The following is a 54,851-nucleotide window of genomic DNA, read 5'->3' on the forward strand; positions in this document are numbered from 1 at the left end:
ACCCGGCGGGCGACGGCGAGCCGGTNCTACGACGTGACCTTCGAGAACGTCCAGGCCGGTCTGCGCACCGACTACCTCTTCCGGGCGGCCAACCAGCGCGGTGGGATCGTCCTCGGCACCGGCGACCTGTCCGAGCTGGCGCTGGGCTGGTGCACCTACGGCGTGGGCGACCAGATGTCGCACTACGGCGTCAATGCCGGCATCCCGAAGACCTTGATCCAGCACCTGATCCGCTGGGTCGTGTCGAGCGGCCAGTTCGAGGGCGAGGTCAACGACACCCTGCTCGAGATCGTCGACCAGGAGATCAGCCCCGAGCTGGTCCCGGCCGCCGAGGGCGAGAAGATGCAGTCCACCGAGGACATGGTCGGGCCGTACGCCCTGCAGGACTTCACGCTCTACCACGTGCTGCGGTGGGGTTTCCGGCCCAGCAAGATCGCCTTCCTCGCGATGCACGCGTGGGCTGACGTCGCGGCGGGCGACTGGCCGGCGGGGTACCCCGAGAGCCGCCGCACGGCGTACGGCCTGCCCACCATCCGGCACTGGATGGAGGTCTTCCTCGAGCGGTTCTTCGGCAACCAGTTCAAGCGGTCGGCGCTGCCCAACGGGCCGAAGGTGGTGGCCGGTGGCTCGCTGTCGCCGCGCGGTGACTGGCGCATGCCGTCGGACGCCTCCGCGCGCGCCTGGCTGGACGAGCTCGACGCAGGGGTGCCNNCCGGACCTGAACCGGTCCGGGGCACCCCTGCGACGTCGGTCAGCTGCCGTCGAGGGCTGCCAGCTCGTCGTCGGACAGCTTGAGGTCGGCTGCCTTGACCGAGTCCTCGATCGAGGTCGGNCCGCGACGCCCCGGGGATCGGGATGACGACGTCGGCGAGCGACAGCTCCCACGCCAGCGCCACCTGCTGCGGGCTCACGTCGTGGGCCTTGGCGACCTCGGCGAACGCGGAGTGGTTGCTCCCCAGCTCCGCGGCGTTGGAGATGCCGCCGAGCGGGCTCCACGGCAGGAACGCGATCCCGAGCTCGGCACAGTGCTCGAGCTCACCGCGGCTGGACAGGAACTTCGGCGAGAACTGGTTCTGCACCGACACCAGGCGACCGCCGAGGATCTTCTGGCTGAGGTCGATCTGCTCCACGTTCGCGTTGGAGATGCCGGCGCGGACGATCACGCCCTCGTCGAGCAGGTCGCGGATCGCGCCGACCGACTCCTCGTAGGGGACGTCGGGGTCCGGGCGGTGGAACTGGTAGAGCCCGATCGCCTCGACCTCGAGACGGCGGGCCGACTCCTTGGCCGCCTGCTTGAGGTACTCGGGGCGGCCGTTGAGGGTCCACGACCCGTCGCCGGGGCGCAGGTGTCCGCCCTTGGTCGCGACGACGACGGCCGAGGTGTCGCCACCCCAAGACTTCAGCGCCTTGGCGATGAGCGACTCGTTGTGGCCGACCTCGCCGGCGTCGCGGTGGTAGGCGTCGGCCGTGTCGACGAGGGTGACCCCGGCCTCGAGCGCCGCGTGGATGGTCCGGACCGAACGCTCCTCGTCGGGCCGGCCCTCGATCGACATGGGCATGCCACCCAGACCGATGGCGCTGACCTGGATGTCGCCGAGCGTGCGTTGCTGCATGGGCTTCCTTTCGTGGAGGGGCTCGTCAACGCTAGGTCGGTATGCCGCGGGGTGCCCACTCGAACGCCGCCCGCCCGTCACCGGCGCGCCCGCCCACCGGCGGAGCGTGCGGCCCCCACCCCCTCCACGTGCGCAGCAGGCGGACCGCACGTATGTTCGAACCATGAGCAACGACAACGCACTCCGTGACGACGAGCCCCAGCAGGACACCATCGGTGCGACCGAGCCGGTCGGCGACCCTGCGCTGGAGAAGGACCCGTCCGACTGGGTCAGCGGCGACGACCCGATGACCGAGAGCCAGAAGAGCTACCTCGACACCCTCGCCAAGCAGGCCGGTGAGGAGCTGCCGGCAGACCTGACCAAGGCGGAGGCGTCCCAGCACATCGACCGCCTCCGCGGCGGCGGGGATGGCGCGTAGGGCGAGCGCCCACGCGGGGGCGCCGCGACCGCATACAGTCGAGCCCATGGCCGACCACGCTCAGCGGACGACGTACGTGCTCGTCGACGGCGAGAACATCGACGCGACGCTGGGCACCTCGATCCTGTCGCGGCGCCCACAGCCCGACGAGCGGCCGCGCTGGGACCGGCTGCTCAACTTCGCCACCGAGGAGTGGGACCAGCCGGCCAAGGGACTGTTCTTCCTCGCGGCCAACGGCGACCTGCCGATGGGGTTCATCCAGGCGCTGCTGGCGATGGAGTACCGGCCGGTCCCGCTGTCGGGCCGACCGCACGAGAAGGTCGTCGACATCGCGATCCAGCGCACCATCGAGGCGCTCAAGGCCCGCGACGCCGACGTCATGCTGGTCAGCCACGACAGCGACTTCGTCCCCCAGCTCGGCGACCTGTGCGACGGCCGCCGGATCGGCCTCATCGGGTTCCTGGAGTTCCGCAGCAAGGCGTTCGTCGAGCTCGAGAGCCGCGGCCTGGAGTTCTTCGACCTCGAGTACGACGTCGACGCGTTCACCGCGCGGCTGCCGCGGGTGCGCATCATCCCGATCGACGAGTTCGACCCCTTCGACTTCCTGTAGGCCTCGCCCGGCGGGCAGCCCGCAGGCTTCAGGAGCGGGTGGGGAACACCCCGGTCGTGATCCAGCTGCAGGCCCGGTGGACGGCGTCCCACGGGTCGCTGCCCAGCGTCGTGGTGAACCGCTCGACGCGCGACTGCGGGTCGTAGAGGTCGGCCGTCCACTCCCCGCCCTTGGCGCCCACGGTCAGGGTGGCGCGGCGCAGGAGGGTGCACGAGGTGATCTCGACCGTCATGGCGCCGCCCGCGCCGAGGTCGCGGCGGATGCCGAACGCGTGGCCGTCGATGATGTCGGTGCACCGTGCCGCCTCGGTGGCCCGTGCCCGTGCGCGGTCGTACTGCGCCTGGGTCACGTTGCCGAACGACAGCGCCAGCGCCGAGCGGGCGGCCGACAGTCCCGAGACGGTGCGTGCCCGGCCGGCGTCCTCGCGAGCGGCCTCGCAGGCCATCCAGGTCCGGGTCACGTCGGCGGCGAGCTGCTCGCGCATCCCCGGGGCCGCGTGCGCGACGTACCAGGCGTTGTCGTAGATGCGTTCGATGACGGTCATGTGCTGACCTCTCTCCACCCTCGGGTGCGGCCCCCACCTGCGGGGCCGGCTGCTGCTCGGTACTGGTGTCGGGAGGCCCCTGCCGGCGTGTCCTACGCGGCGTCTGGCGGGGGCTCCCCGACACCTCCAATGGTCGGGAGCAGCGGCCGCCGGCACATCGGGCACCGGAGGGCAGGCGTTCTCCACCACGCGGTGGAGCGGTGCGGCGCGGACGCCTCCGTTTGGTCCCGGTTGGGGTCGCGAGACGGCCGCTGAACAGGCCCCTCGTCGCGGTCGACAGGCCCTCACCGAGTCGACGTCGCGCACCTCTGGCGCGTCGGGGGAGGCGAGGCGCATAGTGGACGGACCGGCGGGGNCGGTGCTGTCCGCCGGAAAGCACCGAAACCCGCGCAAGGGCGCCTGCTTCATGGAGATGGCGTCGTTCCTGGCCGGGGAGCGGTGGAGCGACCACCCGGCCTGCACGCACCCGCTGCTGGCCACCATGGCCCGGCTGGTCAACGACTCGCTCACCGACCTCGACCGGCCTCGCATCGTCGGGTTGATCCCTGACGTCGTCGGGCTCACCGGCGACGACCTCGGGCTCGACGTGGCCATCGCCGTGCACGCCGCCGCAGCCGCGCTCCCGGTCGCCCCCGTGGCCCGCCAGAACGTCATGGCCGTCGGCCTGCTCACCTGCCGCCACCTGGCTGCCGACCTGCCGGGTCCGCGCGACGACCTGCTGCGGATCTGCGACGAGGCGTTCGCGCAGGCGCCCGAGGCCCACGCGTGGGCGCTGCGCTACGCCCGCGACACCCGCGTCAGCGAGCGGGTGTTCCGTCGCCAGACGGCTCCCCACGTGGTCGCCTACGCCGTGGAGGGTATTGCGGTCGCGTGCGTCCCCGACGCGGTGGACCGGCTCGTGGCCCTGCTCGCCACGACCATCCGCGACACCCGGGCCCGCGTGGACCGCCTGGCCGGTGCCGCCGACCAGGTCGCCGAGCAGGTCGCCGAGCAGGCTGCCGCGAGGCCGTCGGTGGCGCCCCGTCAGCTCGTCGGGCGGCGCAGCAGCCTCGGGAGGTAGGCCGCGCCCGGCGCGTCCTCGGAGTCGGCCGCCTTGTCCGCGGGGTTGGAGATGGCGCACTGCTTGAGGGACAGGCAGCCACAGCCGATGCAGGAGTCGAGCTTGTCGCGCAGGGCCTCGAGGGCGGCCACCTGCTCGTCGAGCCGGGACCGCCAGTCCACCGAGATGCGGTGCCAGTCCGACTTGGTCGGCGTGCGCCCCGAGGGCAGTCGTGCGAGCTCGGCGCGGACCTCCTCCAGCGCGAGGCCGACGTTGCTCGCGGCGCGGATGAAGGCGAGCCGCCGCAGGACGCTGCGCGCATACCGGCGCTGGCCCCCGGCGGTGCGCGTCGCCTCGATGAGTCCCTGGGCCTCGTAGTAGCGCAGCGCCGACGGCGCGAAGCCGCTGCGGTGCGCCACCTCCGAGACCGTCAGCACGTCGTCCGGCTCCACGGTGGTCGCCCCTTCCGTCGGCTAGAACCTCAAGTTCGCTCGAGGTCTGAGTGTGCGCTGTCCCTGCCCGGCGAGCAAGGCCGACCTCGGGGAGGCAGGGTCGCGGAATACGCGGGCGCTGTCGGGGAGTTGGCGCTTGACGTGACCCACGACACCGCCACGACCACCAGCAGGAGCGCGGTCGGCCTGCGCAGCGAACGCGGACCCGTGCTGCTCGCGGTGATGCTCTGCACCGCCCTCGTGGCGATCGACGCGACGATCCTCGCGGCCGCCGTGCCGGCGGTCGTCAGCGACCTCGGCGGTTTCTCGCAGTTCCCGTGGCTGTTCTCGATCTACCTGCTGGCCCAGGCGGTGTCGGTGCCGATCTACGGCAAGCTCGCCGACAGCCTCGGCCGCAAGCCGGTGATGCTCGTGGGCATCGCGCTGTTCCTGCTCGGCTCCATCCTCTGCGGGGCGGCGTGGACCATGCCGCTGCTCATCGCCTCCCGGGTCGTCCAGGGCCTCGGCGCCGGCGCGGTGATGCCCATGTCGATCACGATCATCGGCGACATCTACTCCGTGGAGGAGCGCGCCCGGGTCCAGGGCTTCATCGCCAGCGTGTGGGGCATCGCCTCGATCGTCGGTCCCACGCTGGGTGGCGTCTTCTCGGAGTACGTGTCGTGGCGCTGGATCTTCTTCGTCAACCTCCCCATCGGCGCGATCGCGACCGTGATGCTGTTGCGCGGGTTCCACGAGAGCATCGAGCGCAAGCGCCACCGCATCGACTACGCGGGGGCTGCCCTGCTCGCCGGCGGTGTATCCCTGCTCATCCTCGCGCTGCTCGAGGGCGGCCGGTCGTGGGAGTGGCTGTCCCCCACCGGCATCGGCATCGTCGTGGCCAGCGTGGTGCTGCTCGTGGGTTTCCTCTTCGTCGAGAAGCGGGCGCCCGAGCCGATCCTGCCGCTGTGGGTGTTCACCCGGCGGGTGCTCGTCGGCGCCAACGCCGCGTCCCTGGTCATCGGCGCCGTGCTGATCGGCCTCACCTCCTACGTCCCCACCTTCGCCCAGGGGGTCCTCGGCTTCGGTGCGCTGCTGTCCGGCCTGGCCCTCGGCGCCATGACCATTGGCTGGCCCCTGGCCGCCGCGTCGGCCGGGCGGATCTACATGCGCTTCGGGTTCCGCAACACCTCGTTCCTCGGGGTCGCGTTCGTCGTCCTCGGCAGCGCCCTGCTGCTGCTCGTCGACGCCCGCACCAGCCTGTGGACCATCGCCGCCTTCACGTTCCTCGTCGGGGTGGGCCTGGGGTATGCGTCGGTGCCGACGCTCGTGGCCGTCCAGTCCTCCGTCGACTGGGACCGCCGTGGCGTGGTGACGGCGACCAACCTCTTCGCCCGGTCGGTCGGCAGCGCCATCGGCGTCGCGGTCTTCGGGGCGATCGCCAACGCGACCCTGTCGCGCGACTTCGCCAGGCCCCCGGCAGGCGCGACCGGCCCGCTGCCCAAGACCGCGGACGACGCCGCTGTCGTGCTCGGTGGCGGCACCGGCGTGAGCGCCACCGTGCGTGACTTCGTCCGCGAGGCGCTGACCGGCGCCACGCACCAGGTCTTCCTCGGCGTGGTCGTCCTCGCGGTCGCGATGGTGCTGGCGGTGCTCGTGATGCCGCGGCGCACAGAGCCCCTGCGCTTCGACTGACGCCGACCTACCATCGAAGGCATGACTCCTGCCGAGCTCCTGGCCGACGCCTTCACCCGCATCCGCGAGGGGGTCGAGCGCGTCGTCGACGGCCTCGACGCCGACCAGCTCGCCCAGCGGCCGGCCGACGACGCCAACACGGTCGGCTGGCTCGTGTGGCACCTGTCGCGCGTGCAGGACGACCACGTCGCCGACGCCGCCGGGCTGGAGCAGGTGTGGACCTCCGGAGGCTGGCACGAGCGCCTCGGCCTGCCGTTCGAGGCCGCCGAGACGGGGTACGGCCACTCCGCCGAGCAGGTCGCCCAGGTCCGTGGCGTCGACGCCGACCAGCTCCTGGGCTACCTCGACGCGGTCCACCAGCAGACGCTCGCCTACGTCGAGGGGCTGTCCCCCGAGGACCTCGACCGCGTCGTCGACCGCCACTGGGACCCGCCGGTGACCCTCGGCGTCCGGCTGGTCAGTGTCGTCAACGACGACACCCAGCACCTCGGACAGGCGGCGTACGCGCGGGGCCTGCTGGGCTGACCCCGGAGCTGACCCCCTCGGCCGACGGGGCGTGTCAGCGGTAGCGGCGGGCCAGCTCGACGGCGCGGTGGGCGTAGTCGCCGCCGAACAGCACCGCGTGCACCATGAGCGGGTGCAGCTGGTGCAGGGCCACCCGGCGCGGCCACTCGGCGTCGAGCCGGTGCTGCGACAGGTAGCCGCCGATGACGAAGTCCCAGTGGGGGCACCCGAACAGCGCCAGCATCGCCAGGTCGGTCTCCCGGTGGCCGCCGTGCGCGGCCGGGTCGATGAGGACGCCTCCCTTGGCCGTCCACGCGATGTTGCCCGACCACAGGTCGCCGTGGATGCGGGCCGCAGGCGCCCCGTCGTCGAACTCGCCCCTCGTCAGCCGCCGGGCCACCGCCTCGAACACCGCGACGTCGTGCCGGTGCCACAGCCCCTGGTCACGGCCGAGCGCCAGCATGGCGAGGACCCGCTGCTCGGCGAAGAACTCGCCCCACGACTGCGTCGGTCGCAGCTGCAGCGGCAGCAGTGACGTCGCCGGCCCGAGGTAGCCGTCGCCCTCCCACCCGTCCGGCGCGCTCCCGTACGCCGCCGCGCCGGCGTCGTGGGTCCGCGCCAGCCCCGCGCCGAACGCCTCGGCCATCTGCGGGTCGGGGTTGACGAACGACAGACGCCGCAGGTCGAGGTGGTCCTCCGCCACGTCCACCACCTCGACGACCGGTGCCCCGCCCGGCGCGGACGCCAGCCACCCGAGCCCGCTGGCCTCCCAGCGGAAGTAGCCGTCGGGCGCGGAGGTGCTGCCCTTGCGGAACACCTCGTCGCCGGCCACGCGCCCATCCTCGCCGACGGGCGCGCGGAAGGGGGCTCGCGCGATACGGGATCTTTGCCAACCCCGGTCCGTGCCCATACGCAGCGTTCGCCCGGCGTATGCCGTGGTGCTGCCATGTTTCGTCCATGCCACAGCAGCTCACCCTCCGCGTGCGGCCACGGCTCGCCCTCGTCGCCGTCCTCCTGCTCCTCGCCTTCGTCGGAGCCACGGCCCGCACCGCCACCGCGGCGACCCCGCTGACGGTCTCCCAGGCCATCGCCACGCAGAACAACAGCGTGCAGACGGTGCGCGGCTACATCGTCGGGGAGCCGGTGGCGACGACCACCGTGAACCGCAGCGGCTTCACCGACGACCTGGCGATCGCGCTCGCGGACAGCGCGGGCGAGACGAGCACGTCGAAGATGGTCTACGTCCAGCTGACGTCGTCGTGGCGCTCGACGTGGGGCCTGCGGACCCACCCCGCCAACATGGGCAAGCAGGTCGACGTCACCGGCACGCTGACCGCGTACTTCGCGCACCCGGGGCTCAAGTCGCCGACCGCGATCGCCGCAGTCGGCGCGACGCCGCCCCCGACGACGACCACGACCAGCCCCACGTCGACGACGACCTCGCCGACCACGTCCCCGACGACGTCGCCAAGCCCCACCGGGACCACGGGGCCGTACGACAGCACCTACTACGCCAACGCCATCGGCAAGAGCGGCAGCGCCCTGCGGACGTCGTTGCACTCGATCATCAGGAGCCAGACGGTACTGACGTACGACCAGGTCTGGGCGGCGCTCAAGGACACCGACCAGGACCCGAACAACGCCAACAACGTCATCGAGATCTACTCAGGCCGCTCGATCGCCAAGTCCGACAACGGCGGTGGCGTCGACCAGTGGAACCGCGAGCACGTGTGGGCCAAGAGCCACGGCGACTTCGGGACCGCCAACGGCCCCGGCACCGACGTGCACCACCTGCGGCCCGAGGACGTCACGGTCAACAGCACCCGCGGCAACCTCGACTTCGACAACGGCGGCGCGGCCGTCAGCCAGTGCAGCGACTGCTTCAGCGACAGCGACTCGTTCGAGCCGCGTGACGCGGTCAAGGGCGACGTCGCCCGGATGATCTTCTACATGGCGATCCGCTACGAGGGCGACGACGGCTGGCCCAACCTCGAGCCCAACAACAGCGTCGCCAACGGCACCGCCCCCTACATCGGCAAGCTGTCGGTGCTCAAGGCGTGGAGCGCCGGGGACCCGCCGGACGCGTTCGAGAAGCGGAGGAACCAGGTCATCTACGACACCTGGCAGCACAACCGCAACCCGTTCGTCGACCACCCCGAGTGGGTTGGGTCGATCTGGCCCTGAACGGGGGTCTACCTGCGGGTACGGTGAGGGTCGAGCAGCTCGATCCCCGCGGAGGAGTACCCATGGTCGACCAGGCCACCAACACCGTCGTGCCCAACGACGACGACGTCGCAGCCGCTGCGGAGCTGCACGAGACCGCGGGGTCGCGCAGCCTCGACGCGGCCGCGCGGCTCATGGACCAGCTGTCGGGCAACCTCGACGGCGTCGAGGACCTCACGCCCTACCTCGAGCGGCTCGTGCAGGCCGTCAACGCCAACATCGACGGCTGCGACTCCGTCGGCGTCACCGTGGTCATGGAGGACCGGCCGCGGACCGCGGCGTACACCACCGCCGCGACGCTCGAGATCGACGCGGTGCAGTACGCCGTGGGCGACGGGCCGTGCCTCGACGCGTTCCGCAACGGCCGGGAGAACCTCGTGGACTTCACCGGTGGCGAGGAGCGCTGGCCGGCGTTCATCCAGGGCTGCGACCCCGGTGAGGTCCAGACGCTGCTCGCCCTGCCGCTGATCTCGGCCGACCGCCGGTACGGCGCGCTCAACCTCTACGGCAACGCCCGGCACGCCTTCGACCACACCGAGCGGCGGCTCGCGCGGATGGCCGCCACCCGCGCCGCTGACGCCCTCGCCGCCGCGGTGACCTTGGCCGGTGCGCGCGCCGTGGCCGGGCAGATGGAGCAGGCGATGGCCAGCCGTGCCGTCATCGAGCAGGCCAAGGGCATCCTCATGGCGCGCCACTCGATCGACGAGATGGTGGCGTTCGAGCTCCTCCGCCGGCAGTCCCAGGAGCAGAACCTCAAGCTGCGCGTGCTCGCCAGCCAGCTGGTCTCCGAGGTCCGCTCTACCCGATCTGAGGCGATGTGAGCTAGTCTGTGGGGCACCTGAAGCAACCGGGTTTGGCCGATCGGCCATCCGGTTGCTTTTTTTAGTGCCCTGGAGGGTGCAGATGAGAGGTCCACACCGCTCCTGCAAGTACGGAGCAGAACGCCACCACGTCCCGCACACCTCACCGTCGCCCTGGTGCGACATCCACAGCCGCTCTCGCCGCGTCGAGCTCGGGCTCAGCCGCCCGCAGGAGCGGGCCCGTGACGGCTTCCCCGCCGTCCCCGGTGCCGGCGGCGTCGACGCCAGCACCCTGCTCGTCTACATCATGGACGTCTACGACCCCTGGTCCTACGCCTACCTGCCGTCGGTGAGCGCCGTGCTCAGCGCCGCGTGCAGCCTCGTCGACGTCGAGATCGTCCACGCGGGTCACCTGGCGGCGGACGGCCTCGGCTCGTTCGCGGCGGATGTCGACGCCGTCCGCGGGTCCACGGACGCCCGCTTCGGCGCGGACTTCCTGTCCGCGGTGCGGTCCGGTTCGCTCGTGGTCGACGCCGAAGCTGCTGCCGCCGGGGTCATCGCCCTGCTCGCGGCCGAGCAGATGCCGGTGTCGACCGTCCTCGGCGCGGTGCAGCACGAGTTCTTCGTCTGCGGCCAGCCGCTCGAGGCGCCCGGCGTCCTGGGCCGGGTCGCGACCAACCTCGGGCTCGACGCCCAGGCCATCGAGCTGTTCGCCGCCTCGGCCCGCGCGCACGAGCTGGCGGTCGAGGACTTCGCCGTCGCCCGAGACCTCAACATCGGTGGCCGCCCGTTGCTGCTGGCCAGCCGGGGTGACCGGCTGTTCGAGTTCGACGGCCTCGGCGCCTCGAGCCAGCGGCTCGTCGACCAGTTCCGGACGGTGCTCGCCCGCCCCTGACGTCGTGAGGTCGGTGTCACGCGGCTCGGGCAGGGTGCCGAACCCGGTGAGGCCGTAGGGTCGTCGCATGGCCCGCCCCCACGCCGCTGCAATCGTCGAGGACGCCTGGCACCGCCGGCTCGACGCCGTGCTCCGCGGCCGTGGCTGGGGCACCCGGGTCGTGGCCCACACGGGGTACGGGTCGGAGGAGTTCGCCCGCGTCATGGGGCGCGTGCTGCTCACCCGCCGCCCAGACGTGGAGGCGTCCGCCGACGCCGGGGCGCCCACCGTGCAGCTGCGGTGCGCCGAGGACGAGCGCCGCGGGTGGCGTGCGTTCATCACCGCCCCGGCCATGGACGTGCCGGTCACGGTGAGCATCGGCGGCAAGACCATCCACACGCGCAGCGACCGCAGCGGCTACATCGACGTGCGGGTCAAGGGACACGGTCTCGAGCCCGGCTGGCACGAGGCGCGGCTGTCCGCGCTCGGCGCCGAGGAGGTGACCGCGGCGGTGGTCGTGGTCTCCTCGACACAGACGGTCGGCCTCATCTCCGACATCGACGACACCGTCATCTCGACCTCCCTGCCCCGGCCGATGATCGCCGCGTGGAACACGTTCGTGAAGAACGAGAACGCCCGCCACGTCGTCCCCGGCATGGCGACGATGTACCGCGCGCTGCTCGAGGAGCACCCCGGCGCCCCGATGGTCTACCTCTCGACCGGGGCCTGGAACACCGCGCCGACGCTGACCCGGTTCCTGCGCCGGCACGGCTACCCCGCGGGCCCGTTGCTGCTGACCGACTGGGGACCGACCAACACCGGGTGGTTCCGCTCGGGCCAGGACCACAAGCGGTCGTGCCTGCACCGGTTGGCCAACGAGTTCCCGTCGATCCGGTGGGTGCTCATCGGCGACGACGGGCAGCACGACCCCCGGATCTACGGCGAGTTCGCCGAGCAGCGCCCCGACCGGGTGGCCGCCGTCGCGATCCGCGAGCTGACCCCCAGCGAGCAGGTGCTCTCGCACGGCATCCCGGTCTCGCTGGAGGAGTTCGAGCCGATGCGTGAGCGCCACGAGGTCCCGGTGCTGCGGGCGGGCGACGGTTACGGGCTGCTGCCGCAGGTGGAGCACGTCCTGGGGGTCCTGGGCGAGTCACCCTCCCAGGGCTAGCGCGCCGTCAGGTCGAGGTGCGGCTGTGCGGCGCAGGCGGGTTCGCGGCGCTCACGGCCCACGGCCAGGCCCACCGCGGTGACGACCGCGCCCAGCGCGACCAGGGCGGCCGAGACCAGCATCGCGGCACGGTAGGCGGGAGCGAGCAGGGCCGGGTCGGCGTACGCCGCTCCCCCGAGGCCCACCAGCGGCGGGAGCGCGGCGATCGCGACGAGGCCGGCCGTGCGGGACACGGCGTTGTTGACGCCGCTCGCGGTGCCGGCGAGCTCGTCCGGGGCTGCGGCGAGGACGGTCCCGGTCAGCGGCGCCACGGTCATCGACAGCCCCAGCCCGACGAGCGTCATGCCGGGCAGGACGTGCAGGAGGTAGGACGGGTGGCGCGGTGCGAACGCGAGCAGGGCGAACCCGGCGCCCGCCACGAGGGTGCCGCCGACCATGTAGCGGCGCGGCCCGTGCCGGGTGGCGAGGCCGCCGAACCTGCTGGCCAGGAGCAGCATCATCGCGCTCAGCGGCAGGGTCGCGGCGCCGGCGGCCAGTGCCGACCAGCCACCCGAGACCTGGAGGAAGAGGACGACGAACAGCAGCGCCGCGGAGAGCCCCGCGTAGACCAGGAGGGTGACGATGTTGACCGCAGTGAAGACGCGGTTGGCGAAGAGCCGCGGAGGCACGAGGGGGTGGGCCGTACGGCGCTCGCGTCGGACGAAGGCGGCGATCGCCGCGAGCCCCACGACGCCGGCGCCGATCGAGACGATCCCGGGATGCTCGGGGGCGACGGTCAGGGCGTAGGTGAGGCCGCCGAGACCGGCAGCCGCAAGGACCACCCCGAGGGCGTCGAAGGAGTGGTCGGCCCCGGCGTTGCGGGACTCCGGCACCGCCCTCGTGGCCAGCACGATGACGGCAGCGCACAGCGGGACGTTGAGCCAGAAGGCCCAGCGCCAGTCCAGGTCGACGAGCCACCCGCCGACGACGGGCCCTGAGGCCGAGGCGACGCCGAGCAGCCCAGTCCACGCGCCGATGGCCGCCATCCGGTCGTCGGGGTGGAACGACGCCTGCAGGATGGCGAGGCTGCCGGGCACCAGGAGTGCAGCTCCCACGCCCTGCACGGCACGGGCCGCGACCAGCAGCTCGATCGAGGGCGAGAGGGCGCATGCGATCGAGGCGAGGCCGAAGGCGGCGACGCCGACGGCATACACGCGCCGCCGGCCGAACCGGTCGCCGAGCGAGCCGCCGAGCAGGATGAGCGCCGCGAGGGTCAGGGCGTAGGCGTTGACCACCCACTGCAGGCCGGAGAGCTCCGCGCCCAGCTCACGGCCGATGGTCGGCAGGGCGACGTTGACGACGGTGCCGTCGAGCAGGGCGATGCCGCTGCCGAGGATGGTGGTGGTGAGGACGAGGCGCGCGCGGTGGGTGCCCATCCGCAGCGGCTCGGTGCTCGCGATCACCGGGACATCGTCGCACCGTGTGGGTCACAATGGGCCGGTGCCGGAGCTGCCCGAGGTCCAGGCGCTCGTCGACTTCCTCGCCGAGCGGGTCGTCGGGCTGGCGGTGACCGGGGTCGAGCTGGGGTCGTTCTCGGTGCTCAAGACGTTCGACCCGCCGCCGCAGTCGCTGACCGGGGTGCCGGTCGACGCGGTGTCGCGGCACGGCAAGTTCGTCGACCTGGACTGCGACGGGGTGCACCTGATCTTCCACCTCGCCCGGGCGGGATGGCTGCGGTGGTCGGACGCGCTGCCCGACACCGTGCTGCGGCCGGGCAAGTCGCCGATCGCCCTGCGCGCGCGGTTCTCCGACGGGTCCGGGCTCGACCTCACCGAGGCGGGCACGAAGAAGCGGCTCGCTGCCTACCTGGTGCGCGACCCCGACGCCGTGCCGGGCATCGCCTCGCTCGGGCCGGACCCCCTGTCGCCCGACTTCACCCGCGAGGCGTTCGGCGAGCTGCTCGACGGGCGGAGGTCGCAGATCAAGGGGCTGATCCGCGACCAGGGATTCATCGCCGGCATCGGCAACGCCTACTCCGACGAGATCCTCCACGTCGCGAAGATGTCACCCTTCGCGCTCGCGTCCAGCCTGTCGCCCGGCGACGTCGACCGCCTGTATGCCGCGATGCAGGACACCCTCTCGGCGGCCGTCGCCGCTGCGTCGGGCAAGCCGGCGAAGGAGCTCAAGGACGCCAAGCGCGCGGGGATGCGCGTGCACGGCAGGACCGGGGAGACGTGCCCCGTGTGCGGTGACGTCGTGCGGGAGGTGTCGTTCGCGGACTCGTCCCTGCAGTACTGCGCGACCTGCCAGACCGGCGGCAAGCCGCTGGCCGACCGCCGGATGTCCCGCCTGCTGAAGTAGGCGAGCGGGCTAGTTCTCCGTGTAGCGCGGGTCGTCCTGGGCGTCGGTGTGCGCGCCCACTCCCTCGTCGGCCGGCTCGGTGGCCTCGTCGGTCTGCTGGTCCTCGAGGGTCTCCTGCTCCTCCTCGGGACTCATCCGGATGCTGGCCTCGCCCGGTGTCTCGCTCATGTGGTCTCCGTTCCCTCTTGGCGTCGGCTCCTGCTGACGTTCCGCTCCCATCATGGTGCCGCCGGACCGCCCAGCAGGTCAGGAAGGGCGCCTCGGACCGACGGAGGCACGCTCGATGAGCGTGGTGGGAAGCCGCCGGTGTGCCACCGCACCGCCTGATCCCTCGATGCGTGACAGCAGCAACCGGCACGCCGCCACACCGATCTCGTAGGTCGGCTGGGCGACGACGGTCAGTGCCGGACTCACGACGTCCGCCCACTCTGCGTCGTCGAAACCCAGCAGCGACACGTCCTCGGGGCAACGGACCCCCGCACGGGAGAGGGCATGGAAAGCGCCGAGTGACTGCATGGCGTCGAACGCCAGGATGGCCGTGGGCGGGCGGTCCAGCGCCAAGAGCCGGGATGTCTCTGCCTCCCCGTCCTCGCGACGGTAGCCGCCAGAAGAGATCAGCTCGGGCCGGATCGCGACCCCGGCCGCCGCCATCGCGTCACGGAACCCGGCCGCTCGAGCGCCGACGGTAGTCGCCGACACCCGCTCGACGCCGCGCATGTCAGGGCGCAGCATCCGTTCGAGCATCGCAGGTGTGCCGCCGGTGACGATCGCGATGTCGCGGTGCCCGCGGTCCAGCAGGTGCTGGGTGGCGAGCCGCGCCGCCTTGCGGTTGTCGATCCCCACCGTGTCGGCCTGGACGCCCGCGACACTGCGGTCCAGCAGGACCACCGGGATCCCCGCCGCGATGACCTCCTTGAGGTGGGCCCTGTCCCCGCCGTCAGCCGGGCACACCACCAGGCCGTCGACCCTCCGCTCGGTCATCACCCGGACGGCGGTCTCCTCCTTGTCCAGCTCCTCGTCGGTGTTGGCCAGCAGCACCTCGAAACCCTGCGCCCGCGCCGTGTCGGCGATGCCCCGCAGGGAGCGGCGGAAGAAGGGGTTCTCGATGTCGGACAGGACGACGCCCAGGGTCCGGGTCGAGCCCGTGATCATGCTGCGGGCAAGGATGTTGGCGCGGTAGCCGAGACGCTCCGCTGCGGCCAGAACGAGCTCGCGCGTGCTCTCGCGGACCGAGCCGTAGCCACCGAGGGCCCTGGCGGCTGTCGCCGTCGAGACCCCCGCCTCCCGGGCCACGTCATCGACCGTCGCGATGCTGCGCGGCTCGATGCTCTTGCTCACGTCGCTCCTTCGATCCCGTCTCGTACCAACGAAATCCGGGTGTGCGAATGGTCATGACGCGAGTACGGGGCCCACGCGCCGAGGAGGGTTCGGGGGGTGGGACGCAGCTCGCGCCCACCAACACCTGGCCTGACCCTAGCCGGTGCCGGATCTGGGTGCGCGACCGGCCGGGAGAAATATCCGAGACACCTCTTGACGGATCCGCATGCTGGTTGAGAACGTTCTCACACGCAGTTGAGAACGTTATCAATGCGAGCCCATCGCGGACAGGAACCAGGAGCACCCATGACCGAAACCCTCCCCCTCAAGCCGATCGACGCCGACATCGTCGACAAGCTGACCGCCACGGTCGCCGAGCGCAGCGCGGTTGCCGACGTCGTCCGCGACGTCGTGGCGCGCGGCCTGCGCAACGTGTACTTCGTCGGGGCCGGTGGCTCGATCATCTGCAGCTACCCGGCCCACTACCTGCTCCAGCAGAGGGCGTCGTTCCCGGCGTTCCAGCTGCAGAGCGACGAGCTGAACACCGCGGTGCCGGCTCTCATGGGTCCCGGCTCGCTGGTCGTGCTGGCCTCCTACACGGGCACCACCAAGGAGACGGTGGCCGCGGCCAAGACGGCCAAGGGCACCGGCGCGACGGTGATCGCGGCGGCCAAGGAGGGCAGCCCCCTCGCCGAGGCTGCCGACGCTGCCTTCACCGGCAAGAGCGACCTCTTCGAGCTCGTCGTGGCCTACGAGCTCCTTGCCGCCACCGGCGCCGACCTGGACGGCGACGCGGTGGACAAGGCCCTCGCCGCGCTGCCGGCTGCCGTGCGACACGCGGTGGAGCAGGCAGAGCCCCAGCTCGCCGACATCGCGGAGGCGTTCAAGGACGAGCCGATCACCTACGTCCTCGGCTCCGGACCGAGCTACGGCTGGGCCTACGGCCTGGCCATGTGCTTCCTGCAGGAGATGCAGTGGAAGCACGCCGCGGCCTTCAACTCGGGCGAGTTCTTCCAAGGCGCCTTCGAGATGGTCGACGACGACACCGCCGTCCTGCTGTGGGTCGGCGACGACGCCTCGCGTCCCATGGGCGAGCGCGCCAAGAGCTTCCTCGACCGGTACTGCAAGAAGGCGCAGTACGTCGACGTGCGCGACCTCGAGCTGCCCGGCATCCCCGAGTCCGTCCGGGGCGACGTCTCCCCGATCGTGGTGGGAGCTCTGGCCAACCGCCTCGCGCAGCACTACGAGTCGGTGCGCGGTCACGACCTCGAGACGCGCCGCTACATGTTCAAGGTCGAGTACTGAGCATGGCCACCGACCTGCTCAACTTCGACCCGGCGCGCTACCTGCGCATCCAGTCGGGAGCCGTCGGTCTCGCCGAGCAGATCGATGGCGTGGTCGCTGACGCCCTCGGCTCCGGCGTGACCAAGGTGGTCTTCGCCGGGGCCGGCGGCGCCGGCATCCTGATGCAGCCCGCGGCCGACCTGTTGCGTGACCGTTCGACCTTCAGGGCCGAGGTCGTGCTTCCGGCGGAGCTCGTGGTGACCGACCCTGCCTGGCTCGGGCGTGACACCCTCGTGGTGATCCCGTCGCTCTCGGGCACGACGGCCGAGAGCATCGCCGCCCTCGACCACGTCAAGGCCGCCGGAGCGCGGGTGCTGGTCCTGACCGGGCACGAGGGCACGCCGCTGGCGACGAAGGCCGACGTCAGCCTGGTGAACTTCGCCGAGGACGACACGTCCTGCGAGTCGTTCTACCTCCAGTCGCTCCTGTTGGCCCTGTCGGTCATGGCGCGCACCAGTGCCCTGGACGACCACGCCGCCGTCGTCGCCGAGCTGGAGCGACTGCCCGCGCTGCTCCTCGAGGCCAAGGCCGCCTTTGAAGGTCAGGCTCTCATTCTCGCCGAGGCGATCGCGGCCGACAGCTGGCACATCGTCACGGGGTCAGGCACCACGTGGCCCGAGGCCTTCTACTACGGCATGTGCATCCTCGAGGAGATGCAGTGGATCCGGACGCGTCCGGTCCACGCCTCTGACTTCTTCCACGGCACGCTCGAGCTGGTGGAGCCCGGCACCAGCCTGCTCCTGCTCAAGGGCGAGGACGCCACCCGGCCACTCGTCGACCGGGTGGAGCGCTTCGTGTCCGGGCTCACCGACAAGGTGCTCGTCCTCGACGCGGCACAGGTGGAGCTGCCGGGGATCTCCCCAGCCACGCGGGCGCTGGTGTCCCCGGTGGTCCTGGCCGCCCTGCTCGAGCGGGTCAGCGCCCACCTCGAGGTGCTGCGCGACCACCCGCTCACGACCCGCCGCTACTACCGCCGCATGGCGTACTGAAGGACACGCTGATGAACGTCACCCTGCTCACCGTCGGCGACAACGTCGTCGACAGGTACCTCCAGCTGGGCGTGTTGTACCCGGGAGGGAACGCGGTCAACGTGGCCGTGCACGGGCGCCGCTGCGGTGCCGGCGCGGCATACATCGGCACGGTGGGCACCGATGTCGCGGGTCGAGCCGTCCTCGACGCGCTCGTGGCGGAGGGGGTGGACACCTCGCTGCTCAGGGTGGTCGAGGGGCCCAACGCCTACGCGGACGTCAGGGTCGTGGACGGCAACCGCGTCTTCGAGCACGGCGACCCGGGGGTATCGAGGTTCCGGCTCACGCCGGCGGACTTCGCTGCCGTTGCCGCCGCGACGATCGTGCACACCGGTGAGTGCTCCATGGTCGAGGACCAGCTGGCAGACCTCTCCGCGGCGGCGCCACGGCTCTCCTTCGACTTCTCGGAGCGGCCGGACGACTACATCGACACCTACGCGCCACTGGTGGACATCGCCATCCGCTCACTGCCGTCCGCGACGGTCGAGGAGGCGGAGCGCGAGGCGCGCCGCATCCACGCCCTCGGGCCCGAGCTCGTCGCGGTCACCATGGGCGCCGGGGGCGCAGTCGGCCTCCGGGGCGAGCAGGTGGTGCACGCACCGGCACCGGCCACGGCCGTCGTCGACACCCTGGGTGCCGGTGACGCCTTCATCGGCCGCCTCCTCACCGGTCTCATCGACGACGCGCCACTGGACACCCTCCTCGGCGCCGCCACCGCCTACGCCTCCAGCTCCTGCGCCAGCTTCGGCGCCTTCGGACACGAGACCTCGCTCGAGCAATCCACTGCACCGCTCAATCCCATCCACAAAGGAGTGGACCTGTCATGAAGCACACCACGCGCAGCGCACCCCTCGTCGTACTCGGCGCGGTCACCGCGGTCGCCCTGGCCGCCTGCGGGGCGCCTGGGACAGCCGGTGCCGGCTCGAAGCAGAACAGCCAGAGCCTCTCCTCACCGGCCCAGAAGTCCGGGACCCTCACCATGGTCACCAAGTTCGCCGACCCCAAGTACGCGCCGTACTTCCAGGGCGTGGCCAAGGCCTACGAGCAGGCGAACCCGAAGGTCACCATCAAGCTCGAGCAGGTCGGCGACCAGCCCTACAAGGACAAGATCCGGGTGCTCTCGGCGTCCAAGCAGCTCCCTGACATCTACTTCTCGTGGGCGGGCGACTTCGCCAACAAGTTCGTGCGCGCGGGGCTCGCAGCGGACCTGACCTCCGTCATCGGACCCGACACGGAGTGGGGCAAGACCTTCTCGCCGGCCGCGCTCAAGGCCTTCGAGACCAACGGCAAGAACTTCGGCGTGCCGATCGACCTCGACGCGAAGTACCTCGCCTACAACAAGACCGCCTTCGCCAAGGCGGGGGTCAACGGCGTCCCGTCGACGCTCGAGGACCTGCTCGGGGCTTGCGACAAGCTCAAGGCCGCGGGCTACACCCCGATCGCTCTTGGCAACCAGTACGGGTGGCCGGCGATCCACTACATGACCCAGCTCAACGCCTACAACGTCCCGCCGGCAACCCTGGCCAAGGACTACAACCCGGCGACGGGTGAGTTCACCGACCCGGGGTACACCAAGGCTGTCGACCAGTTCAAGGACATCATCACGCGCTGCTCGAGCAAGGACGACAACGGTGTCTCGCACGAGGCCGGGCAGGCGAACTTCATCAACGGCAAGGCCGCCATGCACTACCTCGAGTCCGTGGAGTTCCAGGTGCTGACCGCCAAGGGCGGCGCACCCAAGGCGCTCGCGGACAACTGGGACTTCATGCGGCTGCCCGCGCCACAAGGCGCTGCCGGTGACACGGGGGCCCTGACCGGCGCCCCGGACGGGTTCATGGTCAACGCCCAGAGCAAGAACGCGGCGCTGGCCGTCGACTTCCTCAAGTTCATGACCGATCAGCAGAACGCAGCAAAGCTCACCGCTGACATCGGCTGGCTCAGCCCCGTCAAGGGGTCGGCGACCGCGTCCAACTCGTTCCCGCAGCTCCAGGCCGCGCTCACCGACATCAGCAAGGCGAGCCAGTTCGCGATCTGGCTCGACACGGTGACCAACGCCGAGGTGGCAAACGCCTACCTGTCCGGCATCGAGGGCGTCATCGACGGCTCGAAGTCGAGCAAGGACGTCATCACCGGCGTCCAGCAGGCCGCCGCCAAGGCCAAGAAGCAGGTCGGCTGACCTGACATCCCGGTGGGGCGGGCGGATCTGGACCTTCGCCCGCCCCGCTGACCGAGGGCCGCCCGGCCCGACGTCGAGACGGTCGGTCAACGTCGACCGCCCACCGCCCACCCGAGGAGGGCAACTCATGAACACCACGTCGATGCGATGGCGGTCCCTGGCCTGGGTCCTGCCAGCAATGGTGCTGCTGCTGGTCTTCGTCTACTACCCCATCGTCGAGAACCTCCGGCTGAGCCTGTTCTCCTGGAACGCGTTCTCGGTGCGCCCGACGTTCGTCGGCCTCGACAACTACCGCACGGCCTTCGGGGACCCGATCTTCTGGCGGGCCCTGCGCAACAACACCGTCTTCGCGATCGTGTCGCTCATCTGCCAGGTCGGCTTCGCGCTGGTCCTCGCGGCGGTGCTCGAGGAGTTCGTGCACCAGCGCCTCCGCGGCATCCTGCGCACGATCTACTTCATCCCGGCGGTCATCTCTATCACCGTCGCCGGCATCCTCTTCTCGTTCCTCTACAACCCCCAGATCGGCCTGGTGAACCGGCTGCTCGGCGCCGTGGGGCTCGAGAGCTGGCAGCACTCGTGGCTCGGCGAGCCAGGCACCGCCATGGGCAGCATCATCGCGATGAGCCAGTGGCAGTCCATCGGTTACACCGCGATCCTGTTCGTCGTCGCCATCCAGCGGATCCCCAGCGAGATGCACGAGGCAGCGAAGGTGGACGGCGCCGGAGCGGTGCGCCGGTTCTTCGCGGTGACCGTGCCGATGGTCCGCGAGATGACGACGCTCATCACAATTCTCACCATCTCGGGCGCCTTCCTGGTGTTCAACGAGGTGATGGTCATGACCGCCGGGGGACCGTCCAACTCCAGCCAGGTGCTCGGCACGTGGCTCTACCGCAACGCCTTCCTGAACGACGACATGGGCTATGCGTCGGCCATCGCCACCGTGATCTTCGTGATCACGCTCGCGGTCGGTGCGCTTCAGATCGTCGTCAGCCGCCGTCGCAGGATCGAGTGGTGATGTCCGTCTCCAGCGCAACGCGCACACCTGTGAGCCCCACGACGGCCACTACGGACCGTCGCACGGCCAGATGGCAGGCCCGTGCCGGTCGTCACGCCGGTCGTGTCGCTCGACGCCTGCTGATCTGGGTCGGCCTCGGGGCACTCGTCCTCGCCGTCCTCTACCCGTTGCTGTGGATGGTCTTCAGCAGTTTCAAGGACAACCAGGAGGTCTTCGCCAGCCCGTGGGGGCTGCCCGGGGAGCTTCGGTGGCACAACTTCGCACTCGCGGGCAACGCCGGGGTCGTGCGGTACTTCGTCAACAGCGTGATCGTGACGTCGGCCTCCATCCTCAGCACCGTCCTTGTCAGCGCCTGGGCGGCCTACGGACTCGTGCGGCTGCGCGTCCCGTTCGAGGGAGCCTTCCTCGGTCTCTTGCTCGGTGGGCTGATGCTGGCGCCGACCGTGGCCCTGATACCGCTCTTCGGTCTGCTCCAGCAGCTGCACATCTACGACAGCTACTGGGCGCTCATCGTGCTCTACACCGCCTTCCGGATCCCCTTCACCACCTTCCTGATCCGGGCCTACATGATCGACATACCGTCGGAGGTCGACGAGGCGGCCAAACTGGACGGCTGCTCGACGACCCAAGCGTTCTGGCAGGTGATCCTGCCGATGTGTCGGCCGATCTTGGTCTCGGCGGCCCTGCTCCAAGCCCTCTTCGCCTGGAACGAGTTCGTGTTCGCGCTGGTCTTCATCAGCTCCGGCGACCTGAAGACGTTGCCGGTTGGACTGATGGACATGCAGAGCCGGCTGCTCACTGACTGGCCGGTCCAATTCGCCGGGCTCACGATGGCTGCGCTCCCCATGATCGTGCTGTTCCTCATCGGCCAGCGCCAGTTCCTCAGGGGGCTCACTGACGGCATCGGCAAGTAGGCGGCCGGTCCGCCGCCCACGAAGTGGGCCGCCGCGCCCGGCCTTGTGATGCAGGTCTTCGACTCGCTGGTGGCCTTCCGCAGCGCCCTGGACGGCACCCCCCTGGCTCATGCCAGCGGCTGACTACGGCCGGCTGCTCCGCTCAGCCCAGTGTCCGCGCGGCCGCGGTCGAGTACCCGCTCGGCAGCGGCCGCGCTTGGTCGGGCGTCAGGCGTGGGCCGGTGACCGGACCTCGTTGACGACCTCGAACACGGTCTCCACGGGCGGCTCGGCGAACCCTCCCGCGATGCCTTCCTGCATGTGTGGCATCAGGATCGAGTCGCGGAAGCTTTCCCAGCTCTCCTTGGACTCGTGCACGGCGACGATGGTCCAGCCGTCCTCGGACGGGCCGGCAGCGTGGAAGACCTGCCCGGCGGGCAGGCTCCCGTCGGCGGGGTGGACCGCCCCGATCGAGGCCTCGTACTGGTCCTTGGTCCCACCCTTGAACTGGTGGACGACGCCATAGCTCATTGTTCTGCCTCGCTTCTCCGGTTGTGCCCGGCCCTGACTGGGGCGGCCCGGGACGGTCTCGGCGGGGCGTCTTCGACGCTACGCGCGGGCCCCGACCCTGTCGATGGACAAACAGGACCATGGCCGGTGCGCGCCGAACGCCCAGCGTCAGTGCACGGCGGGTGCACGGTCGCGCGCCCACGGATGCGTCAGGTCTGGTCGCCGGGGTAGGAAGGGGGCATGGCTGACACGGCGATCTTCGACGTCGACGGGACCCTCGTCGACACCAACTACCAGCATGCGCTCGCGTGGTTCCGGGCACTGCGCCGCTACGACATCACGAAGCCGATGTGGCGCATCCACCGCGGCATCGGGATGGGCGGGGACCTCTTCGTGGCTGCGGTCGCCGGTCGGGAGGTCGAGGAGGCGCACGGGGATGACCTGCGCCAGGCCTGGGGGGAGGAGTTCGACCAGCTCATCGACGAGATCCAGCCGTTCGAGGGAGCGCACGAGCTGCTGGCCGAGGTGAAGGAACGTGGCTTCCGTCTGGTCCTCGCCAGCTCGGGCAAGACGGAGCACGTCGAGAGGTTCCTCGACCTCGTCGACGGCAAGTCGTTGGCCGACGCCTGGACCACCTCCGAGGACGTCGAGCAGAGCAAGCCCGAGCCCGACATCGTGTCGGCGGCGCTTGCGAAGGTGAAGGGTGCCAGCGGCATCATGGTGGGTGACTCGGTCTACGACGCCCAGGCGGCAGCCAAGCTGGGCATCCCCACCCTCGGCGTGCGCACCGGCGGCTTCTCGGTCGGGGAGCTGCAGGAGGCCGGCGTCATGCAGGTCTTCGACTCCCTGGTCGCGTTCCGGAACGCGTTGGACGGCACGCCCCTGGCTCGTCCCAGCCGCTGAGGCATCGGGCGCGCGTCCCCTTTGTGACCTTATGCCGCTTCTGGCCTCGGCTGTTCGGGTGAATCCGGGACACCGGCCAGAACGCGACGGGTCCACCTTCGTTGACAGCGCGGGAGCGACAGGAAGGGCCAGGCATGGGCAGCAGCAGTCAGGTAGGGCGTGGTGGGGAGCTGGACGACACGGCCCTCCACCAGGAGATCGAGCTCCTGGGTGAGCTCATCGAGAAGGTCGCGGACGCCGACCACCCGCTCTGCCAGGCGGAGATCGACGCCGCCCTGCAGGTCACGAACGTGCCGCTGCTGCTGCCCTCAGAGCGGCGGACGCGCCGAGAGTAGTCGTCGCACCTGGTGCCGAACCGCTGTCGCAGGAACCGCTCCTCGCTGCCGTCCCAGCCGGAGGGTGGACTACCGGATGTTCCAGCTGCGCGACCGCGTCGCGGAGTTCGAGCCTCAGCTGCACCGCTTCCTCGCCTCGTCGCGTGGTCGCTTCGAGACGTGGCTGGCTGGATCGTGGATCGGTCAGGATCGGAGAAGCGCCGCTGCCCGCCGGCTCCTAGCGTGGTCGTCATCGACCACGAGACGACCGCGGGGCGGCCGTCCTGACCCGGAGGTGACGACGATGAGCCCGACGATCCGCAGCATGGTGATCCCGGTGTCCGACCTGGAGGCCTGCAAGGCCGTGTACACCGCGTTGCTCGGCGCACCGCACACCGACGAGCCGTACTACGTGGGCTACAACGTCGACGGCTTCGAGGTCGCCCTCAACCCGTCTGGGGGTGATGGCGGACCGGTGGCGTACGCCGACGTCGACGACCTCGACGCGATGCGGGAGACGTTGCTCGCGGCCGGCGCCACCGAGCGGGACGCGCCGCGCCAGGTCGCCCCCGATGCCCGCGTGTGCGTGCTCGCGGACGCCGACGGCAACCCGATCGGGCTCCGCGGCAAGTAGGCGGCCTCACCACCGCCCGTGGTGCACGACCTCGTCGAACGGGCGCCGGTTGAGCCGGTGCAGGACCGCCAACGGCTTGTCCGAGGGGTATCCCACGGAGAGCACGTAGGCGAGGAAGCGACCTTCGGGGAAGCCCAGGACCGCCTTCGCCTGGTCCTGGTCGGCGGCGGCGGCGTGTCCGGTGCCGACGCCGAGGTCCGCCGCGGCGACCGTCATCGCGTAGGTGGCCTGGCCCAGGTCGTACTGGAGCAGCGCCGACTGCCGGTCGTCCTGCGGCTGCGGTGCGACGATCGCGATGGCGGCCGCGGCCCGGGCCACGTGTCCTGCGCCCTGCCAGACCTTGGACAGCTCGACAAGCTGGGCCCGGTCCGTGACGAGGACGAAGTCCCACGGCTGCCAGTTGCCCGCCGACGGTGCTCGTCGGCCGGCCTCGAGGATCCGGTCGAGCGCCTCGGCGGGGACCGGCCGGTCGGTGAACTGCCGAACGTTGCGTCGCGCCCTCAGCGCATCCCAGGTCTCCACCTCACCATCGTGCGCCTGACGCACCCGCGGTGGCCAGCCTCCGGCCGCGTTGGCGTTGGACGGATTTCCGTGGATCGCTTGTCGGGTGCAAGACTTGTCGCATGCAAGGAAAGCGCGCCTTCCCCACCGCGGTCGAGGCCCTGCAGCAGGTCACCCGTGACTTGCTCGGGCTGGCCGTACGCAGTGTCGACGAGGTCGGGGAGGTGTCGCTGCCGCAGATGCGCCTGCTGTTCGCGCTGCGTGACGAGGGCCAGTCCTCCTGCACCGACCTCGCGCACGTGCTCGGGGTGAGCGGTTCGTCGGTCACGCGCCTGGCCGACCGGCTCGTCGCCTCCGGGCACGTCAGCAGGTCCACGGACCCGCAGAGCCGCAGTCGCGTGCTCCTCGCCCTGACCGAGCACGGCACGGAGGTCATCGCGGCGGTGCTTGCCTGGCGCTCACGCGAGCTGACCCGCGCGCTGCGCAGCCTGGACGGCGACGCCCTCGACGCCCTCACCGACAGCCTCAGCGTGCTGCACGACGCCCTCCGGGTCCAGCACCGCGACCTCACCGGGCCGGTGCCGCTGTGACCGCCACCAAGCGGGCGGAGCTCGGTGACTTCAACGTCCACCCGAGGATGCTGCTCATCGCCGCCTGGGCGCTGCCGGTGGGGGCATTCGGGGCGGTCGCCGCATACGCGCTGCTCAAGCTCATCGGACTGACGACGAATGTCGTCTTCTACCAACGGTTCGAGACCTCACTGGTCGCGCCCGGCGCGACGCACCACCCGTGGCTGCTCGTGCTGCTCGCGCCGGTGGTCGGTGGCCTCGTCATCGGCCTCATGGCCCGGTACGGGTCGGAGAAGATCCGCGGCCACGGCATGCCGGAGGCGATCGAGTCGATCCTCATCGGCGGCAGCCGCATCGAGCCGAAGGTCGCTGTCCTCAAACCGATCTCGGCCGCGATCAGCATCGGGTCGGGCGGTCCGTTCGGCGCCGAGGGCCCGATCATCATGACCGGCGGTGCCATCGGCTCGATCCTCGCCCAGCACCTGCGGCTCACCGCCGACGAGCGCAAGACCCTGCTCGTCGCCGGTGCCGCGGCCGGCATGGCCGCCACCTTCAACTCCCCGCTCGCCGCAGTGCTCCTCGCGGTGGAGCTGCTCCTCTTCGAATGGCGCCCGCGCAGCTTCGTGCCGGTGGTCGCCGCTGTCGCCGTCGCCACTGTCGTGCGCGGCCCGCTCATCGGCACCGGCCCGATCTTCCCGGTGCCGCACAGCGACGTGCACATCGCCTGGACCGCGCAGACCCTCAGCGCCGTCGTCGGCCTCAGCGGTGCGCTCGTGGCCCTCGGCGCGACGTGGCTCGTCTACTTCGCCGAGGACCTGTTCCGGCGGCTGCCGTTCCACTGGATGTGGTGGCCGGCCATCGGCGGTCTGGTCATCGGCCTCGGTGGCCTGGTCGAGCCCCGTGCACTCGGCGTCGGCTACGACGTGATCGACCAGCTGCTCACCGGTCGCGCGACGACGGGGCTGATCGTCGGGATCCTCGTCGTCAAGACGCTGATCTGGTCGCTGTCGCTCGGCTCAGGGACCTCGGGAGGCGTCCTCGCGCCGGTCTTCATGATCGGCGGTGCGCTCGGGGCGGCACTGGGGCTCGTGTTCCCGGACGTCTTCCCCGGGTTCTGGGCCATGCTCGGCCTGGCGGCGGTCGTCGGCGGCGTGATGCGATCGCCGCTCACCGGGGTCGTCTTCACCCTCGAGCTCACCCACGCCTGGGGCGCGATGCTGCCGCTGCTCATCGCGTCGTCGACGGCGTTCGCGGTGTCGGTCCTTGTCCTCCAGCGCTCCGTGCTCACCGAGAAGATCGCCCGACGCGGGCTGCACCTCACCCGCGACTACTCCACCGACCCGCTCGAGACCTTCTTCGCCTCGGACGTCATGCACACCTCGCCGAAGGCGATGGACATGGCCCGCGAGCTCGCGACCGACGGCGCCCACTACGTCGTCGTCGAGGGCGACACCCTGCGTCACGTCGCCTACGTGTTCGCCGAGCACGGGCACGCCGGCGCCGCCGTCGTCGATGCGGACGGTGACGTCACCGGGTACATCGACGTGCAGTCGCTCCTCGTGGCGCGCCGGCACGACCTCACCGAGGCGACCGAACGGCAGCAGGTGTTCACCAGGCCGCTCGGTATGAGGCGGAGCTGACCATGGCGGACGGGCTTGCGACAGGCGCCTCGGAGGACTCCGTGCCGACGTGGCAGGCTCTCGCAGCATGAGTCCCGTCAGCTTGGACACGTTGCGCCTCTTCCTGCACGTCCTGGCCGCCACCGTCTGGGTGGGTGGGCAGATCACCCTCGCCGCGCTGGTCCCGGCGCTCCGCGCGGCCGGCACCGACGTGCCGAAGGCGGCAGCCAATGCCTTCAACCGGATCGCGTGGCCCGCGTTCGGGGTCCTGCTCCTGACCGGGGTATGGAACGTGGTCGCCGAGGGCGACAAGGGGCCGGCCTACGAGCACACCCTGATGCTGAAGTACACGCTCGTGATCGCCTCGGGCCTGACCGCGTACCTGCACGCGCGAGCGGCGTCGCGCACGGCGATGGCGGTCTTCGGCGCGCTCACCGGTCTCACCGCGCTGGCCACCTTGTTCGTCGGGATCATGCTCGCAGGGTGACTCACAGGCGCGTCGGAGGCCGCGCGGCGGCCGCTCGGCCGTCAGCGGCGCCGGCGCAGCTCCCTCGTACGGGCCACGGCCTGCACGCCGACCACGGCGGTGAGCGCCAGCAGGACGAACCCGAACGTCATACCCCCTGGGTAACCGGACGACGCGACCTTGTCGGTGAGGTCACCGTCGAACAACCCGGACAGCAGGCTGGCCAGGCAGAACACACCGAGTACGACGGCCGCGACGAAGCCGACCGGCGGCCGTACGTTGCGAGCGGCCAACCACGCCAGGAGCAGCTGGACGGCGGCGACCGGCAGCGGCACGGTGAACTTGGTGTCGAAGCCCCACGCGACGCCCCACGTCGCGACGCCCGAGGTCACGGCGAGGAGGCCGCCGACGAAGTCGCACACGAACAGGACCAGCATCGCCACGAGGAGTCGTCGCCCGGAAGCCATCAGCAGGAACCTCCTTGGCCGCTGCGAGCGGCTGAGCCCCACCCTCAGCGGAGAAGAGCGCTGGACCCGCTCGTCGAGAACGAAGGTACCGTCGCGCGGTTCGACCGAACAGAGCCTGACGTCTGAGCACCGGCGGCGTAGAGGTGTGCTGGACGGGGACCTTGGGCACTGGTCGCGCGAAGGCTTGCGACCGATCGTGGGACTGTGAGGACTGGTCCGGCGTCACCGAATGGGCTCGACCCCCGAGGCCAGAGAGCGGGTACGTCGAGGGCCGGCCGACACGGGTCCGCTGTGCACGACGGTGAGTCGGGCGGCATCCACGGCCAGACGTGGTGGCTGCCGGCCGTCGCTGGTGCGGCCGCGTTCTGGATGGCCAACCTGGCGATCTCGTTGACCCCGGTCGCCGCTGACTACCGGTCTGCCCTGTCCATCGACTACGTCCCGATGCTCGTGGAGGCGGCTGTCGGCGGAGTCGTCATCTCGAGCGCAGTGGCTTTCCTGCTGATGCGGTTCGGGGACCACGTCCCAGGTCGCGGCGAGCTGGCCAAGGCTCTGGTCCTGTCAGCAGGCGCCTTGGCGCTGCTCACGGTGGTCGTGGGCATCCCCCCGGTCCTGGGGTCGGGGATGGCCCAGCGCGGCCACTGGTTCCTGGTGGGTCTGGTGATCAACGCGATTCGCATCGGCGCGCTGGGGGTGGCCGTCGGGTTCTTCACCCGTTCACGAATGATCCGACCCAACCTCGCTCACCAGGAGCCGACGCACAGGACACCATCATGATCGTCACGATGGATCGGTCGAGGCTTGCCCGATGGGCCGGTGGCCTCTACCTCGCCTACGTCCTGGCGAACGTGTTCGCCAGCTTGGTCGGCGACATCGGGCTCAGCGACGCACAGGCCCTGCGGGCGACGATCACCGGGCACGAGGCAATGTTCCGTGTGGGCCTGGTCGCAGCCCTGTGCTCGGGCCTGCTCTTCGTCCTGACGGCATGGGCGCTCTACCTCTTGCTGCGCCCGGTCGACGAGTCCTTGGCCCTGCTCTTCTTCGTCCTCAACGCGGTGGGGGTGGCCGTGCAGTGCGCGAGCTACCTGCCCCTCGTCGCAGCCTTGGAGCAGGGAGACGGAAGCATGGACTTGCGCGGCCTTACCAGCCCGCAGCTCGACGCCCTGGCCGGGCTGTCGGTCAGCACCTATCTGGACGGGTTCGTCACGGCACAGCTGTTCTTCTCGGCGTGGCTGTTCCCCCTGGGGTGGCTGGTCCTCCGGTCGCGTTTCCTGCCGCGGTTCCTCGGCTGGCTCCTACTGCTCGACGGTGTCGCTGTCCTCGTCTGGTTCCTCCAGGTGTTCCTGGCTCCTTCACACCCGGCGATCAGCTACCCGTCCTGGGCGGTCGGGTTCATCGCCGAGGTCGGCCTGGCGATGTGGTTGGTGATCAGGGGCGTACGACCGGAGGAGCCTGATCTGGGCGCTTGGTAGCTGGGCGAGCGGAGCCCACGTCGAGCCGGGGCACCGGACCCCGAGCATCTCCGTCGGCGCCGTCTCTGGGCGCGATCCGCTCGAGCCGGTGGAACACCGTATTTCAGTCATTGCTGCCCTGACCCAGAACGACCGGTTAACAGCGATGGGTGAGGCCTCCAGCCACGCCCTCACGCGATTCCCCCGTACCAGAGGAACTCTCGCGGCGGTGTGACGCGGCGGGGCGGAGGAACACCGCGGAGGGTGCACCCGGCCGGACAGGTTGCCGCGTGATGCACGAAGCGAGTGGCCGGAGCCGCTCACACATAGGTAAGGGCCGCCCAAGTGCCGCAGGCCCGGCTCGCCGCGCAGTCGCACCATTGACGGAGGTGGCGGAATGGCCTTCAGGTCCACCATGGGGGATGCATCGTCTCCAGACGGTACTGCGGCGTGTCCCGCTCACGATCTCACTGGCGGCAGTGGTGGTGGGAGCGTCGATCATCTTGCGGACCCTGTGGGAGCCGTTGGCCGGCCGACCCACGGTTAACGAGATCGCGTACGGACTTCCCTCGCTTGAATCCGGGTCGTGGTGGACGCCGGTGACGGGAGCGCTGGTCGCACTGCAGCCAGCGCACTACCTCGTGATCTTGCCCGGGCTGGTGCTCTTTGCCGGTTTTGCCGAGTGGCGCCTGGGGGTGTCTCGTGCCGCCATCGCCATCGCGGTCACCCACCTGTGGGGGGTGCTCGCCGCGTCGGTCCTTCTCTGGGTCAGCCGCAACCACGGCTACGGCTGGGCGACGGCGTTGTCCCTGCATTGGGATGCGGGTCCCTCCGCGGGATTCCTCGGCGCAGCGGCAGCCGCCTCCGCCACGCTCACCCCGCCATGGCGTGGGCGTCTGCGCGCTGGACTTGCGACATACGCGCTGCTGTTCCTGATCCACATGGGGAGCCTCGCTGACCTCGAGCACCTCCTCGGCGTGGGCGGTGGGCTGTTTCTCGGTCCGCTCCTCGTCGGGCGCGCTCCACGGTTGAGCCGCCGTCCGTTGACACGCCGGGACTTCAGGCTGCTGGCCTGCGCCTTCTTCGTCCTCGCCGCCCTCGAGGGTTTGATCCAGCCGTTCACTACCGCCGACGGCCCGCTCGCCAGCACGCTGTCACAGCAGGCACGGTCGCAGGAGCTGAGGGACACCGAGTTCTGGGGGTCTGTCGTGCAGGCGGCTCTGTGGTTCTGGCTGGCGCGCAGCCTCTACAAGGGACGCCGTCGCGCGTGGCGCTGGGCGACCGGACTGCTTGTCGCGGTCGTCGGAATCCAGCTGGTCGGCCTGATCATGATGCTGGTGGCGAGGGAGCCGGGCCTTCCGGTCGTCCTCTATGAGCTGTGCGGCAACGCCTTGGGACTCACCGTCCTCGTCACGGGCAGGCACGCCTTCCGCAACCCCTCGCCCCGCAAGGCCCGGCGCACCGCGGGCAACCTCCTTGCTCCTTCGGCGGACGACCAACGCTCCGTGGCCACCGCCCTGCTGGAGGAGGAAGGCACTGTGAACCGGTTGGCTTGGATGACCACATGGCCGGAAAACCGGTGGTTCGAGAGTGGGCAGTATGCCGGCTACATCGCCTACCGCGTCCACGCCGGGGTCGCGATCGGGTTGTGTGACCCGGTGGCGGCCCGCGAGTCGGACCGGTCGGGGCTGCTTGGTGCCTTCTCCAACTCCGTGCACGCTGCGGGCCTGGTTCCATGCCTCTTCACAGTCACAGCGGAGGCTGCTCGCCACGCCACCAGCTCCGGCTGGCACTGCCTGCAGGTCGCCGAGGAAGCGGTGATCGACCTGTCCNTCGGGATCACGCTGCGCCTGGGACAGCTGGGTGGCATGCCTCGCGGCATCCAGATGCAGGTGAAGGCGATCTCGTCCGAGTGGGTCGAGGACAAGGGTCTTCCGGAGATGGGTTTCACTCTGGGCGGGGTTGACGAGGCACTGGACCCGCACGTCCGGGTGGGCCTGGCGATCGACGCGGAGTCGACCGTGCACGGTGTCACCTCATGGATGCCGATCCACGAGGTGGGTGGCGGGGACCCTGCTGGCTGGACCCTTGATGTCATGCGTCGCCTGCCGGGCGGCTTCCGCTACTCGATGGAGTTCCTGATCTCCTCGTCGTGCCTGGCCTTCAAGGAGGAGGGCTGTCGAGTCGCCTCCCTGTCCGGCGCGCCACTGGCGAGGAGCAGTGCCGTTGATGGTTCGGCCCTGGACCGCGGCACCCTCGACGCGTTTCTCGACCGCTTGGGAGCCGCGCTCGAGCCCTACTACGGCTTTCGGTCGCTGCACACCTTCAAGGCCAAGTTCCAGCCACACCTCTATCCGCTCTACCTGGTGTTTCCCGACGACACGGCGCTGCCTCGCATCGGACTGGCGCTGAGCCGCGCGTACCTGCCTGAAGCGGGGATCCGGGACTTCGTCGCGCTGGCCCGCTCGAGCCACTGACCGCAGGGCGCAACGTCGGACGTGACCTGGTGGACTGCGGTCTCGTTGGCGGCGTCGACTGGTCACCACCCTCCGCGGTGCACGACCTCGTGGAAGGGGCGTCGGTTCAGCCGCTCGATGACGTCCAACGGCTTGTCCGACGGATAACCGACGGAGAGCAGGTAGGCAAGGAACCGTCCTTCGGGAAAGCCGAGAACGGCCCTGGCTTGGTTCTGGTCGGAGGCCGCCGCGTGGCCCGTGCCGACCCCAGGTCCGCCGCAGCGATGGTCATCGCGTACGTGGCCTGGCCAAGGTCGTACTGCAGCAGAGCCGACTGCCGATCGTCCTGAGGGTCTGGCGCGACGATGGCGATCGCGGCGGTCGCTCCGGCGACATGCTTGGCGCCCTGCCAGACCTTGGCGAGCTCGACCAGTTGTGCCCGGTCCGTGACCACCACGAAGTCCCACGGCTGCCAGTTGCCCGCCGACGCGGCCCGTCGCCCAGCCTCGAGAATTCGGCCGAGCGCCTCGTCGGGCACTGGCTGCTCAGTGAGCTGCCGAACATTTCGTCGCGCCCGCAAGGCGTCCCAAGTCTCCACGCCCTCATCCTGCGCCCCAGAGCGCCGGTGTGGCCACCATCCCCTCGCGTACCTGAATAGAGCGCTCTGCAGAGAGTGCGTGCGAGCGGAGCTTGCGGCGGTATGACGCAGGCGCGTCGCCGGCTTGGAATCGTCGTCGTGCAGCCGTTCCACACTGCTCGGATGTATGACCCGGAAGGACTTTGGACTCTGGGTGCCAGCCACGCGACGACGAGACTCAAGGTGTGACCACGCATTTGAGTAGTCGTCGCCCCCTGCGAGGGTGGCCGAAATCCCACCTCGGCCGGCAGGCGATCGCGCTCGCAGGGTTGAGCGTTGCTGGCGTCCTCCTGCTCGTACTTGCCTTCGCCCTGAACATCGTGGAACCAGCCGCCAGCTACACCGACAGTTGGGCACAGCTCGTGTGGGGTCTCGGCATCTGGGCGTGCGGGATCGGCGCTGTCATCACAGGCCTGGTCGCAGTCGTCCGTCACCACGAGCGGTCCTGGATGGTCATGCTTGCCACCGCGCTTGGCCTACTTCCCCTTGCCCTGCTGATCTCAGAGATCGCACTGGGCAAGTTCTGACCCTGCATCAGCAGCGTCTCCGTTGAGAGGAGTTGGCGATGACCACCACGAAAACCCGGGCCGGGTCGACCCCCGACGCGATCGGTGCCGGCCTCACCGGCACGGCTCGCACGACCGGGCTGCTGTATCTCGGACTGGCCGTCACTGGAGCCATTGGTTTCCAGTTCGTCCGCGGCCAGCTCTACGTCGCAGGCGACCCCGGCGCCACTCTGTCCAACCTGGTCGACCACACCCCGGTGGCGCGCATTGGCATCGTGCTCGAGCTGGGCATCGTGCTGACCCAGGCACTGGCAGCCGTGTGGTTCTACCGCCTGTTCCGCAGCGTCGACACGTTCGCCGCAGGGTTGATCGCGGTGTTCGGGATGGTCAACGCAACCGTGATCCTGGGCAGCGCCGCGATGCTCGGCACGGCCCTCGATGTCTCAAATGACAAGTCATTAGCCGTGCCCGGCGGCACGGCCGCTACTGTCCAACTCCTGTATGTCATCAGCGGTCATCTCTGGACAGTCGGGGGCTTGTTCTTCGGCCTGTGGCTGATCCCGATGGGCTGGCTCGTCGTGCGGTCGCGGTGGACGCCGCGCTTGCTGGGCCAGCTGCTGATGGTCGGCGGTGTGGGCTACATCCTCAGCACGTTCGTCAGCTACGTCTTCGCGAATGCCGATCTCATGGCCGGATTGCTGACCGTTCCCGCGACGATTGGTGAACTCTGGATCGTCGGATACCTAATCATCTTCGGACTCCGCGAGCACGCTCGGCCGGATCATGACGGCGGCAGGGCAGCGGCCTAGGCCGCCGTGTCCCGCACGCGCCCGAAGAGAAGCACAGCACGGTCGTGATAGTTGTGACCGAACCTGGGTGGTGGCCCTACCTTGGACGCAATTCGTCTCCCGGCTCCACCTCATCGTCTCCGTTATCTTCCTCACGATGAGTACCGCGGTAGTCGACAAGGTCAAGGTGGGCGCGAACAACCAGTACGACCCAAGTGATTAGCCCGATACCCGCGCCAGCACCCGCAGCTTCCCCCGGGTAGCCCGTGGGCCAGCCAATGAGTCCACCCGCTACGGTGCCCAAGATCAGGAAGGCGAACAGGTAGAACTGCGAGTCGCCGTACGTGGACAGGTCGGCGAGCCGCTTGGTGTGACTCTCCTTCACCGCCCGAGCCTAAGCCTCAGCCCGGGCCGAGCGGTTGAGGTGAGGGCACTGAATGGTTTGGGTCGCCTGCACCCGCAGGACTGGACTGGTCGGGCCAGCTGGTCGCCTCGCGGCGGAGTGACTCACCTTCCGCCGAACAGCGAAGGACCTCGGACCCGGCGCACCCGCAGGAGGAGTCTCCGCGGCTCCGGGCCAGATGGTCCTCCGCTGCTCAATGAGTGACATACGAGGGTTCCGGCGGCTTTTCGAGGTCGGTCAGTGGGCCGTGGCCAAGGCCGGTGCGCTGAGGTCGGTGGTGGACCGCAGTGGCCGGAATCCTCTGGCGATCAACCAGGTCGGAAGGAACACCAGCTCGAACAGTCCGCCGGGGGCGACGAGGAGCATCCCGGCGCCGGTGCCCATGTCGAGGGCGCCGAGGAGGTCGAGAGGCACTCCGATCGTGAGAGCGGCGTAGCCCACGAGACCGAGCAGGGCGATCGGTCGTGGGGCCAGCCGTGCGACGTACAGCAGGTAGCAGAGGACGAGGCCGCCGATGCCGGTCGGGATGTAGACCCACAGGAGGTGATTCGGGACGACCTGTGACGCAGACAGAAGATAGACACCGCAGGCTGCAGAGACGAGGCACTCGACGATCCTGAGGATCGGGTACCAGATGGCAAGGTTGGGGTTGACCTGCTTCAGGATCGGGTACATCACCAGGCCGATCGCGACGACGGCGAAGCCGGATACAGCCATCAGTGCGACGCCGACGGTCATCGGCCCTCGGTCCGGGTTGCCGTCGACGAACGCCTGGATCAAGGACGTGCCGAACATGGCGGTGACCATCTGGACGACGAACAGGATCCCGACGGCCGTCGCAGCGCCCCTCCTGGACAGTGGATCCCTCGCGTTGGACCTCGGGATTCTCGTGAAGCTCATGGCGTGTCCTTCCGATTGCGTCAGGAGCGGGTTTCAGAACTCGTTTCTAACGGTGTTAGATTGAAGTTCGGACGCTACTCTAACGCCGTTAGATTGTCGAGGGTCGCGCGCCGGCAGTTGGATGAAGAACCACGAGGAGGGGCAGGACCCATGGGACGCAGGCCGACCGAGGTCGCCAACAGGGCGCCGTTGAACCTGGAACGGGCACTGCAGGTCGCGCTCGTCGTCGCGGACGGCGATGGCCTGGAAGCGGTCACGATGCGCCGGCTCGCGCGCGAGCTGGGCGTCGAGGCTGCTTCGCTCTACCACCACGTCAGCGGTAAGAACCAGATTCTGGACGGGTTGGTCGACATCGTCGCAGCCGAGATCGAGCGCCCCGGGCCGACCACGGACTGGCGGGCGGCGATCAGCGAGCGGGCCCACCACACCCGCGCGTGCCTACGCCGCCACCCCTGGGCTGTGAGCTTGATGGCCTCAAGGACGAGCCCGGGGCCAGCCACCCTGGGGCTCCTGGAGACGGGGATCCGGTGCTTCCGCGAGGGCGGGTTCTCGGTCCTGCAGGCGGCGCACGCGATCTCGGTGGTCGACAGCTACGTCCATGGCTTCGTCCTGCAGGAGGTCAATCTGCCCTTTCGAGACGAGTCGGAGCTGGCAGCCATGACGGGGGCCATCATGGAGACGTTTCCCGTCTCCGAGTTTCCCTATCTCTTCGAGATGACGGTCGAACACGTCCTCAAGCCAGGCTACGAATACGGCAACGAGTTCGACTCTGGGCTTAAGGTCGTCCTTGACGGTGTCGCCGCGCTGGTCGCTGAGAGTTAGGCGGACTCGCCCGAGCCGCCCAACTTGCGGCGGTAGACGCGCCTCAGTGGCTACCCGCCGGCACCGCCTCGGGCGTGGTCGAGGTCGGCCTTGGTGAGCACCGAGCGCGTCTCAACCTCGACATCTTTGAGGGGCCCACCTGGCAGGCCACTCCTATCGATCGCGCATATCGCCATTGCCACAGTCGCCCCAAGAGCACGTAACGCTCCAGTGGCCTCCCTGACGGCGCCCCCGGTAGTAAGCACGTCCTCAATGAGTGTCACGGAGGTACCGCCCACATCAAGACCCTCAGCGAGCCGACGTGTGCCGTACTCCTTGGCCTTCTTCCGAACGAACACCACCGGGAGCCCAGTGATCGAGCTGACCATCGTCGCTAGGGGAATGCCCCCAAGTTCGAGCCCGCCAAGTACTTGGGTACTTGGGGGCACCAGCGGCACCATCTCCTGTGCCACGGCGCGAAGGATCTGTGGCTGAGACTCGAACAGGTACTTGTCGAAGTACTCTCCAGCAATCTGTCCCGACCGCAACGTGAACGCCCCAGTCAGTCGACACGTCCGGTCGATCAACAACGCCAATTCAGAATGATCCATGAAGCCAGCATCTCAGCCTGGCGGGTCTGCGATAGGCGGCGGTTAGACGCACCTTCCGCACTGCGGCAGATCCAGTAATCGGTTAGCTGCTCTGCTTCCTGCCCGCTCTAACTATTCGGTGGTGACGTGCATTCGCCCTTGCTGGTCGCGTCGGCTAACCACCTGGCTGACCTCGTCGTTCGCCAGGGTCCGAAAGACGCGTACGAGTTCCAGAACGCTCACCAGCGTCAGGTATTGACTGCTCGACTTATCGGTAGCAACGAGGAGTCCGGAAACCTCCGTGGGCGTCTCTTCACATCGCGGATCGTCCGCAGGCAGCGCCCAGTAGTTGGCCCATGAAAGACCCTCGAGTGTCCACGCCAAGCGAAATATCAGACTATGGACGAAGAGGTTGCACATCTCGTTCGCCGAGATCGTCACCTCCTTGCGCGCGTCCATGTCGTACATCTCCAAGTCGCCGAGAGCATCCCAGGAGTCAGGGGCACTGGCATCGCCGCGTAGCGGGAACCGAGTCACGACGACCTTTGCCGCTCGGGCCCTCTTCGTCACCTTCGACGGCATGGCGATGAGGCGGCGGACGGCGAAGGCGCCAGACATCACGTCGCGCTCCACCTGATACACCGCCTCTGTTTCTTGCTCATAGGCATCGTCACCGTCGCCAAACTCCAGACGATGCGCTAGTCCGAGTCGAGCTTCCTCAAGGCGGTCCGCAACTGCGGCGAGATCCCGCTTCCAAGGCCACGACTCGTTGAACATGCGCGGACACTAGCGCGGGTGCGCACGTTTGAACCGGCTTCGGCGGGATCTATCCATCAAGTCAAGACAATAGGTGGCCGGTTCCGAGTCGAGACCTAGAACGTCCACTCATCGCATGAGCGGGACCCTGAGCGCGCCGCAGGCGGCTACTAGACGATTCCCTTAGGGCCGGCGTCTGGCCAGACTCGGTCCAGGTGATCGGCGGGCAGCTCTCCATGCGGCTGCCCACCGGCTGTACTGGTGTGGCTCTCTTTCGGTCTGCGGCCCGTCGGTCACCGTGACGAGGCGTGGCTCAAGAAGGGACTGCCCTGCTCGTAGTAGCAATGCCCACCTCGCCGTCCACATCAAGGAACGAGCGCAGGCGGGAGCAGCACATGCCGAACACGGATCACGTGATCATCGGGGTCGATCCCCACAAGCTTTCGGCGACGATCGAGGTCGTCGACCGCCACGAGAAGTTCCTGGGCTCGGGCAGGTTCACCACCGACCGGGCCGGCTACGCCGCGATGCGCAAGTACGTTGCCGGATGGCCGGACCGGGTGTGGGCGGTGGAGGGCAGCAACGGTGCCGGCCGACCCTTGGCGCAGCGGCTTCTCGAAGATGGCGAACACGTTGTCGATGTCCCGGCCAAGCTCGCTGCCCGGGTTCGCCTGTTCGACACTGGTCACAACCGCAAGACCGATGCCCGTGACGCGCACTCGATCGCGGTTGTCGCGGTCCGCACGACGACCCTGCGGGTGCTGCAGCTCGACGGGGAGCTCGAAGCGCTGCGGATGCTGGTCGACCGCCGTGAGGCACTGACCCGGCGCCGGGTCCAGACCGTCGACCGGCTCCAGGCGTTGTTGGCTGAACTCCTTCCAGGACAGGCGAAGAAGGACATCACTACCGGTCAGGCCAAGGCCATGCTCGCGTCGGTCCGCCCGCGTGACATCGCCGGGAAGACCCGCCGACGGATCGCCGCCGAGGAGCTGGCCGAGCTGATCGCAGTCGACGCCAAGATCAAGAAGGCCACCTCCGAGCTCAAGGCGATCGTTCTCGCCCGCGGCTCACACCTGATGGACCTGCACGGCGTCGGACCCGTCGTCGCGGCCCGGACCTTGGCTGACGTCGGCGACATCAGCCGGTTCGTCGACCGCAACCGGTTCGCGTCCTGGACCGGCACCGCACCACTGGATGCGTCCTCAGGTGAGCAGAACCGTCACCGGCTGTCCCGGGCCGGAAACCGCCGGATGAACCACATGATCCACATCGCCGCGATCAGCCAGATCCGCCTCGACACCGACGGCCGGGCCTACTACCGACGCAAACGAGCCGAGGGCAAGAAGCCCCTCGAAGCGATCCGGTGCCTCAAGCGAAGGATCTCCGACGCCATCTTCCGACAGCTGCTCCAAGACGCCCAGATCGATGCGGCACAGCGAGTGTGCGCGGGCCCGGGAGGGCACTGCGGGGCGTCTAAAGAATCCAGCGCGGTCGACCTGCCCCCGCACATCGACACTTCGGATCAGCCACTTCCCGGACCCGCAAACCCGACGCTACAACCGCCTCGGTCCGCACGGAAGTCCTCCCGCCCGAGGACCGTGTCGGCCACCGGTTGACAACAAAGGGGAGCCGAAATGACGCGCAGCCGGGACGGCGGCGATGAGCTGTCACGACCGACGCTGACGCGCGGTCGTGACGAAGCGGCGCACGTCTTGGAGAACGCGCGGCGCCGGGTAGCCGTCGACTCCGCATGGGGCGCCGGATCGGTTCAGTCGCTTGTGCTCGGGGCCACCTCGCGCACCATCACGCAGTTCCCCAGGCCCTTGGGCCGGTCGTAGGTGAAGCCCTCGCGCTCGTACATCGTGCGGGTGCCGTTGTAGAGGAACGACGAGTTCTTCTTGCGAACACCGCCGGTGTCGTGGGGGTAGCCCTCGACCAGGCCGCCTCCCGCCTGGGCGATCAGTTCGACGGCTCCGCGCAGGGCCACTGCCGCCAAGCCTTGACCTCGATGGGCGCGCTCGACCTGGATGCACGTGACCCGGTAGTCGGGAAGTCGCTCGGCGGTGGCGAGGTACTCCTTGCGGTGGTGGATGTTGGGCAGCTCCTCGGGTGTTCCGTACTCGGCCCAGGCGATGGCGAGGTCGCCTTCGTAGACCAGCGCCGCGTGGGCGATCCCCTCGTCCACTCGGCGTTTCTTGAACGCCCGGTTGTCCTCGGCGGCGCTGTCCGGCTCCCGGTCCTCGGGGTGGAACCAGGTGCACCAGCAGCTGGCGAACATGCCCTTGTTTCGCTCGACGAGAGCGGCGAAGTCGCCGAAGGTCTCCGGCGTGAGTGCCCTGATCGTGTAGTCGGACATGTCGGCAAGGTACCCCCGACTGGGGACGTCTGGTGTCCCCTTGGCCCACGCAGTCGAGCCGTGCGCGACCCTCGCCGGCGAGGACCACGGGCGGCGTCAGGGCCTGCTGTGACGCAGGGTATGCATGACTGGGTATTCCACATCGAGTCGCCCGGCAGGCGGCGGACTGCCGCAGTGAGCCGGAGGCCACCAGTCAGCTACGAGTCGATTCGGTTGCGCGCCACCTCCCTGGCGGGATTGCGGTTGTCGCACCGCCAGGTTCTGAAGCGCGAGTCTCGCACCTCGTAGGCATCGATGACTGGGTCGACGAGCGCGACGCCGAGCGGAGCAACTTCCTCTGCTCCCGGCCTTGCAAAGGACAGACGCACCACACGACCCCGCGAAGCGGGGCCATTGGCCAGGACCGATACGCGGATGTCGCGCATTGGCAAGGCGCTCGCGTTTTTGAAGGTGACGAACCATGCTCCCCCGTCGTCTCGCCACACCCACGTCGCGCACAGATCGACTTGAGCGCGGAGACGATCCTGCCTGGTCATCCGCAGGGTGGTGGCCGACACTAGGAGCGCCGCCGCGCTTAGGACGCTCGCCACCAATGCCGAGACTGTTCCCCAAACCTGTGGATCCATGTGATCCTCTTTCCAGCAGTCGTCTCTAGATGGCTCTGGTGACTCCGGGTGCGTTAAGCAGCGAATAGGAGGCGGCGTGATCCCAATCAAGGTGATCGTGCTTCAAGATCCGATCCTCGTCCGGACCGGATCAATCGACCCGACCAACACCCTGGACAACATACGCAGCGATGTGGTCCGAAGTCTGCGACTTGGCGAGCCCGATGAATGGTTGGTGGCCCTTGCGCCCGCTGATGTGCAAACCGCCCTCTCTGAGTACCGGCCTTCTGGAGGTGACACGCTGTACGTGTTGCGGGCCAGCCGGGCCCGTGGCCCCGCGTTTGTCTTGAGTGACGAGGACTGATCAATGAGTTCCTTGTCGCCAACTCCTGCCGCGCAAGTGAACTTTGAACCGAACGACGTGACCGAGCTTCTTAGTCGGCCCGAACTGTGGAGAACCCTAGTAACTGGAATGGTGTTCGTACATAACAAGCGTCCTTGGGCCACGACGCTGTCGCGGGTCGCCGAAGCGACGATGGCTGCGACCGCGCGCTTCAAGGACCTCGAGCCCGTGAAAGTTGGCTGGGAACAGTCCCTGCCGAACGCGGCCACACGCACTGCTCGCGGCGGGCGGCGGACGGTGATGCGATTTGACCCCCTCGGGCACGCGGGCGCGGGCGCAAGGACTTTGGAAGCCTTTCTATCCTGTCGGGGACGGCGCGGCTTGTGGTACTACGGGTATCCGGGAGATCTAACTAGGGCGCAACTGGCCCAGTTTGATGCCCTGTTTCTATTCGACATGAGTGATGACGATTGGAATCGCGTCCGCTCGGTCGTCACCCTCCCTGTCAGCGCAGCCGAGGTTCTCCGCAGCCACCTCGAGTCCCGCAGAGAGGGCGTGCTGACGGTGATTCACGACCTTGGTCAGACCGGGTCTACGGGCCTTGGCCAGTTCCCCATGGTCCTCCCACTGTCGGTCGGTGATGTGATCACTAGAGCACCCATTGGTTCCAGTCAGCACGACATTCGATAGTTCCAACGACTTGGCACTGCATCTAGCGCCTAGTGTGCCGACCCTCTCGCGGCGGTTAGACGCAGGGAGCAGGCCCAGGCGACAAAGCGCGGGTGCGTGCGCGTGGCTGCGGCCGCGGCGTCCAATGAACTGCCTAATATGCGCCCATGAATGCCGCTGCAGGCGGTGAGCGCACAAGTCTGGAGAAAACATGGTTGTGGGCAAGGTCCGGGTCGCCAGTGTGGCAGCGTTGGCGTGTTCTATGGCGGCGACATTGACCGGATGCACGTCCGGCGAGCCGGCTCACCCCTCCGCCCAACCGTCCGCCACGATGTCCGCCCCGCAATCGCGCAGCCACCAAGTCGACCGGGCGGCGTGGGAACGCGACTTGGACGCCCTTGGTTTCACCGGCATAGACATGGTCAAGCTGGAAGAGCTGACCCGCGATATGTGCAACGACACCACAGGTGACTTGGCCCTATTCGTCAGCATGCAGAAGGACGCCGGTGAGCCCCTGGACGGTTTGCGCATTAACTTTCGCAACGTCTGCCCCGACCAGTTGGCCAAGCTCGACGACGCCGAAAGCCAACAGCGGAACTTGACCGACTCGGTGCAGCAGGCATGCGACACCGATGTGGCGGCCCGCACGCCGGAACAGGCTCGCCTCGCGGAGATGACGGCCTGCTGACCGCTGCGGAGCCAAGGTGCACAGGGAGCCGGTGCGATCGTTCACATGCCTGACTCGAGCCAGTCCAGCACCTCGTCGCCGCTTGCCCGCTGGACCCTGAGTTACCTCAGCCGCTGACACGGCGGACGCGGCGGAGTGACACACCCCCGGCAACGCTAGTGCTCACCGACGCCGTGGGGCTCACCGGAACACTTCGTGGCCAGGGTTCTTCCGCGCGGTGGCGGCGGGCGATGCGGCGATCAGCCCGCGATCTGCCGCTGTTCTCCGACACATCGTCGACATCGTCGACTCTGTCGTCCAGAGTGGCCGTCGCCCACGATTATCACGACGACGCCGATGTAGGAGGACTCTTCGCGTTGCAATCGCAGCATTCCACTCGCGGAAGTGCAGAGAAGGAAGGTTGTCGCAGACCGGTCCCTGACAAGATATCGCGATGCCACCAAAGGACCTGAGCCCAAAAACCGTCGACACACTCTTGAGACGCGTACTCAAGGGCACCAAGAAGACCGTGCCCGGTCGCGACGACTGGCTCCTTGGCGTGGACACCTTCAGCTACCTGGGCGAAGGTGGGCCGGATGAAGACCTCATCTATTCGTATGGGCGCTCACACCTTCTAACGATGAATCGAAGTGCCAGGGAGCACATGGAACTGCTGGCTCGCAGGCTGCAGGAGCATCTCGCCTTGCCGGAGGCGGCGGACGCCACCCTCATCCAGCACGAGATCGCGTCAGCTATCGGCGGCGTGCTCACCGGGGCCCGTGAGTTTGCTGGTCTGGGTCGCGACCTCTTGGGCAACATCGGCGAACTGATGGCCCGCTCGGTAACCGCATTCCCCGTCGCGGGTCTCAACTTCGAGGGCATGGAGAACCCGCTGATCCGGCTTAGTGGTCGGGTCCTTCTCGCTCCGATGGGGGACTCCGGGGAAGCCGCAGTATCTGAGTTTGCAGTCGCCGCAGTGGGCCAGTCCTTGCACTTCACCCACGACGCGTGGTGGACGGAAGAGATCCTTGCGTTTCGATCTGACCCAGAAGCGTTCGATGACGGAGCGCCACTCTCGAAGGTCGCGATCTTCGCCGTCACCATCGACGCCGTTGACTACAGCGCTGCCCTTCGCTCCAAGGAGCAAGTCGAGGCGCTCCTTGGAGCTTTCTGGTTGATCGACCAAAGGGAAAACAACTGGCCCTCCAGCCCTCCATGGATTCTTGGCGGCCCTTCGCGCTCCGACGCGCCACGTGACCCTGGAAGCGACTTCGACGAGGGCCTGCCCATGGTAGGACTGCAGGCCAGTTCGCGACGCCACTCGACCGACGCCATCAGTTTTGAATCGCAACACCCAGACATCAATGTCGCACGCGCCCTCGACAAACGGCCGGGCCTTATTGAACTGGTAGCAGAAGCAGAGACTGGGAGCCCCGCCCAAGGACTCGGGCGCCGTCTCGCCGCAGCTTGCCGATTCGCTTGGATCGCGGGCCAGGACACCTCCTACGACGTGAAGCTCCTCCATCTGGTTGTGGGCCTCGAGAGCCTGGTCAGCGACCACGTCGCCGCCGGCGGAGTAACGGGGCGCTTCATCTCACGCTTGCTCTCGCTGCAACAGCCATCCCATCGGGACTCGGCCAAACTCCGCGCGCTCTACGACCTGCGCAGTGAGGTCGGCCATCAGGGTTTCAGCGACAACTCGCGCAGCCGTCTCGCCAAGGTCTCCGCCTACGCCTCGGACCTGCTCGATGAGTGCGTATTTTCGTTCGCCGACACCGTGAAGCGTCACGGATTCCGGTCCGAGGAAGAACTGTTGGCGTTTCTTGATCAAGCCAGCCCTGACGTCAGTGACCCGTTCGATTGAGACGACGGTGGGTGAGGCGGGGATGTCGGGCGCGTTGCGCGACGACCTTGTCGAGTCAATTGATGGCGATGCGGCGCAATGAAGGTCTCGACTACTCAGGAAAGGGTCTTGTAGAGCGCAACCGTTGCGGCCGTGAGAAGGATGACCGTGCAGATCAACACCACAAGCAGGTCCATCGCGATGCAGAAACCGTAGAACTTGGGGTGATGCTCGCGCAGTCGTGCAACCCGCGTCTCCGGACGGTGGCTTCCAGGAAACTGCTTGTGGGCCACTGCGCAGAAGAGCCGCAGGAATGGGTAGTACGTCAGGAATCCGGATAGCGTCCCTGCCCCCGGCTCGCCATCGATGCCACTGGGGCTGTCGGCAAGCTCGACGGGTTGTTGAACTCCCTTGCGCGCCTCGGATGCTGGTACGGGCACCTTGGGTGGGTCTGCGGGCGTCGTCTCATCATCTGCCGCGTCATTGGGCGAGGTTGGTTCCCCGGTCAACTCATCCATGCTCGACGTCAGAGATTAAGGTGGTGGCGGCGCAGTTGCACAGCCTGCAGGGACACGTCGAAGCGCTGTGCGAGATCGTAGTTGTCCTCGCCTGCTCGGACGGCTGAGACGAAGTGCGCCTCCGGCATGAGAAGGCTAGCCGCGAACTCGTTCGCGAATATCTCATCCGCGCGACCGTGCCCGGCATCTGATCGCTTGTCCACGAATGCCTGATCGGCCTCAATGTCGGCGTCGCGATGTACGAAATGACCAATCTCGTGGGCGCACGAAAAGCGAAACCGGTTCGTGGGCTGGTCGCGATCGAGATAGATGTCGACGCCCGCCGACGAACCGATCAGCATCCCCCAGGCGTCATCGCCGAGCTCTGCCGAAAAGACGCCCAAGCCAAGAGCACGCGCGATGTTGACGGGTTGAACTGGCACCGCAGGCGGGCTTCCCCACGTCTCACGGAGAACCCGTGCCGCGTCAGCCCGGGCCTTCTCACGGATCTGACCCACCGTCATCCCCAATAGCGGACTGCCGCTCATTGCAACCTCCTCCCGTTCGTCAGGAGCGTAGTCGATGCCGCCCACATTGCTCGCCGGGCGCGCGCCCCGAATCCGACCTTGCGATATGGATCGCCTTGCGGCCTAGTAGACCTAGCAATGTGCGCGGCCGTCGCAGCCGCGGCGGTCTGCCGCGCCCTCAAGGGTCGACATCTGTCTGCTAGGACGGCCCCATGCTCGAGGCCGGCCAGATCTCACCGCACTCGTTGCACGCGCGATCGTTTAGGTTGGTGGCGGGCTGAGTGTGCAACTTCGGGGCCTCACCCTGATTGATGAGCCAGTTGCTGCTGCCGCATCGCGGACAGTGCTCGCTGGCGTCATGGCTAATCGTCAAGTCGTGGTCCATCATTTCTCCTCGTGTCTTGGCTTGTGGCATCAGAAAAGCACGTTTAGGAAGCGCTTCGCATCATGCGGAATCTCACGCCACGTGAGCCCTGTCCGATGGGTGCTGACAACCACGAAGGAGGGCAGGGATCAGCCTCTACCCGGCGAGGGCAGCAAAGGACGACACTTCGGAGCAACCGGCATACGCGCACTGACGACCCTCTCCCAGCGTCCAGCGCCTAGGTGTAGTGACCCGCAAGGTCGTTGACACGGTTGATGGGTGGTTGTCCGCCGATCGCGGTGTGGGTTCGGTGATGGTTGTAGGTGTGTAGCCAGGTTGGCAAGGCGTCGGCCCGGTGGCTGCTTGAGGTGAAGGGTTGGGAGTAGGCCCATTCCTCGAGCAGGGTGCGGTTGAAGCGTTCTGCTTTGCCGTTGGTCTGTGGCCGGTCTCGGCGGGTGAAGGTAGCGGTGGCGCCGAGGTCGGTCAGTGCTTGCTGCCAGGCGCGGCCGTTGCGGTAGGCCAGGGCGTTGTCGGTCATGACGGCCTCGATGCGGTCGATGCCGTGGTCGGCGAACCAGGCTGCGGCCCGGCGCAGGAAGCCCGCGCAGGTCTCGGTCCGCTCGTCGGGGTGGATCTCGGCGTAGGCCAGCCGGGTGTGGTCGTCGATGGCGCAGTGCACGAACTCATATCCCGGCCTGGACCTGTTGGTGCTGGGTCGGGCGGACCTGCCGTGGGCGAACCATCCACCACCGGCGGGGATCCGGCCGAGCTTCTTGACGTCGACGTGGACCAGTTCACCGGGGCGGGACTTCTCGTACCTGCGGATCAGCTGCCCGGTCGGCCGGTCCAGCCACGAAAGGCGTGGCATCGCGTGGCGGACCAGGACCCGGTGCACGGTCGAGGGATTCAAACCCAGAATGCCGGCGATCCGGGCCGGGCCCAGGCGGCGGTCACGCCGCAACGCCACGATCGCGGCCTCGGTCGCCGGGTCGGTGCGGTGTGGGCTGGTCCGTGGGCGGCTGGACCGGTCGAACAACCCCGCCGCGCCCTCGGCACGGAACCGTGCCAGCCACTTGTACGCGGTCGCCCGGGACACACCCACCTCAGCGGCGACGTGGGCCGCGGGACGGCCCGCCAGCACCCGTTCAACAAGCAGCAAGCGTGACCATGGCGATAGCCGGGGCATAGCGTTGGACATGAGGACCTCCGGTGGAAGCAACGGATTCGACACCCATCACTTCGCCCGGAGGTCCTCCCTCATGTCAACAACGTCCGTGGTCACTACACCTAGGCCGGCGCGGCTTGCGGCGGAGTGGGGCGCCCTTCCTGAGTGTTCCTGCCGTCTGGATGCGGCAGCGCGCCAGGCTCTGAGCCCCGCCAGCCCGGCGATCCAGAGAGGAATGCATTACCCCGCGGTCTGCGCGGGTCACACTTGGGCTTTACGACATTGGCCCGCGAGGGGGAGTGGCCCGGGTGGTCAAACGAGTGACAACGACGCGCACTTGAGCGCATCGTGGCGGACCGTGAGGTTTGGCGGCGAGGTGGTGGCGAGTTCGAGCCCGGGGAGGTGCTCGCATGGGGGCGCTCGGGGCTACCACGCGCCCAACCAGCATCCGCCCTACTCCCCGAACGCTGCTGCCAGGCGAATTCGGGTAGTCTCTCTCGCACTTTTAGGGGGAATTGTGGCCAACGTTGGACTCGAAAATCTGCTCTATAGGCTCGGCGACCGTTACAAGGGTCGGACCGCCGACCCGCGGCTCATCGCGAAGATATTCCACGTCATCGACGGCGCCAGACAGCGAGCGAGCATCGAGCCGAAGGGCACATGCTGGATCGCGGGTTGCGAAGAACCGGCGATCGGTTCTCACGTCATCCCTGACTCGCTGCTACGCGCCGTTGGTCCGCTCACACAATTGGTCACGCCGGACTGGGTCAACCAGGAGATCTCGCTGCAGCCGATCACACGGAGTTGGCGGCAGCCCATCTTTCCCGGCTACTGCAAGCGCTGTGACGACCACCTCTTCCCTTGGGAAGATGAAGGGGTCTTTGGAGGCGAGTACGCAGAGCCTCGTCAGCTGATGCGGGCTGCGGATGCAGCCGAGCATGAAAAGACTCTCCGCGCCGAAGTGCTGAGAGAGATTGGTGAGCAATTGCACCCAAGCAGCGAGACCATGGCTAACCTCGCGCCTAGCCTCAAGGTTCGCGAAATCGAAATGCTCAATGACGCCTCTGACGATCTTCGGAAGACTGCGATGGAACTCGATCAGTTCCGTACGCACCTTCACGACCTCGGGCAGGCGCTCCGCTTGGCCGGGGGCGTTCAGAGCACCGCCTCCGCGCCGGCCTCGCACTTCAGAGTGTCAATTGGGTTAGGCGACGAGCGCCACGACGTGGTCCAACTGGCAGACGCTGCGTACATCCCTACGAACGGCGGAGTCGACATCCGTTCTCCTGTACCCATTGCCGTTAGCGTTATTGCGGACAGTGGACATTGGCACCTCCTCCTTGGCACTACGCAGGAGGGTTACGGTGATGTTGCGCGACTGGCAAATCACTTCGAAGACAATCCAAAGTCCGCTCAGGAGTATGCGATGCATTGGATGGTCTGGGGAACGCACTACTGGTTCTGCCACCAGGATCTAATAAACAAACTGGATGTTGACGAAGTGGAGACATTAAAGCGCAACCTTTCATTATCTCAATTCTCAAGGGTGGCTATGTGGAGCAACACACCGCCAGAACGAACGCCCATTATTCGACCCGGGAATGGATGGGCCTAAAGTCTATCTTCACATTCAACGGGTGTGACTTGAGGGTTGCCCCCACAAGAATCTGGCCACGGCGATTCGTGCCGCAGCGTGCGTCGAGGGCGGCGGAAAGACGCTGTTCCGTTCGCGAGCGATTCTTCGGCCCTCAGGCTCTGGCTTCCTCCTGTTGGAGGATCCTTCCGCCGGAAGAGGGTGCGGCGGTCGTGCGCTGGATGTGCATGCGGCGTCAGTAGGCGGGGATACGCTCATCCCCGTGATCGAACCATCCCGAGCCCCTCTAGTTCGGTCTTTGACTGGCCCTGCGGTGAGGCCATTGGCGAGGTCGGTCGACGTGGTGTCAACCGACGCCGATGCGCTTCTGAAAGATGCGTGCGCAGTTCTCCGAACTGGCCAAGAGTCGTTATTGCTCCGCACGATTGACACGGGCACGGTAGTGGCGATCATGTCCGATCAGGCGTTCAGAGAGATCGGATGGATGTCGGCACCGGCGGCTCGCGGCCATCACGTCTCCAACGCCGATCTTCGTGCGATGCTCGCCGCCGAGTACCTGCCTCGCGTCCCGGTGGTCACTACACCCGTGTCCAAGGGCGACCACTGGATGCCGAACGTTGACGATGTCACCGACCCCAAGGACGTTGCCCACGTCGAGGTCGCTCGCCTCGTTCTTGGAACCGCCGTCTTTTCCCATGACCGCGACCTGCGCATTCCGGGGCATGCGCCCCGCACTCGCGAGTTGTACGACGAACGGCTCGAACGCCTGGGCCTGGTCGCTCGCTACCGTGTCGCCGAACACGGCGCCGGCCTTGTTCTCACGGCTGTCGGGGTCGGAACCAAGCACGTTGTTGGCCACGCAGCAGCCAAACTACGAGTCGGTCGACCGGCCGCCTGGTCGGTCGTCGCTGCCGTTGCGGCAGCCACCCTCTACTGGGTCGGCGCCAAGTCGTCGCGCCGCGCTAAAGTCGGTGAGTCGTTCGGGCCAGCTATGACGAAACTCGTTGAGGCACAGGCGCGGGCTGCGTCGGTGGAGGAAGTACTTCGCAACTCTCCCTTGCTGGCGCCGAGCGATACTGATCGACTTGAAGTACGAGTCGCTGCCCATCTGGTGCGCTACCCCGATTCCAGCGCGAGCGCCATAGCTGGCGCGTTGGGGCTGAAGGAACAAGAAGAACAACGCGAGTTGTCAGTACTCCTTCGGGAGCACCCAGCCTTTGAACGCGTGGGCCGATGGGGGTGGGCCGTGGGCCGGATCCGGAATGCATTGGAGACCGAGCCGTCCAAAGACTGGAGACCGTCCTAGCCACGGCAGCAGACGCCTTTCGGCGCAGCAGGTCCCGGGCCAGACTTCATCTGCGTCGCGTCGGCACTCACGAGGATCTTGCGGCGCGACAAATGATGTGTGGTCCAGAAGCAGGTGGCGTCCAAGCGTCCACCAATTGAGGATTGGCCCTATGGATGACGACTCAATGAGCGCCGGGCTCATCTACGTCGCTTACGGCGAGCTCATGCACAAGCTGCAGGTAATGGAGATGAGTCTCTGGGAGATCCAAGCACTGCAGATGAAGAAGGGCATGACGGATGCTCAAGCCTTCGCCCAAGTGGAAAAGTGGGACGGCACAACGTTCGGGGCGCTGTACCGAGGCATGAAGTCGCAGCCGCATTGGACTGAGGATCTGATCTGGAAGGTGGGGCAGGCAGTTCAGTTGCGCAACCACCTAGCGCACAACTTCTTGCGTGAGTTCTTCCTGGCTGTCGAATCCCAGGCGAACTATGAGGCAGGGGCGGATCAGTTGCTGGATTGGCACGGGGTAGTAGATGAGCTTGCCGGGCAACTCGACGAGCACATCAAGACGCTTGGCGGAGGCGGATGGGACCAACTCGACGAGGCGTCCAAAGCTGAGGTCGAGGCACTGCGGCCAAAGGCCTGGCCCCTCAACAACGACAGCGAAGGCTCTTGGAGGAACACCGAGTAGCAGTCAATGCTGATCAACACTGCTGCCTCGCCTCAGCGGCCGCGAGCGTCCGGCTCGCGGTGGAATGGGACAGCGCGTTGGCAAGAGCCTGAGTGCATGGGCGAGCCAATTTCCCGACCCTCGCAACACCTAGGAGCGGACGCCCTAGTTCAGCCGCGCAAGGCCCGCCATGTCGAGACCTGCGTCTTGAAGGGCAGCAATCGGCGGTATGCGTCGCGGGCAAAAGCGATCTGCCACTCTAAATCGGTCTGTCGAAGCTCCGCGTGGATGTGGATGTAATTGCGGGCGGTGTAGTAGCCGACAATTTCCTTGCCCAGAGCGCCATCGATGATCCCAAGTTTGATCGCCGCCGCCACCTTGCTGTCGAACCGGATCTTCGATGCCTGCGTTCGGCGCACAGCATGGACCGCTCCCACGATCTCTGTGGCGTCATCCGCAGGGAGGCTACGAATCTTTTCCATGATGTGTCCAGGCAACGGACGTTGGACGAGCGCTTCGTACTCGAACAGCCGTTGCACCTCTGGCTCATCGCCCGCCTCCTCGAAGAGAAGATGATGTATGCAGGCTTCGTAGATAGAGGCGTACTGCTGGACTTGCAGCTGAATCTGGGCTTGGGCCGCCCAAGGTTCGTTCAACCTGAGGGCCTCCCAGAGTTTGTACAGGTATCTCGCGGCATAGAACTCTTGTCCGATTCGACTCCGGAGATCGACGTCACCAATGAAGTCGAAGAAGTTCGTGTGCCAAGCTAGATCGCCCGGAAGGTCCCTACGCGCGTACTCCGCGGCGTCGGTGCGCGTCGGCTCTGGCAGCGGCAAGATTCTTCCCTCAGCTTATCTCGGGTCGAGAGCTTGGATGATCCCGGCAGTATCGAATGACGCTACACAAGCCATCATCGTTGCTTCGAGGCACCCCGCTGGCCGAATTGATCTCGGCATGAACGGACGAGCAACGCGGCGGACTGGCGGCGGAAAGACGCACCGACCGTCGCAGTGCACGCGTGTGCAGCGCACACTCGTCAACCGACGTTTCGCTAAGCAGATCGGTCCAAGATCCTCCGCTTCTCCCCTCCTGCTGATATGAACGACTGGTGGCGCGAGAGCAGGGCCCCGCTGAGCCCCTTCAGGGCAACCCAGAAGCCGAGAGAGAAGATCGATGACCGACGCCAAGTCACCCAGCAGGTCCTGGACCGATGAAGCCATCCAATCCGGAAAAGAAGACACCCTCGGGCGGCTGGCGTACGCGGAACGAGCCGCAGAACTCATCCACACTACCCACTCTTTCGAAGCGAGCGCCGTTATTGGTCTCAGCGGTGCGTGGGGCAGCGGTAAGACCTCACTTGTAAACATGATCGTTGAGACGCTCCAGAAGGAACACCCGAAATGGGCTGTGGCCCGATTCACCCCGTGGGCTACCAGCGGCATCTCCGGGCTCCTTGGGGAGTTCTATTCTTCGCTCTCGGAGGTGCTCCCGAAAAAGCGCGGAGATCAGGTCCGCAAGGCGCTCGCGGTCACCGCGTCGGTCGCTGCCCCGGCCGCGAGCCTGATCCCGCTGGCCGGCGGCGCTGCGGCGGAGGGCGTCCGCATGGTTGGTGAAGCGCTCGCAAAGTCGCCGTCGTGGGCGGCGGCCTTCAACAAGGCTTCCGCCGAACTCAAGGAGCTCAAGACGCCGATCCTGGTCGTGGTCGACGACATAGACAGGCTCCATGTCGACGAACTCATGACACTCCTCAAGGTCGTCCGACTACTCGGCCGTTTCGATGGCGTGCAGTACCTGCTCGCGTACGACGACGAGACCCTATACCGCAGCATGACCGCATCAAGTGCGGTCACCTCCCATGACGGGTCCGCCGAGCGGTTCATGGAGAAGATCGTGCAGTACCCCTTATTCGTACCCCCTCTACTCCGGCACCAGCAGATCACCCGACTTAACACGGGGCTCGCGAAGGTCGCCAGGGAGCGGGTCGACGGCGGCGGGTCGTCTGACCGGCGTCTCAGCGGCCTGCTCCACTGCTTCCTCGACCTGCTGACGACTCCCCGAGCGATCGACAGGTACATCGAGCAATTGCAGCACCACATTCCACTGCTGCCCTCCGATGAGGTCGACGACGAGGACGTCGAACTATTAACTCTGATACGCGTCAGCTTCCCAGCGCTGTTCAACTCGCTCCCGCGGTACCGCAAAGAACTCGTGTCTGGTCACACCGGAGAAATCAAGCTTGACTCCCGTCCGTTCGAGTACGAGCCGTTCGACATCGACCCCCTCATCGGCCTCGTGCCCGTCGAGCGCAGAAAGACAGCCCGAGATCTCCTAGTCGCACTGTTCCCGAAGGTCCGCATCAAGAACCAAACCTCTGTTAACGGCAGCCAGCGCCGGCAGAGCGTTCAGCACGAGGAATACTTCGATCGGTACTTCGCAATGGGCATCCCCAACAATGACGTTAGCGACGCGACGGTCGCCGCCGCGGTCACCGCAGCGATCGCCGGGGATGCCGATTTGCTGAAGGATCTTCTCGTCGGATCAGCAGACGACTTCCGGGGCCTGGTGCTGAGCAAATGCATCAATCCCTCGAACCAGCCGACAACTGACGCCGGTCGCCTAAAGCTCGTTGAGGCTCTCGCAGAGATCTCGAACGACCTGCCCACAGACGACAGTGGCCCTTTCAGCGACCTGGACCAGGTCCTTCGCTGGGTCGGCGACACGTTAGTCGGGCTCGACAGGGAGACGCCGACAGAGGCCGTGCGGGATGTCCTGTGGAAATTCAACGGTCCGGTTCTTCGCGTCCGCGCGTGGCGGCAAGTCGAGAACAACATCGAGCGTGCGTACACATCCTCGACACCGCGGTGGTTCGGACAGCTGACCGCGCTGCTGGTCGAGGACGCCGCCGACAACTTCCTCGAACATCTCAAGCAAGGTGACGACGCACCGGAAGGCTCCGGTGTCGGATACCAGGTCCACTTCGTACTCCGCCACGAAGGTGATCTGTTTCAAGAGTCCATACGCAGGCTCATTGAGTCGGGGCAGGTCCACATCTCCGTTCTGGCCTCGAGGCTTACGAGCGCCAGAACGACCACCGGAATAACCCCCGACTGGCAGCTCTCACCCGACTTCGAGCAGGAGACGTTCAATCAGCTGGCACCTCCCAGCGACGACCCTTGGTATAACGAGCCCGTCCAAGACGTCGACAGTCGCGACCTGAGTTGGGCCAACCGCCGCAGGTTTGCTGCTGGCCGCGTCAGACAACCTCCGCATCCAGTGGTCTCGGAGGAAGAGGCCGGCGACGAAGCGCTACTGGGCGCTGAAGAATCGCCGGTCGATGCCAAGAGCAGGCCCATCGATCGCACCGGCGAGGGTCGCTAAATTCGCGAAGCTGGGTGCAGGAACGCGAGGCATCCTGGAGCAAGCGCTTGGCACAGGGAGCCCGAAGAGCGGGCGCTCGTCACCCGCCACAACTCGGCACGCCCAATGCTGCGGGTCAATGTGTGTGGCCGTGTGAGCAGGAGACCGGCGCATTCCTTCCCTTGCCGCGCCTCACAGCCTCATGCTCCAGTCGCCCTACGGTGCAGGGGCGTAGCGCGTTTCACTGACTCGGGGAAGTTCGCGAATCTCGGGGCCGCCCCCCTTTAGGGTTGTGGTGTGTCTGATCAGTCGAAAGCCGTGCGCGTCTTCGTTGGCTCTTCCGCGGAAGGGCGCGAGGTGGCGCGACACTTACAGGCTGAGTTAGGAGCAACATGCGAGGTAGTGCGCTGGGACCAGAGCGTCTTCGCGCCTTCGGGTTACGCCTTGGACTCGCTGTTGGAAACCGCGGCCGCAGTGGACTTCGCCGTTCTCGTGGTCACCCCAGACGATAAGACGATCAGCCGCGGTGAGACCACCGCCTCGGCACGGGACAACATCGTTCTGGAGTTCGGACTGTTTGCTGGTGCGCTCGGGCGTGATCGCACCTACTTGCTCGCCACCGGTGATATCAAGCTTCCGACTGATGTGCTCGGGCTGACGCGGCTGACCTATCGGCCGCAGTCCAACGGCAGGGCCGCGGTGACGGAGGCTGCTCTCCAGATCGAACAACAGATTCTTAGCTTGGGAACTTTGCCTCGGCGAGTCGCTGTAGGTGGGAGCTCGCCGGAGGACTTGCACCTCCTGTCGCCGCTCGAGAAGGAACTCACGGTCCTTTGCGCGAACGCCGTTTCGCAGGGCTGGACCGTCAAAGATAACAGTGTCACGACGCTGCGGCTGTGGTCCCCCAAGGGGAAGGTGTACACGCTGTCCAAGAGCAGGCCAGAAACCACGCGCGTCGAGCTGCGTAAGTTCGCAGCTGAGCTCCGCGCTGCCGGCGTTCGGGTCAACAACAGCATCCGGCGTCCCGTCGAGGAGTCGCCGTTCTAGAGCGAGGCATGTCTCCCTGCAAGGTGAACCCTTGCAGGGAGACGGCGCTCCAACCCGGGCTCCACCGGGGGCCACCAGCCGTTGCGGCTTCGCGATGATGCCGCGCCTCGACCACTCGTCCTGGTTCCGCCAGCCTTCAGGCATCTCGCCTTCGCCGTCTCCTGGACGACAACTTTTGGGACCCGTTCTTGCAGTCCGCCAAGTCTAGGGGAGCGGCCGCGTCGATGCGAACAAGAGATGCCGTCTGCGCTGACGGACACCCTTATAGGTAATTGCACCGAAGGCTCTGAGGCTCGACATCTGCGTGCCAACGAGTTTGGGGACGCGATTCCCGATTCCCGCGTCAGGTCAATCGGGAATCCCTTGTCGGTGAGGGAAGCAAGACTGTGCTTAACAATCAGAAAGGCGATCTCCATGTCGACCGAACTAAGGGCGCCGATGAGCCCGACGCTCGTATGGGCAAACGTCATGCGTCCGCGTACCCCGCTGGTGTACCTGGACCTGAACACGATCATCTACACGGCCAAGACGCTGCGCGGCGACAGGAACGTTCCAGCTG

General features: G+C 67.7%; 58 protein-coding genes and 3 pseudogenes (1 of these 61 running past the window's edge). 40 read left to right on the top strand and 21 right to left on the bottom strand.

The genetic code is table 11. The features are described 5' to 3' along the window. Positions 1 to 26: 26 nt before the first annotated feature. A pseudogene (gene nadE / locus ASG70_RS19850) lies at positions 27 to 710 on the top strand (NAD(+) synthase); the annotation flags it as partial. A 123-nt stretch (positions 711 to 833) separates the two neighbouring features. Here the strand turns inward: nadE and ASG70_RS05335 are convergent. Further along, a pseudogene (locus ASG70_RS05335) lies at positions 834 to 1,613 on the bottom strand (aldo/keto reductase); the annotation flags it as partial. Between the two features lie 163 nt (positions 1,614 to 1,776). On the opposite strand from ASG70_RS05335, the gene ASG70_RS05340 reads away from it, so the two are divergent. Together ASG70_RS05340 and ASG70_RS05345 are read left to right on the top strand one after the other, a co-directional pair. After that, positions 1,777 to 2,031: a DUF3072 domain-containing protein gene (locus ASG70_RS05340; RefSeq protein ID WP_056882827.1), complete on the top strand. Its 255-nt coding sequence runs from the start codon at positions 1,777 to 1,779 to the stop codon at positions 2,029 to 2,031. Between the two features lie 46 nt (positions 2,032 to 2,077). Continuing rightward, positions 2,078 to 2,641, top strand: a complete 564-nt coding sequence (locus ASG70_RS05345) for an NYN domain-containing protein (protein WP_056882828.1) — start codon at positions 2,078 to 2,080, stop codon at positions 2,639 to 2,641. 28 nt (positions 2,642 to 2,669) lie between these two features. Here ASG70_RS05345 and ASG70_RS05350 read toward each other — a convergent pair whose 3' ends face one another. Together ASG70_RS05350 and soxR are read right to left on the bottom strand one after the other, a co-directional pair. Beyond that, the gene (locus ASG70_RS05350) at positions 2,670 to 3,185 is read right to left on the bottom strand and encodes a hypothetical protein (RefSeq protein ID WP_056882829.1); all 516 of its coding nucleotides are present in this window, start codon (positions 3,183 to 3,185) and stop codon (positions 2,670 to 2,672) included. Positions 3,186 to 4,208: 1,023 nt separating this feature from the next. Further along, a complete protein-coding gene (gene soxR, locus ASG70_RS05360; protein WP_056882830.1) occupies positions 4,209 to 4,676 on the bottom strand; it encodes a redox-sensitive transcriptional activator SoxR in 468 nt (155 codons plus the stop codon). Between the two features lie 141 nt (positions 4,677 to 4,817). Between soxR and ASG70_RS05365 the strand changes: the two genes are divergently transcribed. Both ASG70_RS05365 and ASG70_RS05370 read left to right on the top strand, forming a co-directional pair. After that, positions 4,818 to 6,347 (top strand): MDR family MFS transporter, encoded by a 1,530-nt coding sequence (locus tag ASG70_RS05365; RefSeq protein WP_056882831.1) that lies wholly within the window; start codon positions 4,818 to 4,820, stop codon positions 6,345 to 6,347. Positions 6,348 to 6,368: 21 nt separating this feature from the next. Further along, a complete protein-coding gene (locus ASG70_RS05370; RefSeq protein WP_056882832.1) occupies positions 6,369 to 6,872 on the top strand; it encodes a DinB family protein in 504 nt (167 codons plus the stop codon). 34 nt (positions 6,873 to 6,906) lie between these two features. Here ASG70_RS05370 and ASG70_RS05375 read toward each other — a convergent pair whose 3' ends face one another. Next, a complete protein-coding gene (locus tag ASG70_RS05375; RefSeq protein ID WP_235531353.1) occupies positions 6,907 to 7,683 on the bottom strand; it encodes a fructosamine kinase family protein in 777 nt (258 codons plus the stop codon). A 125-nt stretch (positions 7,684 to 7,808) separates the two neighbouring features. On the opposite strand from ASG70_RS05375, the gene ASG70_RS05380 reads away from it, so the two are divergent. The 4 genes from ASG70_RS05380 (at position 7,809) to ASG70_RS05395 (ending at position 11,916) form a co-directional block, all read left to right on the top strand. Continuing rightward, entirely contained in the window at positions 7,809 to 9,035 is a 1,227-nt protein-coding gene (locus ASG70_RS05380) for an endonuclease (RefSeq protein ID WP_056882833.1), read from the top strand. 62 nt (positions 9,036 to 9,097) lie between these two features. Further along, positions 9,098 to 9,895, top strand: coding sequence for a GAF and ANTAR domain-containing protein (locus tag ASG70_RS05385; protein WP_056882834.1), 798 nt, complete (start codon positions 9,098 to 9,100; stop codon positions 9,893 to 9,895). 82 nt (positions 9,896 to 9,977) lie between these two features. Continuing rightward, positions 9,978 to 10,769 carry a DsbA family protein gene (locus tag ASG70_RS05390; RefSeq protein WP_056882835.1) on the top strand — a complete coding sequence of 264 codons (792 nt, stop codon included), beginning with the start codon at positions 9,978 to 9,980 and terminating at the stop codon, positions 10,767 to 10,769. 67 nt (positions 10,770 to 10,836) lie between these two features. Further along, positions 10,837 to 11,916: an App1 family protein gene (locus ASG70_RS05395; protein ID WP_056882836.1), complete on the top strand. Its 1,080-nt coding sequence runs from the start codon at positions 10,837 to 10,839 to the stop codon at positions 11,914 to 11,916. On the opposite strand, the gene ASG70_RS05400 is transcribed toward ASG70_RS05395, so the two are convergent. After that, positions 11,913 to 13,358 (bottom strand): MFS transporter, encoded by a 1,446-nt coding sequence (locus tag ASG70_RS05400; protein ID WP_235531354.1) that lies wholly within the window; start codon positions 13,356 to 13,358, stop codon positions 11,913 to 11,915. The two genes, ASG70_RS05395 and ASG70_RS05400, sit on opposite strands and share 4 nt — an antisense overlap. Positions 13,359 to 13,395: 37 nt before the next feature. Between ASG70_RS05400 and ASG70_RS05405 the strand changes: the two genes are divergently transcribed. Next, entirely contained in the window at positions 13,396 to 14,256 is an 861-nt protein-coding gene (locus tag ASG70_RS05405) for an Fpg/Nei family DNA glycosylase (protein WP_056882837.1), read from the top strand. 9 nt (positions 14,257 to 14,265) lie between these two features. Here ASG70_RS05405 and ASG70_RS19600 read toward each other — a convergent pair whose 3' ends face one another. Together ASG70_RS19600 and ASG70_RS05410 are read right to left on the bottom strand one after the other, a co-directional pair. Further along, positions 14,266 to 14,424 carry a hypothetical protein gene (locus tag ASG70_RS19600; RefSeq protein ID WP_200949202.1) on the bottom strand — a complete coding sequence of 53 codons (159 nt, stop codon included), beginning with the start codon at positions 14,422 to 14,424 and terminating at the stop codon, positions 14,266 to 14,268. Positions 14,425 to 14,502: 78 nt separating this feature from the next. Next, entirely contained in the window at positions 14,503 to 15,594 is a 1,092-nt protein-coding gene (locus ASG70_RS05410) for a LacI family DNA-binding transcriptional regulator (protein ID WP_056882838.1), read from the bottom strand. 285 nt (positions 15,595 to 15,879) lie between these two features. Here ASG70_RS05410 and ASG70_RS05415 point away from each other — a divergent pair, with 285 nt between their 5' ends. The 6 genes from ASG70_RS05415 to ASG70_RS05440 all read left to right on the top strand — a co-directional run bounded on the left by ASG70_RS05415 (position 15,880) and on the right by ASG70_RS05440 (position 22,050). Further along, positions 15,880 to 16,878 carry an SIS domain-containing protein gene (locus ASG70_RS05415; RefSeq protein WP_056882839.1) on the top strand — a complete coding sequence of 333 codons (999 nt, stop codon included), beginning with the start codon at positions 15,880 to 15,882 and terminating at the stop codon, positions 16,876 to 16,878. 2 nt (positions 16,879 to 16,880) lie between these two features. Next, complete coding sequence (locus tag ASG70_RS05420; protein ID WP_235531355.1) at positions 16,881 to 17,906, top strand: SIS domain-containing protein; 1,026 nt, start codon at positions 16,881 to 16,883, stop codon at positions 17,904 to 17,906. 11 nt (positions 17,907 to 17,917) lie between these two features. Then, positions 17,918 to 18,772, top strand: a complete 855-nt coding sequence (locus ASG70_RS05425; RefSeq protein ID WP_056882840.1) for a PfkB family carbohydrate kinase — start codon at positions 17,918 to 17,920, stop codon at positions 18,770 to 18,772. Then, positions 18,769 to 20,121: an ABC transporter substrate-binding protein gene (locus tag ASG70_RS05430; protein ID WP_056882841.1), complete on the top strand. Its 1,353-nt coding sequence runs from the start codon at positions 18,769 to 18,771 to the stop codon at positions 20,119 to 20,121. Before ASG70_RS05425 ends, ASG70_RS05430 begins: the two co-directional genes overlap by 4 nt. 127 nt (positions 20,122 to 20,248) lie before the next feature. Further along, positions 20,249 to 21,136, top strand: a complete 888-nt coding sequence (locus ASG70_RS05435) for a carbohydrate ABC transporter permease (protein ID WP_056882842.1) — start codon at positions 20,249 to 20,251, stop codon at positions 21,134 to 21,136. A gap of 29 nt (positions 21,137 to 21,165) precedes the next feature. Continuing rightward, the gene (locus ASG70_RS05440; RefSeq protein ID WP_235531356.1) at positions 21,166 to 22,050 is read left to right on the top strand and encodes a carbohydrate ABC transporter permease; all 885 of its coding nucleotides are present in this window, start codon (positions 21,166 to 21,168) and stop codon (positions 22,048 to 22,050) included. A 207-nt stretch (positions 22,051 to 22,257) separates the two neighbouring features. Here the strand turns inward: ASG70_RS05440 and ASG70_RS05445 are convergent, their stop codons facing one another. Next, positions 22,258 to 22,560 carry a hypothetical protein gene (locus ASG70_RS05445; protein WP_056882843.1) on the bottom strand — a complete coding sequence of 101 codons (303 nt, stop codon included), beginning with the start codon at positions 22,558 to 22,560 and terminating at the stop codon, positions 22,258 to 22,260. 219 nt (positions 22,561 to 22,779) lie between these two features. On the opposite strand from ASG70_RS05445, the gene ASG70_RS05450 reads away from it, so the two are divergent. The 3 genes from ASG70_RS05450 (at position 22,780) to ASG70_RS05460 (ending at position 24,390) form a co-directional block, all read left to right on the top strand. Further along, entirely contained in the window at positions 22,780 to 23,442 is a 663-nt protein-coding gene (locus ASG70_RS05450) for an HAD family hydrolase (RefSeq protein WP_056882844.1), read from the top strand. 134 nt (positions 23,443 to 23,576) lie between these two features. Continuing rightward, a complete protein-coding gene (locus ASG70_RS05455; protein ID WP_056882845.1) occupies positions 23,577 to 23,777 on the top strand; it encodes a hypothetical protein in 201 nt (66 codons plus the stop codon). 283 nt (positions 23,778 to 24,060) lie between these two features. Next, positions 24,061 to 24,390: a VOC family protein gene (locus tag ASG70_RS05460; protein WP_056882846.1), complete on the top strand. Its 330-nt coding sequence runs from the start codon at positions 24,061 to 24,063 to the stop codon at positions 24,388 to 24,390. Positions 24,391 to 24,396: 6 nt separating this feature from the next. Here ASG70_RS05460 and ASG70_RS05465 read toward each other — a convergent pair whose 3' ends face one another. After that, the gene (locus ASG70_RS05465; RefSeq protein WP_056882847.1) at positions 24,397 to 24,912 is read right to left on the bottom strand and encodes a nitroreductase family protein; all 516 of its coding nucleotides are present in this window, start codon (positions 24,910 to 24,912) and stop codon (positions 24,397 to 24,399) included. A 101-nt stretch (positions 24,913 to 25,013) separates the two neighbouring features. Between ASG70_RS05465 and ASG70_RS05470 the strand changes: the two genes are divergently transcribed. From ASG70_RS05470 to ASG70_RS05480, 3 genes are all read left to right on the top strand, one after another. Then, positions 25,014 to 25,481, top strand: a complete 468-nt coding sequence (locus ASG70_RS05470; RefSeq protein ID WP_056882848.1) for a MarR family winged helix-turn-helix transcriptional regulator — start codon at positions 25,014 to 25,016, stop codon at positions 25,479 to 25,481. After that, the gene (locus ASG70_RS05475; protein WP_200949203.1) at positions 25,478 to 27,100 is read left to right on the top strand and encodes a chloride channel protein; all 1,623 of its coding nucleotides are present in this window, start codon (positions 25,478 to 25,480) and stop codon (positions 27,098 to 27,100) included. The genes ASG70_RS05470 and ASG70_RS05475 overlap by 4 nt, the downstream gene beginning before the upstream one ends. Positions 27,101 to 27,167: 67 nt before the next feature. Beyond that, entirely contained in the window at positions 27,168 to 27,566 is a 399-nt protein-coding gene (locus ASG70_RS05480) for a hypothetical protein (RefSeq protein WP_056882849.1), read from the top strand. Between the two features lie 41 nt (positions 27,567 to 27,607). On the opposite strand, the gene ASG70_RS05485 is transcribed toward ASG70_RS05480, so the two are convergent. Next, on the bottom strand, positions 27,608 to 28,012 hold the full coding sequence (locus tag ASG70_RS05485; protein WP_156399833.1) for a hypothetical protein: 405 nt from the start codon (positions 28,010 to 28,012) through the stop codon (positions 27,608 to 27,610). 291 nt (positions 28,013 to 28,303) lie between these two features. Here ASG70_RS05485 and ASG70_RS05490 point away from each other — a divergent pair, with 291 nt between their 5' ends. From ASG70_RS05490 to ASG70_RS20310, 4 genes and pseudogenes are all read left to right on the top strand, one after another. Then, positions 28,304 to 28,789: a hypothetical protein gene (locus ASG70_RS05490; RefSeq protein WP_056882851.1), complete on the top strand. Its 486-nt coding sequence runs from the start codon at positions 28,304 to 28,306 to the stop codon at positions 28,787 to 28,789. An 8-nt stretch (positions 28,790 to 28,797) separates the two neighbouring features. Beyond that, on the top strand, positions 28,798 to 29,484 hold the full coding sequence (locus ASG70_RS05495; RefSeq protein ID WP_235531357.1) for a DUF4386 domain-containing protein: 687 nt from the start codon (positions 28,798 to 28,800) through the stop codon (positions 29,482 to 29,484). A gap of 401 nt (positions 29,485 to 29,885) precedes the next feature. Further along, positions 29,886 to 31,295: phosphatidylglycerol lysyltransferase domain-containing protein (locus tag ASG70_RS05500; RefSeq protein ID WP_235531358.1), on the top strand; the 1,410-nt coding region annotated here is incomplete at its 3' end. 1 nt (position 31,296) lies between these two features. Then, a pseudogene (locus tag ASG70_RS20310) lies at positions 31,297 to 31,940 on the top strand (phosphatidylglycerol lysyltransferase domain-containing protein); the annotation flags it as partial. 106 nt (positions 31,941 to 32,046) lie between these two features. On the opposite strand, the gene ASG70_RS05505 reads toward ASG70_RS20310, so the two are convergent. After that, positions 32,047 to 32,517 carry a nitroreductase family protein gene (locus ASG70_RS05505; protein WP_200949204.1) on the bottom strand — a complete coding sequence of 157 codons (471 nt, stop codon included), beginning with the start codon at positions 32,515 to 32,517 and terminating at the stop codon, positions 32,047 to 32,049. A gap of 224 nt (positions 32,518 to 32,741) precedes the next feature. Between ASG70_RS05505 and ASG70_RS05510 the strand changes: the two genes are divergently transcribed. After that, a complete protein-coding gene (locus ASG70_RS05510; RefSeq protein WP_056882853.1) occupies positions 32,742 to 33,083 on the top strand; it encodes a hypothetical protein in 342 nt (113 codons plus the stop codon). Between the two features lie 38 nt (positions 33,084 to 33,121). Beyond that, a complete protein-coding gene (locus ASG70_RS05515) occupies positions 33,122 to 33,871 on the top strand; it encodes a DUF4386 domain-containing protein (protein ID WP_082590155.1) in 750 nt (249 codons plus the stop codon). Between the two features lie 76 nt (positions 33,872 to 33,947). Here the strand turns inward: ASG70_RS05515 and ASG70_RS05520 are convergent, their stop codons facing one another. Together ASG70_RS05520 and ASG70_RS05525 are read right to left on the bottom strand one after the other, a co-directional pair. Next, positions 33,948 to 34,235, bottom strand: a complete 288-nt coding sequence (locus ASG70_RS05520; RefSeq protein ID WP_056882854.1) for a hypothetical protein — start codon at positions 34,233 to 34,235, stop codon at positions 33,948 to 33,950. Between the two features lie 255 nt (positions 34,236 to 34,490). Continuing rightward, positions 34,491 to 35,153, bottom strand: coding sequence for a DUF4386 domain-containing protein (locus ASG70_RS05525; protein ID WP_082590157.1), 663 nt, complete (start codon positions 35,151 to 35,153; stop codon positions 34,491 to 34,493). Between the two features lie 150 nt (positions 35,154 to 35,303). Between ASG70_RS05525 and ASG70_RS05530 the strand changes: the two genes are divergently transcribed. After that, entirely contained in the window at positions 35,304 to 35,975 is a 672-nt protein-coding gene (locus ASG70_RS05530) for a TetR/AcrR family transcriptional regulator (protein WP_056882856.1), read from the top strand. Positions 35,976 to 36,025: 50 nt separating this feature from the next. Here ASG70_RS05530 and ASG70_RS05535 read toward each other — a convergent pair whose 3' ends face one another. Together ASG70_RS05535 and ASG70_RS05540 are read right to left on the bottom strand one after the other, a co-directional pair. Then, complete coding sequence (locus ASG70_RS05535; RefSeq protein WP_235531359.1) at positions 36,026 to 36,550, bottom strand: orotate phosphoribosyltransferase; 525 nt, start codon at positions 36,548 to 36,550, stop codon at positions 36,026 to 36,028. Positions 36,551 to 36,676: 126 nt separating this feature from the next. Further along, entirely contained in the window at positions 36,677 to 37,321 is a 645-nt protein-coding gene (locus ASG70_RS05540) for a hypothetical protein (RefSeq protein ID WP_056882858.1), read from the bottom strand. 374 nt (positions 37,322 to 37,695) lie between these two features. Here ASG70_RS05540 and ASG70_RS05545 point away from each other — a divergent pair, with 374 nt between their 5' ends. After that, the gene (locus tag ASG70_RS05545; RefSeq protein ID WP_056882859.1) at positions 37,696 to 38,916 is read left to right on the top strand and encodes an IS110 family transposase; all 1,221 of its coding nucleotides are present in this window, start codon (positions 37,696 to 37,698) and stop codon (positions 38,914 to 38,916) included. Positions 38,917 to 39,068: 152 nt separating this feature from the next. Here the strand turns inward: ASG70_RS05545 and ASG70_RS05550 are convergent, their stop codons facing one another. Beyond that, on the bottom strand, positions 39,069 to 39,656 hold the full coding sequence (locus ASG70_RS05550) for a hypothetical protein (protein WP_056882860.1): 588 nt from the start codon (positions 39,654 to 39,656) through the stop codon (positions 39,069 to 39,071). 197 nt (positions 39,657 to 39,853) lie between these two features. After that, positions 39,854 to 40,282, bottom strand: a complete 429-nt coding sequence (locus tag ASG70_RS19180) for a hypothetical protein (protein ID WP_235531361.1) — start codon at positions 40,280 to 40,282, stop codon at positions 39,854 to 39,856. A gap of 76 nt (positions 40,283 to 40,358) precedes the next feature. Here ASG70_RS19180 and ASG70_RS05555 point away from each other — a divergent pair, with 76 nt between their 5' ends. The 4 genes from ASG70_RS05555 to ASG70_RS05570 all read left to right on the top strand — a co-directional run bounded on the left by ASG70_RS05555 (position 40,359) and on the right by ASG70_RS05570 (position 43,804). Further along, positions 40,359 to 40,625: a hypothetical protein gene (locus ASG70_RS05555; RefSeq protein ID WP_056882861.1), complete on the top strand. Its 267-nt coding sequence runs from the start codon at positions 40,359 to 40,361 to the stop codon at positions 40,623 to 40,625. Between the two features lie 3 nt (positions 40,626 to 40,628). Continuing rightward, positions 40,629 to 41,294 carry a hypothetical protein gene (locus ASG70_RS05560; RefSeq protein WP_156399835.1) on the top strand — a complete coding sequence of 222 codons (666 nt, stop codon included), beginning with the start codon at positions 40,629 to 40,631 and terminating at the stop codon, positions 41,292 to 41,294. 310 nt (positions 41,295 to 41,604) lie between these two features. Beyond that, the gene (locus ASG70_RS05565; RefSeq protein ID WP_156399836.1) at positions 41,605 to 41,961 is read left to right on the top strand and encodes a hypothetical protein; all 357 of its coding nucleotides are present in this window, start codon (positions 41,605 to 41,607) and stop codon (positions 41,959 to 41,961) included. A gap of 433 nt (positions 41,962 to 42,394) precedes the next feature. Continuing rightward, positions 42,395 to 43,804 carry a hypothetical protein gene (locus ASG70_RS05570; RefSeq protein WP_156399837.1) on the top strand — a complete coding sequence of 470 codons (1,410 nt, stop codon included), beginning with the start codon at positions 42,395 to 42,397 and terminating at the stop codon, positions 43,802 to 43,804. A 95-nt stretch (positions 43,805 to 43,899) separates the two neighbouring features. On the opposite strand, the gene ASG70_RS19185 is transcribed toward ASG70_RS05570, so the two are convergent. The 3 genes from ASG70_RS19185 to ASG70_RS05585 form a co-directional block, all read right to left on the bottom strand. Further along, a complete protein-coding gene (locus ASG70_RS19185; protein WP_156399838.1) occupies positions 43,900 to 44,301 on the bottom strand; it encodes a hypothetical protein in 402 nt (133 codons plus the stop codon). 8 nt (positions 44,302 to 44,309) lie between these two features. Further along, complete coding sequence (locus ASG70_RS05575) at positions 44,310 to 44,828, bottom strand: ImmA/IrrE family metallo-endopeptidase (protein ID WP_156399839.1); 519 nt, start codon at positions 44,826 to 44,828, stop codon at positions 44,310 to 44,312. A gap of 581 nt (positions 44,829 to 45,409) precedes the next feature. After that, positions 45,410 to 46,369: an IS481 family transposase gene (locus ASG70_RS05585; protein WP_056882867.1), complete on the bottom strand. Its 960-nt coding sequence runs from the start codon at positions 46,367 to 46,369 to the stop codon at positions 45,410 to 45,412. 484 nt (positions 46,370 to 46,853) lie between these two features. Between ASG70_RS05585 and ASG70_RS19190 the strand changes: the two genes are divergently transcribed. The 3 genes from ASG70_RS19190 (at position 46,854) to ASG70_RS05595 (ending at position 49,909) form a co-directional block, all read left to right on the top strand. Beyond that, positions 46,854 to 47,951 (top strand): hypothetical protein, encoded by a 1,098-nt coding sequence (locus ASG70_RS19190; protein WP_156399840.1) that lies wholly within the window; start codon positions 46,854 to 46,856, stop codon positions 47,949 to 47,951. A 319-nt stretch (positions 47,952 to 48,270) separates the two neighbouring features. Next, a complete protein-coding gene (locus tag ASG70_RS19195) occupies positions 48,271 to 49,236 on the top strand; it encodes a hypothetical protein (protein ID WP_235531362.1) in 966 nt (321 codons plus the stop codon). A gap of 151 nt (positions 49,237 to 49,387) precedes the next feature. Further along, positions 49,388 to 49,909: a hypothetical protein gene (locus ASG70_RS05595; RefSeq protein WP_056882869.1), complete on the top strand. Its 522-nt coding sequence runs from the start codon at positions 49,388 to 49,390 to the stop codon at positions 49,907 to 49,909. A gap of 149 nt (positions 49,910 to 50,058) precedes the next feature. Here the strand turns inward: ASG70_RS05595 and ASG70_RS05600 are convergent, their stop codons facing one another. Beyond that, entirely contained in the window at positions 50,059 to 50,724 is a 666-nt protein-coding gene (locus ASG70_RS05600; RefSeq protein WP_056882870.1) for a hypothetical protein, read from the bottom strand. Between the two features lie 337 nt (positions 50,725 to 51,061). On the opposite strand from ASG70_RS05600, the gene ASG70_RS05605 reads away from it, so the two are divergent. From ASG70_RS05605 to ASG70_RS05615, 3 genes are all read left to right on the top strand, one after another. Beyond that, positions 51,062 to 53,266, top strand: a complete 2,205-nt coding sequence (locus ASG70_RS05605; RefSeq protein ID WP_082590159.1) for a KAP family NTPase — start codon at positions 51,062 to 51,064, stop codon at positions 53,264 to 53,266. A gap of 276 nt (positions 53,267 to 53,542) precedes the next feature. Continuing rightward, on the top strand, positions 53,543 to 54,292 hold the full coding sequence (locus tag ASG70_RS05610; protein WP_082590162.1) for a nucleotide-binding protein: 750 nt from the start codon (positions 53,543 to 53,545) through the stop codon (positions 54,290 to 54,292). A gap of 438 nt (positions 54,293 to 54,730) precedes the next feature. After that, on the top strand, positions 54,731 to 54,851 hold the 5' portion of the coding sequence (locus ASG70_RS05615; protein WP_235531363.1) for a hypothetical protein. 1,022 nt of this gene lie beyond the right edge of the window; 121 of the gene's 1,143 nt are visible here — the first part of the coding sequence; it begins with the start codon at positions 54,731 to 54,733; the stop codon falls past the right edge of the window.

It is taken from the genome of Phycicoccus sp. Soil748 (assembly GCF_001428025.1).
GTDB lineage: Bacteria > Actinomycetota > Actinomycetes > Actinomycetales > Dermatophilaceae > Pedococcus.

Excerpts from the sequence above, each read along its gene's own strand:
- ASG70_RS05350 (WP_056882829.1), bottom strand. The coding sequence starts at position 3,185 with ATGACCGTCATCGAACGCATCTACGACAACGCCTGGTACGTCGCGCAC.
- ASG70_RS05530 (WP_056882856.1), top strand. The coding sequence starts at position 35,304 with ATGGGACGCAGGCCGACCGAGGTCGCCAACAGGGCGCCGTTGAACCTG.
- ASG70_RS05420 (WP_235531355.1), top strand. The coding sequence starts at position 16,881 with ATGGCCACCGACCTGCTCAACTTCGACCCGGCGCGCTACCTGCGCATC.
- ASG70_RS05395 (WP_056882836.1), top strand. The coding sequence starts at position 10,837 with ATGGCCCGCCCCCACGCCGCTGCAATCGTCGAGGACGCCTGGCACCGC.
- ASG70_RS05550 (WP_056882860.1), bottom strand. The coding sequence starts at position 39,656 with ATGTCCGACTACACGATCAGGGCACTCACGCCGGAGACCTTCGGCGAC.
- ASG70_RS05595 (WP_056882869.1), top strand. The coding sequence starts at position 49,388 with ATGGATGACGACTCAATGAGCGCCGGGCTCATCTACGTCGCTTACGGC.
- ASG70_RS05575 (WP_156399839.1), bottom strand. The coding sequence starts at position 44,828 with ATGAGCGGCAGTCCGCTATTGGGGATGACGGTGGGTCAGATCCGTGAG.
- ASG70_RS05345 (WP_056882828.1), top strand. The coding sequence starts at position 2,078 with ATGGCCGACCACGCTCAGCGGACGACGTACGTGCTCGTCGACGGCGAG.
- ASG70_RS05445 (WP_056882843.1), bottom strand. The coding sequence starts at position 22,560 with ATGAGCTATGGCGTCGTCCACCAGTTCAAGGGTGGGACCAAGGACCAG.
- ASG70_RS05605 (WP_082590159.1), top strand. The coding sequence starts at position 51,062 with ATGACCGACGCCAAGTCACCCAGCAGGTCCTGGACCGATGAAGCCATC.
- ASG70_RS05460 (WP_056882846.1), top strand. The coding sequence starts at position 24,061 with ATGAGCCCGACGATCCGCAGCATGGTGATCCCGGTGTCCGACCTGGAG.
- ASG70_RS05565 (WP_156399836.1), top strand. The coding sequence starts at position 41,605 with ATGTCCGCCCCGCAATCGCGCAGCCACCAAGTCGACCGGGCGGCGTGG.
- ASG70_RS05485 (WP_156399833.1), bottom strand. The coding sequence starts at position 28,012 with ATGGCTTCCGGGCGACGACTCCTCGTGGCGATGCTGGTCCTGTTCGTG.
- ASG70_RS05415 (WP_056882839.1), top strand. The coding sequence starts at position 15,880 with ATGACCGAAACCCTCCCCCTCAAGCCGATCGACGCCGACATCGTCGAC.
- ASG70_RS05570 (WP_156399837.1), top strand. The coding sequence starts at position 42,395 with ATGCCACCAAAGGACCTGAGCCCAAAAACCGTCGACACACTCTTGAGA.
- ASG70_RS05515 (WP_082590155.1), top strand. The coding sequence starts at position 33,122 with ATGACCACCACGAAAACCCGGGCCGGGTCGACCCCCGACGCGATCGGT.
- ASG70_RS05435 (WP_056882842.1), top strand. The coding sequence starts at position 20,249 with ATGAACACCACGTCGATGCGATGGCGGTCCCTGGCCTGGGTCCTGCCA.
- ASG70_RS05390 (WP_056882835.1), top strand. The coding sequence starts at position 9,978 with ATGAGAGGTCCACACCGCTCCTGCAAGTACGGAGCAGAACGCCACCAC.
- ASG70_RS05430 (WP_056882841.1), top strand. The coding sequence starts at position 18,769 with ATGAAGCACACCACGCGCAGCGCACCCCTCGTCGTACTCGGCGCGGTC.
- ASG70_RS05450 (WP_056882844.1), top strand. The coding sequence starts at position 22,780 with ATGGCTGACACGGCGATCTTCGACGTCGACGGGACCCTCGTCGACACC.
- ASG70_RS05380 (WP_056882833.1), top strand. The coding sequence starts at position 7,809 with ATGCCACAGCAGCTCACCCTCCGCGTGCGGCCACGGCTCGCCCTCGTC.
- ASG70_RS05585 (WP_056882867.1), bottom strand. The coding sequence starts at position 46,369 with ATGTCCAACGCTATGCCCCGGCTATCGCCATGGTCACGCTTGCTGCTT.
- ASG70_RS19185 (WP_156399838.1), bottom strand. The coding sequence starts at position 44,301 with ATGGATGAGTTGACCGGGGAACCAACCTCGCCCAATGACGCGGCAGAT.
- ASG70_RS19180 (WP_235531361.1), bottom strand. The coding sequence starts at position 40,282 with ATGGATCCACAGGTTTGGGGAACAGTCTCGGCATTGGTGGCGAGCGTC.
- ASG70_RS05540 (WP_056882858.1), bottom strand. The coding sequence starts at position 37,321 with ATGTTCAACGAGTCGTGGCCTTGGAAGCGGGATCTCGCCGCAGTTGCG.
- ASG70_RS05560 (WP_156399835.1), top strand. The coding sequence starts at position 40,629 with ATGAGTTCCTTGTCGCCAACTCCTGCCGCGCAAGTGAACTTTGAACCG.
- ASG70_RS05470 (WP_056882848.1), top strand. The coding sequence starts at position 25,014 with ATGCAAGGAAAGCGCGCCTTCCCCACCGCGGTCGAGGCCCTGCAGCAG.
- ASG70_RS05385 (WP_056882834.1), top strand. The coding sequence starts at position 9,098 with ATGGTCGACCAGGCCACCAACACCGTCGTGCCCAACGACGACGACGTC.
- ASG70_RS05425 (WP_056882840.1), top strand. The coding sequence starts at position 17,918 with ATGAACGTCACCCTGCTCACCGTCGGCGACAACGTCGTCGACAGGTAC.
- ASG70_RS05545 (WP_056882859.1), top strand. The coding sequence starts at position 37,696 with ATGCCGAACACGGATCACGTGATCATCGGGGTCGATCCCCACAAGCTT.
- ASG70_RS05525 (WP_082590157.1), bottom strand. The coding sequence starts at position 35,153 with ATGAGCTTCACGAGAATCCCGAGGTCCAACGCGAGGGATCCACTGTCC.
- ASG70_RS05370 (WP_056882832.1), top strand. The coding sequence starts at position 6,369 with ATGACTCCTGCCGAGCTCCTGGCCGACGCCTTCACCCGCATCCGCGAG.
- ASG70_RS05495 (WP_235531357.1), top strand. The coding sequence starts at position 28,798 with ATGGATCGGTCGAGGCTTGCCCGATGGGCCGGTGGCCTCTACCTCGCC.
- ASG70_RS05455 (WP_056882845.1), top strand. The coding sequence starts at position 23,577 with ATGGGCAGCAGCAGTCAGGTAGGGCGTGGTGGGGAGCTGGACGACACG.
- ASG70_RS05340 (WP_056882827.1), top strand. The coding sequence starts at position 1,777 with ATGAGCAACGACAACGCACTCCGTGACGACGAGCCCCAGCAGGACACC.
- ASG70_RS19600 (WP_200949202.1), bottom strand. The coding sequence starts at position 14,424 with ATGAGCGAGACACCGGGCGAGGCCAGCATCCGGATGAGTCCCGAGGAG.
- ASG70_RS05480 (WP_056882849.1), top strand. The coding sequence starts at position 27,168 with ATGAGTCCCGTCAGCTTGGACACGTTGCGCCTCTTCCTGCACGTCCTG.